This is a genomic window from Celeribacter baekdonensis B30 (assembly GCF_000299875.1).
Lineage (GTDB): Bacteria > Pseudomonadota > Alphaproteobacteria > Rhodobacterales > Rhodobacteraceae > Celeribacter > Celeribacter baekdonensis_A.
Genome location: NZ_AMRK01000011.1, coordinates 1 through 57,671, shown reverse-complemented (window position 1 = coordinate 57,671; position 57,671 = coordinate 1). Strand labels below are relative to the sequence as shown.

The following is a 57,671-nucleotide window of genomic DNA, read 5'->3' as shown; positions in this document are numbered from 1 at the left end:
TGTCGCCATAGGGCGTACCCCGTGGCTTCGATCACATTGAGCGGCGTGATATTGTGGGTCTGGCGCAACTCCTGCGCCTCGCGGATCATCTCTGAACGAGCGCCAAAGGGCAAAGGCACTGCGTCCACATTCCAGCCATAGACCAACATCGCTCGCAAACTGGAAGGTAAGACATCGCCAAAGGCAATCACCTGCGGTGGGGTCAGGCGACGGCGAAACACATGCAGCACCCCGTCGACCGCGGTATAGGCCATCTTGTCACTCTCAAGAACCGGTCCCATCCGGTCCCTTGCATCCTTGAGAAAAGATTTAAACTCTTTTTCGGAATGTCGGTATGTCCATGGCATCGGCATCTCAGGTCACCGCCTCCAACCGCTCTTTCGACATCTCGCCGGGCACAAGCGTCATCGGGATCGGTAAAAACCCCGCCTGTTTCATCATTGCCGAAATGAGCGGACCGGGGCCGGATTTCTCTGTGCCCGCGCCCAAAACCAACACGCCGATGGATGGGTCTTCCTTGATTTGAGACAGGATTTCATGCACCGCTTCGCCTTCGCGGATCACCAATTCCGGATCAATGCCCTGTCGGTCGCGCATCCATTTGGCGAAGACTTCGTAATGGGCGATGATGCGGTCACGGGTCTCTTCGCGCATCAAATCCGCGACACCGATCCAATGGTTGAATTCCTCGGGCGGAATGATTGAGAGGATTGTCACACCACCGTTCGATTTCGCGGCGCGCATCGCCGCAAACCGCATGGCATTGAGACATTCGCGACTGTCATCAAGGATGACGAGAAACTTGCGCATACTGGCCTCTTTGAGTGGCGCCCGATCTTTGGGCTTTGCCGGATGATGACCGAGCTACGCGCGCGACGCAACCGCCAGTGCGCGATACAATGGAGGGATGATCCCCAAAAACCCCCGGCTCCTAAGAGCCGAGGGTCAACGGGTGCTGATCTGTCGGGGAAACGGATCAAGCCGCGCACATCACGCGCAAGGGCATGCGCTTTGGCGGGGACGGGCCATGATTCTGATGCGCTGCAAGCCTAACTTAGGGCAGGTTTGAATCCCTTCTGTGACATCAGAGCCGCGTTTGCGCCGCTCATCGGCCAGTTAACCCTATCGTGATTTGAGCTTTGCCGCATGGGTCTGTTTTGTGCCCACAACGCACAAAAGACGAGGACATTCACATGAGCGATTTGAAAAGACGTAAGTTTTTGGCGCTGAGCTTCGCGACGCCCTTTCTCGCCAAAGCCGCCTTTGCCCAAGAGATCGGGTTGACCCTGCCAGATGAATTGCAAGCGCCTCAAAATGCCCGCCGCAATATCTCAAGTTTTCGCCGGATTGATTGGCACGAGCATTTCGACAGCTTGGGAAAGGGTGCGATTGTCGCCGATACGGTGAGCCGTGCTCTGCATTTTTGGGCTGCGGATGGGTCGTATAAACTTTATCCAACCTCGGTGCCGATCTCTGAGGAACTGACCAAACGCGGCTACACAGAGGTGATCAAAAAGGTGGAGGGGCCGACCTGGACCCCGACGCCGTCGATGCGCGAGCGCGACCCGAGCCTGCCGGTCACTGTGCCCGCCGGACCGCAAAACCCGCTTGGCACCCATGCTTTGTACCTGTCGTGGCAATATTACCGCATCCATGGCACCCATGACACACGCAAGATCGGGCGGCGCTCGTCGGATGGCTGTATCGGCCTCTATAACGAGATGATTGCCGATCTCTACCCCCGCGTGGCAGTGGGCACACAGGTGAAGCTGGTTTGAGGTTTTGGACCGCAATGAAAACGAAAAGGGCGCCTCATTGGGCGCCCTTTTGTTTTGAGTGGGACGCGTTGTTTAGCGCACGAAGCCCATGATCTCAAAGGTCTTATTGAGGATCGGCTGGGCGATCTCATTGGCCTTGTTCGCGCCTTTCGCCATGATCCGGTCAATCTCTGCCGGGTCATTCATCAGGCGTTTCATTTCGCTTGAAATCGGCGCGAGTTTTTCGACCGCAAGCTCGGCCAGATCGGGTTTGAACTTGCCCCACCCTTGGCCGCCATAGACCGCCAAAACCTCTTCGCCAGTCATATTGGACAGACCCGCGTAGATGTTCACCAGGTTGCGCGCGTCCGGGCGGCCCGCAAGGCCTTCCATCTCTTCGGGCAACACATCCGCATCTGATTTGGCCTTTTTGAACTTTTTCGCAATCGTGTCGGCGTCGTCGGTCATATTGACGCGTTCCATGTCTGATTCACCCGATTTGGACATTTTCTTGGTCCCATCGCGCAGGTTCATCACACGCATCGCCGGGCCTTCGATCACCGGGATGGTTTCCGGGAAGAAATCGACCTTGTAATCGTGGTTGAACTTGTTGGCGATGTCGCGGGTCAATTCGACGTGTTGCTTTTGATCCTCGCCCACGGGCACATGGGTCGCGTGATAGAGCAAAATATCCGCAGCCATCAGTGAAGGATAGGCATAGAGCCCAAGCGACACGTTTTCGGCGTTTTTACCCGCCTTGTCCTTGAACTGCGTCATCCGGTTCATCCACCCGACGCGGGCGACACAGTTGAGCAGCCAACCGAGCTCCGCATGGGCCGACACACGAGACTGATTGAACAAGACCGATTTCTCCGGGTCGATGCCCGCCGCAAGGTAGCCTGCGGCCACTTCACGGGTCGCATGGCGCAGATCCTCGGGGTCTTGCCAAACAGTGATCGCGTGCATGTCCACCACGCAATAGATGGTTTCGAACTCACCGCCCTGCATATCTACGAAACGCTTGATCGCGCCCAAGTAGTTGCCGAGTGTGAGCCCGCCCGAAGGCTTGATCCCCGAAAAAACACGGGGGGTGAAGGCGAGCTTCTCCATCTGGAACTCCGTCACTGGATTGTTAGGTGATCATCGCTTACCTATGCAGGACGAACGCGTCAAGGAAAGCCCCCGAAAATGAATGACACCCCCTCCGAGCATCGTCCCGAATTGCCGTTTAACACTTTGCCGCCTGCGGTGGTGGCGCTGGCTTTGGTGCTGGGTGGCATCGAGGCGCTGTTTCAAATCGGCTCTTATGGCATCATCGGTGGTCCCGATGCGGTGGGCTGGCGGATTGCCGCAATGGAGGATTACGGGTTCTTTGACACCGTTTTTGAGGCGATGCGCACGCAAGGCACTTGGCCGCTTGAGCATGTGATCCGGTTCCTGAGCTACGCATTTGTGCATTATTCCTTGACCCATGCGCTGATGGCGATCGTCTTTATTTTGGCTCTGGGCAAAATGGTCGGCGAGACCTTTGGCAATGTCGCGGTCTTCGTGATTTTCTTCGCCTCGACCCTGTTCGGCGCGCTGATCTATGGTCTGGTTTTAAGCACAGCTCAGCCGCTTTTGGGCGCTTACCCTGCGGCGTACGGTTTCATCGGTGCCTACACGTTTATCCTCTGGCTTGGCCTTGGTCGGATGCAGGAAAACCGGATGCGGGCCTTCACCCTGATCGGATTGTTGATGGGGCTGCAATTGGTTTTTGGCCTGTTGTTCGGCGGCTCTCTCGATTGGGTCGCAAAACTCGCGGGCTTTGTTGCGGGCTTTGGAACGGCGGCGCTTTTGGTGCCAGGGGCTTTGGGGCGGATTATCGCGCGGTTGCGGCGGCGTTAACCGCCGCATTCGCATCAATTTTGCCGTTTGACCGCGCCTTTTAGTTCGACAAATCGCACCGCGCCAATCGCTTGGGCCAAGGCGAAATAGCCTGCGATACCAAGGCTAACCAAGATCAGCGTGCCAAGCCCGCGCGACAGCTCGAACACGGGTGAGAGCGCAATATTGGCACCATAAAGCAGTGCGCCCATCATCAGAGAGGCAATCAGAATACGCGGCGCGCGCCGGACCAGACGCGGGTCTGCATGAACCTCGACACCCATATCGGACTTGCCAAACCACAACAGCGTGACCATGCCCCAAGCGGCGAATGTGGTCGCGACCGCCGCCGCAAGATAGCCGATGAAAAAAGACAGGCCGATGGCCGCAGCCGCATTGATCACCATCGAATAAAGCGCAAAGCGAAACGGGGTTTTGGTGTCTTCGCGGGCGAAATACAGCGGCTGCAACACCTTTTGCATCACAAAAGCCGGAAGCCCGAGGCCGTAAATCGCCACCGCATAGGCAGTCTTATGGGCGTCTTCCGGTGTGAAGGCACCGCGTTGAAACAGGAAGGAAATCAACGGCTCAGGGATCACGATCAGCGCAATCGCGGCGGGCACGGTCAGCAACAGCGCGAATTCAAACGCCCGGTTATAGGCATCGCGCGCGCCCTGTCCGTCGCCCGCCTGAAGCCGTCGCGACAGGTCCGGCAAAAGCACAACGCCAATGGCAATGGCGACAACGCCCAAGGGCAGTTGATACAGCCGATCCGCCAAATTGAGATATTGCAATGCGCCAGCTTCGGAGAAAGAGGCGACTTGCCGCCCGATCAACAGGTTGATCTGAACCACGCCGCCCGCCAAGGCGGCAGGACCCGCCAAAAGAAACAAACGTTTGAGTTCGGGCGTCAGACGCGGCAGGCGTGGGCGCAGGCCAAACCCCACCTTGGCCGCCGCGCGCCAGACCATCAAAAGCTGCGCCAAACCCGCCACAGGCACGGCCCAGATCAGCGCGCGATCCACCGGCCAGCCCAGTTTGGCCGCCGTGATCATCGCGACCGAGAGCACAACATTGAGCAAAACCGGGGCCGCGGCCGCGGCCGCGAAGCGTCCGGTGGCGTTTAAAATCCCCGAAAACAGTGCGCCGAGTGAGATGAAGACCACATAGGGAAAGGCGATCCGTCCGAAATCCACCGCCAAATCAAACCGCGCATCGCCAATGAACCCGGCGGCCATGGCCGCGACCAAAGCAGGCATGAACAGTGTTGCCAAAAGCGTCAAAACGATCAGCACCGTGGCAAGGACCGAGAGCGTGTCCTCGGCAAAGCGTTTGGCATCCCCTTCGGCACCCCCTGTGGTCTCAAGTTTCTTTGAGAACAGCGGTACAAAGGCCACGTTCAACGTGCCTTCGGCGAAAAAACGGCGGAACATATTAGGCAGGGAGAAGGCCACGACAAAGGCCTCTGCCGCCGGTCCCGCGCCCAAATAAGCCGCGATCAACGCGTCGCGCACAAACCCAAGCACCCGGCTCATCAAGGTCCAGCCACCCACGGTCACAAAGCCGCGCACAAGACGAATGGGTTTCATGCGCTGCGCGCCCGTTCCGCGCCCTGATCAATCGCTTCACGCAGCTTCTTTTCTAAGGTGCGGCGTTTGGATTCGCTGTGGAATTTCATTCCGAACATGTCCTTGACATAAAATACGTCCACAACCTGTGCGCCATATGTGGCGATCTGAGCGGTGGCGATGGAGACGTTGTTGGCGGCCAAAACGCGGGTCAAATCGTACAAAAGACCGGGGCGATCACGGGTGTCCACTTCGATGATGGTGAAGATCTCCGAACCCTCATTGTCAAAGCTGATGGAGGTCGGCACCCGGAATTTGCTTTCGCGTTTCTTGATTTTGTCACGGGAATCGAGCGCCTGACGCGCGCCCATTTCACCGCGCAAAATCTTGTCGATCATCTGGCGCAGACGCGGCAGGCGGGCCTGTTCAAACGGATTGCCATCGTTGTCCTGAATCCAAAACACGGCGGTCGCATAGCCATCTTTCGAGGTATAGGTGCGCGCGTCCACGACATTGGCGCCAACCAAAGCCAAAGCGCCAGCAAGCCGTGAGAAAATGCCATGATGGTCCGTTAGCGCGAAACAGGCACGGGTGGCATCGCGGTCCTCATCGGGGTGAAGATCAGCGCGGATTTCATCGGCTTTGATGCCCTTTAAAAGCTCGGCAAAGACCAGATGCGCGGACAGAGGCAGGCCTTGCCAATAGGGGCCATAATGGCGCTGAATTTCTTTGCGCCGTTCGCTCGCATCCCAATTCGACAGTTTGTCGCGCAGAACCTTTTTCGCCTCACCCTCGCGTGCGTCGCGGTTGACCTCTTCCAGCCCGTGTTCCAGCGCATAGGCCGTCTGCGCGTGCAAGTTGCGCAACAACACCGCCTTCCAATTGTTCCACACATTTGGGCCAACGCCGCGAATGTCACAGACCGTCAGCACGGTCAAAAGATCAAGCCGCTCGCGGGTTTTGACAGCCTTGGCAAAATCGCGCACCGTGCGCGGATCGGAAATGTCACGTTTTTGCGCCATGTCCGACATCAACAGGTGATAGCGCACCAGCCATTCCACCGTCTCGCATTCCGCCGGTTTTAGGCCAAGCCGCGGTGCCACTTTGCGCGCAATCTGTGCGCCGATGATCGAATGATCCTCGGGACGGCCTTTGCCGATGTCATGCAACAACATCGCAACGTAAAGCACTTTGCGATTGACGCCAGCCTCCAGGATGCTCGTCGCCAAAGGCAGCGGGTCGGTCAACTCGCCGCGCTCGATTTGCGCCAGATTGGAAATCACCTGAATCGTGTGCTCATCCACCGTGTAGCTATGATACATGTTGAATTGCATCATTGCGACAATGTACTGAAACTCCGGGATAAACGCCCCCAGAACGCCCAGTTCGTTCATCCGGCGCAGCGCGCGTTCCGGGTTGCCGTGTTTGAGCAGGAGATCCATGAAAATCCGCTGTGCTTCGGGGGTGTTGCGCATCTCATTGTCGATCTTATCGAGATTGGCCGAAATCAGCCGCATCACATCCGGGTGCAACAGATAGCCGGTGCGCAGCGCCTCTTCAAAGACGCGCAGGAGATTGAGCTTGTCCGCCAAAAACGCCTTGCGATCGAGGACATTGAGCCGGTTGTGGACCAGCTCATATTGCTCGTCAATCTTGCGCCGACGTTTGAACAGCCGTTGCAGTGCCGGTTCCTGTTTGACGTGTTGCGCCTCAAGTGAGGTCAGGAAAATCCGGGTCAATTCGCCGACGCGGGTAGCATGGCGAAAGAAATCCTGCATGAAATGTTCGACTGCGCGGCGACCGGAATGGTCGATATAGCCCAACCGATCCGCCACCTCGACCTGCAAATCAAAGGTGAGTTGATCCATAGGGCGTCCGGCGATCAGGTGCAGCGCATTGCGCGCGGCATAAAGAAAGGTTTCGGCCTCCTCGAACTGGCGATACTCCTCGGCGGTGAACACGCCCGCTTTGACCAAATCGGCGGTGTTGCGCACGCCGTGGACGTATTTGGCGATCCAAAACAACGTATGCAGATCGCGCAGCCCGCCTTTGCCCTCTTTGATATTGGGTTCCACCACATAACGCTGCCCGCCCTGTTTGCGGTGGCGTTCGGCGCGTTCTTGCAATTTGGCTTCGATGAATTCGCGCGCCGTGGTGCGAAACAATTCGTCGCGCAATTTTACATGGAGTTCAGTGGCCAAATCCCGGTTTCCGGCCAGATAGCGCAGTTCCAACATCGCAGTACGAATGGTGAAATCTTCGCGTCCCAGACGGATGCAATCGCGGATTGTGCGGGTGGAATGGCCGACTTTGAGATGCAGATCCCAGAACATATAGAGCATGCTCTCGACCAGACTTTCGATCCAGCCGCTGATTTTATGGGGGGCCAGAAACAACAGATCGACATCGGAGTGCGGCGACATTTCGGCCCGCCCATACCCGCCCACGGCCAAAATCGCGATGCGTTCGCCTTCGGTCGGATTGGGGTTTGGGTGCAGCTTGGTTTGCGCCGTGAACAACACCGAGGTGACGAGGCAATCGGTAAGCCAAGCGTAGGACCGTACTGCCGGGCGGGCATTACGCGGGGCTTCGGCAATGGCGGCGGCAATGGTGGCGCGGCCTTTGTCTTGTGCCGCATTGAGGACGCTCACGGTGGCTTTGCGCAGGGCCGCCGCATCTTTCGCCCCCACCCAAGCGGCATCCAACGCCTCCGCCACGGCGGAGACGTCGAAAATTGCCGTTTCAGAGCAAATCAGGCTGCCGGCCGGGGCCGGAACAAAGTCAGCAAGGGCGGGGTCGTTAGAAGCCAGCGCCCGCGAAGGATCTTGGTGCAGGGTCAATCTCGATTACCTGATTGTTTTGGATGGTCGCCACGGAGAGGCCACGTTCGTTGGTCCCGTCGGGCAGAAGTCGGAAAATCCCGTTCACACCGACAAAGCCGGAGCCGCGGGTCAGGCCTTGAGTGGTGAGGGCGTTTTGGTTGCCGGACTGCACCAAGGCTCCAATTGCCGCAATCCCGTCATAGGCAAGGCCCGCCAAAGCATGCGGTGCTGTGCCGTATTGGGCGGAGTAGCGGTTGGAAAAGCTGTTGACGAGGCGTTGGTCTGGGATGGCAAACCAGCTGTCTTGCAGACCTGGCAGGCTCAGCGCGGAGGCGGGGAAATTCCAGCGTTGTAGGCCGATGAATTGCGGCTGCGGCGATTTGATGCCGTTTTCCGGCAACATCTGCGCCAAAAGCGGCATGGCACCGTCATTGCCCGAGGTAAAGAAAATCGCATCCGCACCAGAGCTGCGCGCGGTGGCGGCGATGGGGCGGATGGATTGCACTACCCCCTGTTGGCTCAACTCAAAGCTCTGTTCTCCGGCGAATGTCGCACCTTCGCGGGCGATGGCGGTTTTGATCGCACTCGCGCCGGAATTCTCCGCCGGGCTTTGGCCGTTCACAACCATGATCCGGGTTTTGCCATTGGCCTTGGCATAGGACACAAGACGGTTGGCCGTGTTGCTAAAGGTATCGCCGAGGATAAAGACGTTGCCGCCTGCAATGTCCGGATTGTTGGAGAAGGACAAGACATTGATGCCCGCGTTGGCGGCCGGAATGCCCGCCAATTTGGCCGAGCCGCCGTACACCGGACCAAGGATGATCTTGGCCCCGTCTTTGACCGCTTGCGAAGCGACCGCCGAGGCACGTTCGGCTTGACCACCGGTGGCATAGACCCGCAAATCAATCGTCACGCCCTGAAGATCCGCCATCGCCAAACGAGCCGCGTTCTCCAGGGACTGCGCCAGGGCAACGTCGCCGCCCTGTTGCGATTCGTAAGGCACCAAAAGTGCGACCGGCACGGGTTTGCTTGTGTTGATGGTCGGACCGCCACCAACCTGAAGCGCGCCGGGGTCACAGGCGGCAAGGGCGGTAAAAGACAAAGCCAGCGCAAGTTTCTTGATGGACTTGCGGGCGGCGCTTAGAACAGCGAACATAGGGGAACCTCACTCCTGACGGCGAACTCTTGGTAACTTGGGTCTTTTAGACATCTTCGCAGACTATGCGACACGCCCCAAAGAGTAAACGCCGCAAAGACCCGGAACTCATGTGATTTACCAAGTCAAGCATCTTCCCGCTGGCCTTCATTTTCTCGCCACTCCGATCGGGAATGCGCGCGATATCACCCTGCGTGCGCTCGATATTCTCGCCTCTGCGGATGTTTTGGCCGCCGAAGACACACGCACTTTGCGCAAATTGATGGAAATCCATGGCGTTCCTCTCAATGGCCGCCACATCTATGCGTATCATGATCACAACGGTGCTCAGGCCCGGCCTCGGTTGATCGCTCTGATGCAAGAAGGCAAATCCGTGGCCTATGCGTCTGAGGCCGGCACGCCCTTGGTGGCCGACCCCGGCTTTGTGCTGTGCCGCGAGGCGCTCGCTCAAGGCATCCCTGTGACCTCTGCGCCCGGTCCCTCCGCGATGATTGCGGCTCTGACCATTTCGGGATTGCCCTCTGATCGGTTCCTTTTTGCCGGATTTCCCCCGTCCTCTCGTGGGGCTCGGTTGAAATTCTTTACCTCCTTCGCTCCGGTTCAGGCCACGCTTGGGTTTTATGAAAGCCCAAAGCGGATTCATAAAACGTTAGGAGAATTGTGTGAGACTTTGGGGGGAAACCGACCGGCGGCCCTGTGTCGCGAGTTGACCAAGCGGTTTGAAGAAGTGCGAAAGGGCAGTCTGGCGGAGCTTGAAGAAAGCCTGCGCGACAGTCCGGTGAAAGGCGAAATTGTGCTTTTGGTCGGACGCGCAGAGCATGAAGAGATATCCGAGGCCGATCTTGAGGCGGATTTGAGGCGGGCCTTGGAAACGATGTCGGTCAAAGACGCCGCGGCGGAGGTGGCCGAAAAACATGGATTGAAAAAACGCGATGCCTATCAAATGGCGCTCGCGATCACGGATCAAAATTCGCCGCAGTAGGAGAAAAGCGTGTCCTTTGATTTTGTCGGATATGACCCGGTTGCCGCCCGCCAAACGCGCGGGCGCATGGCCTACGAGTTTGGTCACTCCGCCGAAGCTTGTGTTGCGCGCTACTATGAGGCCCAAGGCCATGACTTGGCACATGCGCGGTGGCGCGGCGCGGGTGGGGAAATTGATTTGATCTTCCGCAACGGCGACGGTTTCATTTTTGTCGAGGTCAAAGCCTCAAAAACCCTCAGCGCCGCCGCCGCACATCTGCGTCCAAAACAAATCGCGCGCATTTGCGCCAGTGCCGAAGATTACATTGGCCAACAGCCCAAGGGGCTGCTCACCGATATGCGCATAGATGTGGCGCTGGTGGATGCGTCGGGCCATGTCGAAATTCTAGAAAATGCTTTGATGTAAAAGGCTCATGTGAATTCCCGCACAGGACATTCCCATTGAATGCGCGGCTGGGCTGGTCCATCTAAGAGAAAACCATTCTCGGGAGACGAGCCTTGCCCACACCGAAATCGTTAAAAGTCGCAATTCAGATGGACCCGATCGGTCCGGTCAACATCAACGCCGACAGCACGTTCCGCATCATGGAAGAGGCGCAAAAGCGCGGGCATACGTTGTTTTACTACACGCCGGACCATCTTGCCTTCCAAGAGGGGCGGATCACCGCGCGTGGCTGGCCGATTGAGGTGCGCCGGGTTGAGGGCGATCACTACACATTGGGCGAAATGACGGAGGTCGATCTCTCTGATTATGACGTGGTCTGGCTGCGCCAAGATCCGCCGTTCGATATGGGGTATATTACCACGACCCATTTGCTCGACATGATCATGCCCGGCACATTGGTGGTCAACGACCCGTTTTGGGTGCGCAATTACCCGGAAAAACTGCTTGTTCTGAATTTCCCAGAGCTGACCCCGCCGACAGCCATTGCGCGCGATCTCGGGACGATCCGCGCTTTCAAAGAAAAGCACGGCGATATTATTTTGAAGCCGCTTTATGGCAATGGCGGCGCGGGCGTGTTCCGTCTGGACCCAAATGATCGCAATCTATCGTCCCTGCATGAACTTTTCACCGGCCTGTCTCGCGAGCCGATGATCGTTCAGAAATTTTTGCCCGATGTGTCAAACGGCGACAAACGGGTCATCCTTGTCGATGGCGAACCTGTGGGCGCGATCAACCGCGTGCCACAAAAGGGCGAAACCCGGTCTAACATGCATGTCGGTGGTCGGCCCGAAAAGGTCGGATTGACTGATCGCGATCGTGAGATTTGCGCCAAAATCGGCCCGCTTTTGAAAGAAAAAGGTCAGGTTTTTGTCGGCATTGACGTGATCGGTGATTACCTCACCGAGATCAACGTGACCTCGCCCACGGGCATTCAGGAGCTTGAGCGTTTTGACGGAACCAACACGGCGGAGTTGATTTGGCTGGCGATTGAGGCCAAACGCGCATGAGCTACAGGATGCGGGTCCTTGCCAGTGCATTGAGCCCCATCGTGCGCGCCGCGTTTACCCATGCGCAAAACCCAGTGCCCCTGCGTGACGGCATAGATCTGGCCGCGCGGTTGTCCGTACCGGTCACCTTGTCCACCGAAGTGCGCCATGATGCGCTGGGATTTCCGGGTCTGTGGATTCACCCGCCTGACGCGGATGAGGAGCGGGTGATTCTGTTTTTCCACGGCGGCGGCTATGTCGCCGGGAGCCCGCAGACCCATAAACGCTTGGCGTCGCGCTTGGCGCAATTGGCGCGCCGGTCCGTGTTTCTTCCGGCCTATCGTTTGGCCCCTGAACATCCTCTGCCGGCAGCGTTTGAGGACGCTTGTCTGGTTTGGGACGCGCTTTTGGCGTCGGGCTATGCCCCCCAAGACATCAGCCTCGGCGGTGACAGCGCGGGGGGCGGTTTGGCGCTCTCGCTGTTGTCCGAACTCTGTCAACGCGGCACTCCGCCGGCGTCTGCATTCGCATGGTCGCCCTTCACCGACCTGACTCTTTCAAGCCCATCTTTTGTCTCAAATGCCAAACGCGACCATTTTTTTCCGGTCGAACGCGCCCGTGATCTCACTCAAATGATTTTGGGCGACACGGACCCAAATCAGCCACAGGTTTCGCCACTTTTTGCCAGCTTCCCCGATGGTCCGCCGGTACTGCTTCAGGCGTCTGAATGCGAAATCCTGCGCGATGATGCGGTGCGGATGGCGGATCATTTGAACCGACAAGGCGTGGAGGCGACCCTCAGCCTGACCCATGGTGCGCCGCATGTGTGGCACATGTTTGACGGGTTTTTCCCGGAGGCGCGACAGGCCATATCGGAGACCGCCGCGTTCATCATCGCCCATGATCCGCCGCTAATTGAGCGTATTTGACACCACCCGATAGCTCAGTGCCTCGGCCACATGTGGCCGGCGCACGTTCGTTTCGCCGGCAAGATCGGCAATGGTACGCGCCACCCGCATCACCCGGTGATAGCCGCGCGCGGTCAGGCCCAGTTTCTCGGCCGCCATGGTCAAAAGTGTCCGACCCTCCGCATCGGGCGTGGCCGTCTCCTCCAACATTTTCCCTTCGATCTCCGCATTGGTGCGCATGCCTGTGCCCTCCAGCCGCACAGTTTGCAGTCTGCGCGCCTCGGCCACGCGCGCGGCAATCACGGCGGAGCTGTCGCCCGAAGGCGGCAGATCGAGGTCCATAAACTGCACCGGGGGCACTTCGAGCCGCAGATCGAACCGATCCATCAAGGGCCCGGAAATGCGCCCCAAATAATCCTCGCCACATAAAGGCACCTTGGCGCAGGCGCGGGCCGGATCGGGCAGATAGCCGCATTTGCACGGGTTCGCCGCCGCCACCAACATGAACCGCGCCGGATAGCGCATATGGGCATTGGCGCGCGCCACCATGACCTCACCGTTTTCAACCGGCTGGCGCAGGGTTTCCAAGACGGCGCGCGGAAATTCGGGCAATTCGTCCAAAAACAAAACCCCGTTATGCGCCAGGGAAATCTCGCCCGGTTGCGCGCCGCGCCCACCGCCGACGATGGCCGCCATGGAGGCGGTGTGATGCGGTTCGCGAAACGGTCGGGCGCGGGAAATACCGCCTTCGGACAAGAGACCCGCGAGCGAATGAATGATCGAGGTTTCAAGTGCTTCTTGCGCCGACAAGGGGGGTAAAATCGACGGCAATCGAGCCGCCAGCATCGACTTGCCTGACCCCGGCGTGCCGACCAAAAATAGGTGATGCGCGCCCGCAGCGGCAATTTCCATCGCGCGTTTGGCCTTTTCCTGCCCCTTCACATCGCGCATGTCTTTGCGATGCTCGGGCATGGACACTTCGCCCGGCTCTGCGGCATGCAGCGGACGGTCGCCAGTGAAATGGCGTAGCAAATGCGCCAGCGTTTTGGCCCCATAAACCGGCGTCGCGCCAACCCAAGCGGCCTCGGCGCTGCACCCCTCGGGGCAGGCCAGAACGCAGTCTAACTCGGCGGCTTTCAACGCGGCGGGCAGTGCGCCATTGACCGCGACGAGTGAGCCATCAAGGGCCAATTCGCCCAACGAGAGGGTTTTTTCAGCCTGCTCTTCAGGGATCAATCCGGTGGCGGCGAGGATGGCCAAGGCGATGGGTAAATCGAAATGCGAGCCTGCTTTCGGCAGATCAGCAGGGGAGAGGTTGATAACCAATTTTTTCGAAGGCAGGGCGATTTGCATTGACGCCAAAGCCGCGCGGACGCGTTCGCGGGCCTCTGTGACGGCTTTGTCCGGCAGGCCGACGATGGTGAAACTGGGTAGACCGGGTGCGATGGCACATTGAACCTCGACCCGGCGGGCCTCGACGCCTTCGAATGCGACGCTAAAGGTCCGTGCGACCATGATCTGCTCTCCCGTGCGAAACGCATTAACCAATCTTAACCAGTGCTACGACGTGCATGGTTAGCAAATGGTTAATACGCTCCGGGTTTCGAGAGAATTATGGCGCAACCGGCCAGTCGGTTTTGGGCAGATCGAGCGCATAGGGCATCGGATCATAGCTGAGTTTGATCCCCTCCGCGCGCCAGGCTTTGAACGCCGTATCGTTCAGATGCGCGGCAACATAGGCTGTGAGGCGCTCAGACACCGGGAGATCATAGCCAGCGATCCGTGCCGCGACCGGGGCGTAAAACGCATCGGCGGCAGAGTAGGCACCAAACAACCAAGGGCCTGCGCCGGAGAAATGCGCAAAGGCATGACCCAGCATGGTTTCAAGGCGATCCAGGTCGGTCTGAACGGCATCGGAGACAACAAATCCTTGATATTGATGGAAAAGCTGCATCGAGCAGGCGGAGCGCAGGGCGGTAAATCCGGCATGCATTTCGGCCACAAGCCAGCGGGCAAACACCCGTGCCTCAGGATCGGCGGGCCAAATTCCCGCCTCGGGATGACGCTCTGCCAAGGTTTCGGCCAAAGCGATGCTTTCGCCGATCACCCACCCTTCGGGTGTGCGCGCGGTGGGCACAAAGCGGGCAGGGGCGAGGGGGGCAAGGTCCTGTTGCATCGTGCCAGAGTAAAGGCCGATCATGTGTTCGCGAAACGGGATGTCGAATTTCTCAAACAAAAGCCAGCCGCGCAGCGACCAGCTTGAAAACCCTTTGTCACCAATGAACAGATCGTAAGACATATGAAACTCCTTGTGTGTCAGCACCTATCTTAGATAGGCTTTATGCATCACGAAAAGAGATATTTTTTCATAGTTTGTATTAGTATTTGTGATTTATGAGCGTGCAACTCCACGCCTTCTCCAGACCCTCAGGACAGTCAATCACCGTACAAGACAGCGGATCAATTTGATGTCCCAGCGCCTCATAGGCCGTACATCCGAGCGCCTTTTGCAACAGCGCCAAAATCACCCCCATATGCGCGACCACAATGGTTTCGCCTTGCAAGGCCGCGACACCCGCATGAACACGGGCGGAAAACCTGTTCCAACTTTCACCACCGGGCGGGGCGATGTCGCCGGGGGTTTCAAACACCCGGCGGGCGAGATCCGTGTCGCGTTGTTGAATCTCGGCCCAAGACAGATTTTCCCAATCGCCAAAATGGGTTTCACGCAGACGCGGATCATGGGGCAGGCGCGGGCGCGGGCCCTGAATGGCGCTTCCCGTGTTGATCGCGCGGCTGAGATCGGAGGAGATCAAGGGCACACGAGGCAGCGCCGATTCAAGCCGCGCAATCGCCGCCCTGTCCGATAGGTCCGCCGGAAGATCGGTCCAGCCGACAAAGCTTTTGGCATGAGTCGGGCCGTGACGGATCAACCATAATGTGCTCATGTCAAAGCCTCCGGCCTGTCGCCTTTGAGCATGAAAGGCAGCCCGGCCATCACGCCCACAACCATCCCGGCCTCTGCGGCCAAGCGTCGATTGAGCCGTCCTTGTTCCACCCGAAACCGACGGGCAAGGGCGTTTTCGGGGACGATGCCCTGACCCACCTCGTTGCTGACAATGACCACCTGCGCCAGACTGGTTTTGAGCGCGGCCAAGAGCGTTTCCGTCTCCTGCGCGATGTCGTGATCGGCCAAAAGATGGTTGGTGAGCCAAAGCGTGGCACAATCAAACAAGAGTATTTGATGTGCCTTTGCCTCTAAAATCACCTGATCGGCCCGAAAAGGTTCTTCGATTGTGCGCCAATTTGGCCCTCTGTTTGTGCGGTGTTGCTCAACCTTTGTGCGCATTTCATCGTCATAGACCTGCGAAGAGGCCAAGTAAACGCGATCTAACCCACTGTGAAAACACAATTTTTCAGCAATGTCAGACTTGCCAGAAGAGGCGCCGCCGAGAACGAGTGTGAAGGGACTGCACATGTTCGTGAAACTCAAAGTCATCCAATTGGGGTACTGTGGTCGTAACAGGAGAAGCCACCGCTCGCAAATGCCCAACGCACATCGCACTCATGGAGGCAGAGCGGCCAAACCTCGGGAGGGTCTTATGGCACTCGATATGACTGTATCAGACAACGCATTGCCACGCCGGGCAATGAAAGCGGAAATGCTTGATCTTGAAACAGAACAGGCATTGGCACGCGCGTGGCGCGATCATGGCGATGAGGCGGCTTTGCACCGTTTGATCACCGCTTATATGCGCTTGGCGATTTCGATGGCGGCCAAATTCAAACGTTACGGCGCGCCGATGAACGATCTTATCCAAGAGGCCGGATTGGGCCTGATGAAAGCGGCGGAGAAATTTGATCCCGACCGCGGCGTGCGGTTTTCGACCTATGCCGCGTGGTGGATCAAGGCCTCGGTCCAAGACTATGTGATGCGCAATTGGTCCTTGGTGCGCACCGGGTCGACCTCTGCGCAAAAGTCGTTGTTTTTCAATATGCGCCGGGTTCAGGCACGGCTGGAACGCGAAGCCTCGACACAGGGCGAGCAACTGGATCATGCGCAATTGTTACAGATGATCGCAATGGATTTGGGCGTGCCCCTTCGCGATGTGGAGATGATGGACGGGCGGCTGTCCGGCTCTGATTTCTCGCTCAACGCGCAACAATCCGGTGATGAGGATGGTCGCGAATGGATCGACCTTTTGGCCGATGAGGGCGACACCGCCGCCGAAATGGTGGGGGAAGAGCATGATCAAAAGCAACTGAAAACATGGCTCAAAGAGTCCATGAGCGAACTTAGCGACCGCGAGCAATTCATTTTACACGCGCGTAAGCTTTCGGATGAGCCGCGCACGCTTGAAAGTCTTGGGGAAGAGTTGGCTTTGTCAAAAGAACGCGTCCGGCAATTGGAGGCCGGGGCTTTGGTCAAAATGCGCAAATCCTTGGAACGTCACGGCGAAGCGCTCTCGCTGCTGTTGAGCTGAGGGTTTGAGTTTGGCTTGAGTTTGTCAAACGCGCACCCTACACCTTTGCCCACCGGAGCGCCTTGGGACAGCGCCTTGAACACAGGGCGGTCTCACGGCAGATCGGGGCAAAGGGGCGTGTGATGTTGAACGGAAAGACCATTCTTTTAATCATCGGCGGCGGGATCGCGGCGTTCAAATCGCTCGATCTGATCCGCCGCTTGCGCGAAGAGGGCGTGCGTGTCGTGCCGGTTCTGACCAAAGCGGCGGAAGAATTCGTGACACCTCTCTCGGCCTCTGCCCTTGCCGCCGAAAAGGTTTACCGCGACCTGTTTGATCTCACTGATGAGGCCGAAATGGGTCATATAGAACTGTCCCGCGCCGCCGATTTGGTTGTGGTTTCTCCGGCAACGGCCGATCTTTTGGGCAAGATGGCCAATGGCTTGGCAAACGATCTGGCCTCGACGCTGTTGATGGCGACGGACAAACGCGTGCTGGTCGCCCCGGCGATGAATGTCCGCATGTGGGAACACCCCGCAACCCAGCGCAATGTGGCAACACTCCAATCCGATGGCGTGCTGTTTGTCGGTCCCGAAGAGGGCACAATGGCCTGTGGTGAATTTGGCCCCGGGCGGCTCTCTGAGACCCCTGACATCATCGGCGCGATCCGTGCGGCTCTGATCGAAGGCCCTCTGGTGGGCAAGCATATCCTTGTCACCTCTGGTCCGACCCATGAGCCGATTGATCCGGTGCGTTACATCGCCAACCGTTCGTCTGGTGCGCAGGGCACGGCCATCGCCGTTGCGCTGCGCGATCTTGGCGCGCAGGTGAGTTTCGTCACCGGCCCCGCCGATGTGCCGCCGCCGCAGGGCGTCACTGTGATCCGCGTCGAGACCGCCCGCGAAATGAAAGCCGCCGTGGAGGCCGCTTTGCCCGCCGATGCCGCCGTCTTTGCCGCCGCAGTGGCGGATTGGCGTGTAAGCTCGGAGAGCGGATCGAAGATTAAAAAAGAAAAAGGCACATTGCCCAGTCTGAGTTTCACTGAGAATCCTGACATCCTTGCGACGGTCAGCCAGATGAGCACGGGGCGCCCCCGGCTTGTGGTCGGCTTTGCCGCCGAAACCGACAATGTTGTGGCCCACGCCACCGCCAAACGGCTGCGCAAAGGTTGCGACTGGATTGTGGCCAATGACGTCTCGCCCGCGACTGGCATCATGGGCGGCACAGAAAATGCGGTTGTATTGATCTCGGACGCGGGCACGGATGTCTGGCCACGGATGAGCAAGGCGGAGGTGGCGCGCCAGTTGGCCCATAAGATCGCCGACCGTTTGAGCGCGGCATTTGCCGTTGAATGAGTATTTGGACAGCGATGAAAACATGACAGTTGATATTAAAATTCAATGGCTTGAAGGCGCTGATCCGGCGATCAAGCCGCCATCTTACGAAACCGAACACGCCGCTGGTGCCGATGTGCGGGCGAATTTTCCGCCGGAGACGCGAGACGTTGGTTTGGTCTTGGAACCCGGTGCGCGCGCCTTGATCCCGACTGGATTTGCGATGGAAATCCCGCCCGGATTTGAGGTGCAGGTCCGGCCCCGTTCGGGGCTTGCGCTCAAACATGGGATTTCCATGGTCAACACGCCGGGCACCATCGATGCCGATTATCGTGGCCCCATTGGCATTTTGTTGATCAATCACGGCTCGGAAACGTTCCACATCCAACATGGCGAGCGCATCGGCCAAATGGTCGTCGCACCTGTGGTGCAGGGGGTCTATTCGGTGGTTGAGACCTTGGGCGATACCGTGCGTGGCACGGGCGGATTTGGCTCGACGGGTCGTCAATAATGATCCCGTTTCTGATCATGGCTGTGGTGCTTTGGGGTGTTGGGGCGGTGACTCATGCCCCCAAACGCGCGCGCTGGGCAATGATCGGCATTTTGTATGTCGCGGTGATCTTGGCGCTGGCCGTGCTGCCAGACGCGCATCCGATGCGAACCACTCTGGGCGGAAGCCTTGGCGAGTGGCTGCTTTTGGGCGGTTTTGCCGCTGTGATAATGGCCTATCGGTTTGGCCTGCGCGTCCTGCGGTCGCGGGTTGCACCTGTGGCGGACAGCGAAGCAGAGGGCCCGTTTCGCCCGGCCGAACTGGACCGCTATATGCGCCACATTTTACTTCGCGAAATCGGCGGGCCGGGCCAGAAGAAACTCAAAGAGGCCAAAGTCTTGGTTGTCGGGGCCGGTGGGCTTGGCGCGCCGATTTTGCAATATCTCGCGGCCTCGGGAGTGGGCACCATTGGCGTGATTGACGATGATGTGGTCGAGGCCTCAAATCTGCAACGGCAGGTGATTCATACAGATGCGAACCTTGGTGTGCCGAAAGTATTTTCCGCCGCCGAGGCAATGCGCGCGCAAAACCCGTTTATCGAGGTGCGTCCCTACAATCGCCGTTTTGACGAAAGCTGTGTGGCGCTGATCCGCGAGTATGATTTGGTGCTCGATGGCTCGGACAATTTCGACACGCGATACCTTGTGAATGCGCTTTGCGTGACGGAGAAAACGCCGCTGATTGCGGCGGCGATCACCCAATGGGAAGGTCAAATCAGCACATATAATGCGGCTAAAAATGGCCCATGTTATCAATGCGTGTTCCCTGAACGTCCGGCGGCGGGCATGGTGCCAACCTGTGCCGAGGCGGGTGTGGCGGCTCCTTTGCCGGGCATTTTGGGCACGATGATGGCAATGGAAGCGCTCAAGGAGATCACAGGTGCCGGGCAGGGCCTGATCGGGCGGCTGTTGATCCATGATGCGCTTTACACAGAGACGCGGGTGATCACGGTCAAAAAACGGGAAGACTGTCCGATTTGCGGGAGAAATAGTCACGGATAGCCCTTTTCCTTTGCGGGGGTGCGGCATAGCTTCACTCTCAAAGGAGATATTCATGACCAATCCGCTTTTGTCCGACTGGAATACCCCGTTCAACTTGCCGCCGTTTGAGGCAATCGAGGATGCGCATGTCAAACCAGCGGTCGAGGCCGCATTGGCCGAAGGGCGTGCGGCGGTTCAACTGATCGCAAGCGACCCCGAGGCCCCGACATTCGCCAATACAATCGAGGCCTTGGAGCGCTCGGACAGCACCTTGTCCAAGGTTCTCGGCGTGTTTTACGGCTCAGCGGGGGCGGATGCCAATGATACGCGCGATGCGTTGATGCGGGAATTTTCCCCGATGCTTTCGGCTTACTCTTCTGAAATTACGTCAAATTCGGCGCTGTTTGCGCGAATTGAGACGCTTTGGGAGACCCGCGATACGCTTGACCTAACGCCAGAGCAGGCGCGGGTTTTGATGTTGACCTATCGCTCCTTTGTGCGCTCTGGGGCTAAGCTGGAAGGTCCGCAAAAGGCGCGGATGGCAGAGATCAAATCCAGGCTTGCCACTCTGGGCACTGGGTTTGGGCAAAACCTTTTGGCGGATGAGCGCGACTGGTTCATGTCTCTCACAGAGGCCGATCTTGAGGGCTTGCCGCAATTTGTGATCGACGCGGCACGGGCGGCGGGCGAGGAAAAAGGTGCGGATGGCCCGGTCGTCACCTTGTCGCGCTCGTTGATTGTGCCGTTCATGCAATTTTCGCCACGTCGTGATTTGCGTGAAGCGGCGTTCAAAGCCTGGTCTGCGCGGGGCGAAAATGGCAATGCCAATGACAACCGTGAAAATGCGGCAGAGATTTTGCGTCTGCGCGAAGAGCGCGCCAAATTGCTCGGCTACCCGAGCTTCGCGGCTTATAAATTAGAGACCGAAATGGCCAAAACACCGGAGGCCGTGCGCGAGTTGTTGATGCGGGTCTGGGCCCCAGCCAAAGAAGCCGCTGAGCGCGACGGTGCTATTTTGGCCGAAATGATGGCGAAAGACGGGATCAACGGCCCGTTGGAGCCGTGGGATTGGCGCTATTATTCGGCGATCCGGCGCAAGGCGGAGCATGATCTCGATGAGGCGGAGTTGAAGCCCTATTTGCAATTGGACCGGATGATTGAAGCTGCATTCGCCTGTGCGCATCGGCTGTTTGGCCTCGACTTTGAGCCGTTGGATGTCACCACCTATCACCCCGATGCGCGGGCGTGGAATGTGACCCGTGATGGCAAACATATCGCCGTCTTTATCGGTGATTATTTCGCGCGTGGATCGAAGCGCTCGGGCGCATGGTGTACCGCAATGCGCAGCCAACAAAAGCTCGAAGGGGACATCCGTCCCATCGTCCTCAACGTGTGCAATTTTGCCAAACCGTCAAAAGGAGAAGCGGCATTGCTGTCCTATGACGATGCCCGCACCTTGTTTCATGAATTCGGCCACGCCCTGCACCAGATGCTGTCAAATGTGACTTATGGCTCGATTTCGGGCACCTCTGTGGCGCGTGATTTCGTTGAATTGCCAAGTCAGCTTTTTGAACATTGGTTGGAAGTGCCTGAGGTGCTTGAAGAATTCGCGACCCATGCCAAAACCGGTGCGCCGATGCCGCGCAACATGTTGGATCGGTTGTTGGCCGCACAGACCTATGATCAAGGCTTTGCCACGGTGGAATATATTGCCTCGGCCTTGGTTGATCTTGATTTCCATGATGGCGATGCGCCTGCGGACCCGATGGTTGCACAGGCCGAAACTTTGGCGCGGATCGGTTTGCCCCGCGCGGTGACCATGCGCCACGCCACGCCGCATTTCGCTCATATCTTTTCCGGCGACGGCTATAGCGCCGGATATTATAGCTATATGTGGTCAGAGGTCATGGATGCCGATGCGTTTGAGGCCTTTGAGGAAAAGGGCGCGTTCGACCCGGAAACGGCGCGGCTTTTGGAGGAACACATTCTGTCCAAAGGCGGCTCACAAGACGCAGAGGCTCTCTACACTGCGTTTCGGGGTCGGATGCCAGGCGTCGAGGCGTTGTTGAAAGGGCGGGGGTTGTTCACCGCCTGAGTGGGTTAATCCGCCTCGCCCCACACGTCCTTGTGGATGATCACATCGGCGTTGGGGTAGGCGGTGACGATGTGGTGTTTGAGGCTTGCGGAAATCGCGTGGGCCTCACGCAGCGTCTGGTCGCCATTCAATTCGATATGGATGTTCACAAACGGTTTTGACCCCGCCATGCGGGTTTTCAGATCATGGAATGCGTGGATTTCCGGGTAGGATTTGGCCATGTTTTCGATGTTGTCGATCATATCCTGAGGCGCCGAGCGATCCATCAACGCATCCCAAGCCGATTTGCCAATGCGCAGAGCGCCGACCACCAAAATCCCAGCGGCGGCCAAGGCGACGACAGAGTCGATCTGATGCATGCCAAAGGCTTTGGCGGCAAAAAGCGCCACAATCGCCCCGATGTTTGGCACCAGATCCCCGACGTAATGCAGGCTGTCGGCGCTGACGACTTTCGATTTGGTCAGCCGCGCCACGCGCCTTTGCCAGAGCACAAGCGCGATGGTTAAAACGATCGACAAGACCATGACCGCAATGCCCGCGCCTTCGGCCTGAACTTCGACCGGGGCAGTGGAGAGCAGACGCCGGGTTGAGGTCACGGCGATGATCGCGGCAGAGACCAAAATGAACGCGGATTGGGCCAGCGCTGCGAGGTCTTCGGCGGAGGTGTGACCAAAGGCATGGTCGTCGTCAGGCGGGCGCGAGGCGTAATAAATCGCCATCAATCCGCCCAAGGCGATCATCAAATCCATGCCGCTGTCGGCCAAAGACGCCGCAATTGAGAGCGAGCCGGTTTGCCCCAAGGCCCAGAGCTTTGCGATGATCAAAATCGTCGCGACAGAGACAGAGGCCAGCCCCGCCGAAATATTCAAACGCGTGTCGCGCATAGGATTGTCCTTTCGCCCTAAGGCTTAGAAGGCGTTAGTCGAGCATCAGCTTGTCACGCACACGCGCCCAAGCACGGGGAGCGAAATTGTCTTTGGCGGGTTCAAGGCACTGCTTTTCCAAGAACCAGTTGAAAAACCCTGAATAGTCAAAAGAGGACATTGTTTCAGGGCCAAAACCTATCGCATCCCGCAATTCAGATATGTTTCGTGGGGTAAGCGTGGCGTGCCAATAATCGCTTTTGCCACAGGTGACCACCGGCTTTCGTTGCATCAAGGCTTCAAACCCGGCAGAGGAGTTTTGCGTGATCACGACGCGCGCCGCTTCGATCAGATCGTGAACCGAGGCGTCGCTCACTTTGACATTCGGATGATCGGCACAGATTTCAAGGATGTGCCTGCGTCCCAATTTACCCTGATGCGGATGCGGTTTCACATAGACCACCGCATCGCGATCAAATTCAGCGGCGGTGACAATCATCTCTTTCGTCGTGAGATAATGCGTGCGCGGGGTCTCATTTTCGATGGCCTGACACAGGATCGTCGCCGTCGCGGGCCGCAAAGGCGCATCCATGCGCGGCTCCTGACCCAATTTGGAGACATTTTCGCGCAACATAAACCCAGTCACGCCATTGAAAAAATAATCCGCCTGTTCCCGATCCACCTCATGTTCGGGAAAACGGGAAAAGCGCAGCGAACTGTTGGCGCCATGGCCCAGCTCGTCGAAATACCAAAATCCCCACAGATAAGAGGGATAGGCATGAAGAACCGTCGGGCCAAACATCGCCGGGCCACCGACGATGATATGGAGATGATTTTCCAGCAAAAGCGCACGAGAGGTACGGCTGTCGCCCTCCACCAAATAGGGGGTGATGCCCTCACGGGTCAGCTTTGGCAAAAGTTTGGTGAAAAAATCGTGACGCTCGTGGCCAATCGCGTCAAACCAACTGCCAAAACCATGCACGACACACGATTTAACGCCCTTTGGAATGTTGCGGGCGGCGAGGGGGGATTTGAGCTGTTCCATACCGGCTCACTCCAAAATTTCGTTTGAACGCACACCCCAAAGGCCCGATTTCAACACCCAGCCCTTATAGCCCGAGGCTGAGACTTTGCACCATGAGATGTTGCATTCCAACAGTCGCAAAATCACGCCTTTCTCGGCCTGTGCCGTCAAACGCGATCCGGTGTCAGGCCGCGAAAACAAATCTACAGTGCCATCCGTCACGAGCGCTGTCCGCACCCCGGAAATCAGCGAGTAATGCAGCCATCCAGTCGCGCCTTCCATGTCGCGGACACGCCGCCAATGACCATATTCGGCAATGACTTCAAGCGGGTAGTTGCGTTTTGTGAAAATCCAGTCAATCCGGTGCGACAGCGATGGCCCACGACGCACATTGGCCTCATTGGCCTTGAGCGAGACGAAGCGCGGCAACGGCAGGTTGGTGGCCGATCCGCGCGTTGGGCCTGTTTGTGGCATCTGCTCGATCGGCGGGGCGGTTGGATTTTGCACGGTATCTTCGGCGGCAGAAACCGGGGCCAAACCGAGGAAACATGTCAATGTCATGAGGCAAACCCCGCGTAAAAGCGGGGTGAGGCGATGAAACCCATAAGAGGAGCCACTGGATACCATTGTGAAATCTGACCTGCTCATAAAAAGAAGGCGTGCCTTGCGCGCCAGCGTGTCACGGAACTTATCCTTTACGCCTTGCCGGGATGCAATCCAGTTTGCCAGTATGGGGGCGAAAAAGAAAGGAAGAGGTGCGGTTATGGTGCAGGGTCGGCTAAAGGTCGTGGTCACACGCGCGTTGCCTGAAGTGGTCGAGACGCGGATGATGGAACTCTTCGATGTGGAGCTCAATCAAGATGACGTCAAACTGTCGCGTGAGGCGCTGATTGCGGCGATGCAGCGGGCCGATGTTTTGGTGCCCTGTGTCACGGATCGGTTGGATGCGGAGATGTTGGGGCAGGCGGGGGAGCGGTTGAAACTGATCGCCAATTACGGCGCGGGTGTCGATCATATCGACACGATCACCGCCCATAATCGCGGCATCCTTGTCACCAACACGCCGGGCGTGGTGACGGAGGACACCGCCGATATGGTCATGGCGCTGATCCTCGCCGTCACGCGGCGTATCCCCGAAGGGCAGGCGGTGATGCAGGCGGGCAATTGGGGCGGTTGGGCTCCGACCGCCTTTATGGGGCAACGCTTGTCTGGCAAGCGGCTTGGGATTTTGGGGATGGGTCGCATTGGACAAGCTGTCGCGCGCCGGGCCCATGCCTTTGGCCTCTCGGTACAGTATCATAACCGGCGCAGACTTCACCCCGATGTTGAAGCGCGGTTTGAGGCCACCTATTGGGACAGCCTTGATCAGATGTTGAGCCGCGTCGATATCCTCTCGATCAACTGCCCGCACACGCCCTCAACCTTTCACCAAATCAACGCAAGGCGGTTAAAACTGATGAAGCCGACGGCGGTGATTGTGAACACCTCGCGGGGCGAAGTGATTGACGAAAACGCCCTGACGCGGGGCTTGCGCTCTGGCGATATTGGCGGCGCGGGCTTGGATGTGTTTGAGCATGGGCATCAGATTAATCCGCGCCTGCGCGAACTGCCCAATGTGGTTTTGCTACCCCATATGGGCTCGGCGACGGTCGAAGGGCGGATCGAAATGGGGGAAAAGGTGCTGCTGAACATTCACACATTTGCCGATGGTCACCGGCCGCCGGATATGGTGTTGCCGTCCATGCTCTGAGTGGTTTCACCGCGCCCCTCGGTGAGGGGCGCGGTGTCTCGGATAGCAGATCAATGATCGCGCTGATCCTTGATAAACGTGCCGTTGTTGAGCTCTTGCATCGCCAGCATCAATTCTTCGCGTGTGTTCATCACGATCGGTCCATGCCAGGCCACAGGTTCCTCAATCGGCTGACCCGAAACCAACAGAAACCGCACGCCCTCAGGCCCGGCGTTTACCACGATCTCATTGCCGGTGTCGAAAGTCACCAAGGTGCGGTTGCCCGACATGTCGCGGATGTTGATTTCCGCGCCATTCACCTCTTTCTCCACCCGCACGCCGTAGGGATTGGACGCATCACGAAACGATCCCGCCCCGGCAAACACATAGGCAAAGGTGTTGGCATAGGTATCAACCGGCAACACTTTGCGGGTGTTCGGCGGCACGGAAATGTCGAGGTACAGCGGGTCCGCCGCCACCCCATCCACAGGTCCGTGTTTGCCCCAAAATGAGCCGGTGACAATTTTCACCTTGGTGCCGTCATCGTCAATGATCTCGGGAATATCATGGGCCTGAATGTCCTGATAGCGCGGCGCAGTCATTTTCAAACTGGAGGGCAGGTTGGCCCAAAGCTGAAACCCATGCATCTGACCACGGGCATTCCCGCGCGGCATTTCCTGGTGCATGATGCCGGAGCCTGCCGTCATCCATTGCACCGATCCTGCGCCCAAAACGCCTTTGTTTCCAAGGCTGTCGCCATGTTCGACCTCGCCATCCAAAACATAGGTGATGGTCTCGATGCCGCGGTGCGGGTGCCAGGGAAAGCCCTTTTCAAACTGTTTCGGGTCGTCGTTGCGAAAGTCGTCGAACAATAAAAACGGGTCAAACTCGCGCGGCTTGTGAAAGCCAAAGGCGCGGTAGAGATGAACGCCTGCGCCCTCTAGGGTCGGCTGGCCAACGGATGTCGATTTTACGGGACGAAACGTCATGATGAGTCTCCTTGTTCTGTTGCCTCATCATGTGGTGATTTTTGTCTGTGCGTAAATATCCGCGCGCGAACTGGCTGTGTGCGTCTGTGCGCAGATCAGGCCGGGCGGAGTATTTTCACTGCAATGAAAACGGTGCCAGAAAAGCGAAGCTGTGTCCCGGCCGCTGGTTCATGGCGCTGTGGCGTCACCAGAACGGTTTGGGCCCACGGGCCGGGAGTCTTCATCGCAGGCGGTCATCTTCATCGCAGGCGGTCATCGGCTCTCCAGCCTGTACCGCGCCTTCAGCCTGACACGTTAACCTTAGCGCACGCCTAACACAGGCTTCATTGTAGCCCAAATACTCAAACAAAAGCGCCCCGAAGGGCGCTCTGTCTTTTTCTGGGCTTATTTCTTGTTGGAGCCGTAGACGTTGGCCGTTCCCGGAAAGGCCCGCGATCTGACCTCGGCGGCATATTCCGCCACGGCTTCGTTGATTGCATCACCCATGGCGCCATATTTTTTGACAAATTTTGGCACCCATTCGTTGAGGCCCAACATGTCTTCCATGACAAGGATCTGACCGTCACAGGTCTTTGATGCCCCGATTCCAATGGTCGGCACGTCAATGGCTTTGGTGATTTTGTCCGCGAGCGGTTCCACGACACCCTCGACCACGATGGCAAAAGCGCCTGCTTCGGCCACGGCGATCGCGTCATCAATGTGGATTTGCCAGGTGTCTTCGTCGCGGCCCTGGGTTTTGAACCCGCCCATGACGTTGGTCGATTGCGGGGTCAAGCCGATGTGGCCCATCACCGGAATGCCACGTTCGGTCAGGAATTTAACCGTCTCTGCCATGCGCGCGCCGCCTTCGAGTTTGACGGCCTGACATTGGGTTTCTTTCATGATCGTGGCGGCATTGCGAAACGCCTGCGACGGGCTTTCCTCATAGGAACCAAAGGGCATATCGACCACGATCAACGCGCGTTTGGTGCCGCGCACCACGGCCTTGCCATGCATGATCATCAATTCCAAAGACACGCCAACGGTGCTTTCCATCCCGTGCATCACCATGCCGAGGCTGTCGCCGACAAGCAGAAAATCACAATGTTTTTCGGCAATTGCGGCGGTGTGCGCATGATATGAGGTAAGCGACACGATGGGCTCGCCGCCTTTGCGGTCTCGGATTTGCGGCACCGTCACGCGGCGGATGGTTTCGGTCTGTATGGACATGGGTTCCTCCTGAGTTCGGGGATCTGGGCCGAACTTACGTCGGGTCTGCGACCCGTTGGTCGATCAATAGCACATCGCCAAAGCGCGCGGCGAGCAAGATCACGGCGGGGCGTTCAATCAGCCCCTCGATCGGTTCCAGCGTGGCGGCGTCGCGCACATCGACGCTCTCGATGGTGGCGCGCGGTTCGCGAGAGATAAAGGTGCGGATGTCCGCCTCAAGCTGATCCGCCGTGCGCCCGTCCGACGCCTCATAGGCGCCATAAGCCAGCGCTTTGTTGAGGATCAGTGCCGCTTGGCGATCCTCAGGCGTCAGGCGGACATTGCGCGACGACATTGCCAGCCCATCGACCTCACGCACCGTGGGCACGCCGTGAATCTCAATCGGCATATCAAGATCGCGGACCATGGTTTTGATCACCAAAAGCTGTTGGTAATCCTTTTCGCCAAAAAACGCGTGATCTGCGCCGGTGATGTTAAAAAGTTTCGTCACCACCGTGCAGACACCTTTGTAATGGCCGGGCCGAAGCGCGCCCATCAACAGGTGCTCGAGCTGCTCGGTCACAACGGTGGTCTGTTTCTCAGGGTGGTACATTTCGTCAGCGGAAGGGCAAAACACCGCATCCACACCGGCCGCTTCCAAAAGCGCGAAATCGCGGGCCTCGTCGCGCGGGTAGGCGTCAAGATCGGAGGGGTCGCCAAACTGGGTCGGATTGACGAAAATCGATACAATCACCCGGTCAGAGGCGGCCTGCGCCGCGTGCACCAATGTCAGATGCCCGTCATGCAAATAGCCCATGGTTGGCACCAATCCGACCGTCTCGCCCGCGCCGTGAAACGCGGCGACGGCCTCGCGGATGTCGCGTTTGCTTCGACAAATTTTCAATAGATGTCCTCCCAACCCACAGCTTACTTGGCGCAGACCTTACAAAGCTTGCGGCACTGCGGCAAGCGGCTGCCCGTTTTCTGTGCGCGTTGGGTTCTCACTGTGTTTCATCAAATGTCCCTAAGCCTTCCCAATTCTCGCCATGTTTTGTTGCGATATTGATGACGATAGCGGTTAAAACGGTAGAATTGTCCAATGGGAACCTTTGGTAAAGCACTCAGTCTGATCAGTTTTGTGGTCGGGATCACGATTTCGATCTTGGTTTATTTGCAGTATTCTGAGGCGCAAAGCGGGATGATGAAAGCCGTCTCGAGCAATATGTCGGTGACGGGCTCGTATTGGCAGGGCGATGACGAGGATGAGGCACCGACCCTGTCCACAATGCGGGTTGCCGCGCCGAAAGGCGGATCTGCGGCGAAAACCTTTGAGATTGAGCATGTCGATGCGTCTACGGAGACCGGGACGATTGTCTATGATGATGGCACCGGAGCGTTTGGCGAAGACGTGGACGCCGCTGAGCCAGAAGGGCTTGGTGCACCCGAAGACGCCACCTTTGGTGAATTGGCGAAATACTATTTTGAAATGGCGAGCATCTGGTTGTTTGGCGAGCCTAAAGACACGTTGAAAATGGACTGCAAAGCCAAAGAAGGCGGTGGCAAGGTCTGTAATGTGTCGCGCGGCTAAAGCCGGTGGTGCGGGAGAAACGAAAATGGCGCGAGGCGGGATTCCCGCGCCGTTTTGTTTTTGAGTAGCTTAGGCGTTAGACAATTCGTCCCAACATTCCAAAGCCTTGGCCGCATACATCAACACCGGACCACCGCCCATCTGGACGCCGATGGCCAACATTTCGGACAATTCTTCGCGGGTGCCGCCATGTTTCATCAATGCCTCGACGTGAAAGCCGACACAGGGTTCGCAACGCACACCTATGGCAATGGCCAGCGCCACCAATTCCTTGGTTTTGGCGTCAAGCGCATCGCCTTCCATTGCCGCTTTTGACATCGCGCCAAATCCGACCGGGATGTTGCGATTGGCTTTGTTGAGGGCGCGCAATGCTTCGCGCATGGATTCGTTTTTTTCAGCCCAAGACATGGGACTCTCCTTTGTTCGCGGGTCTTATATTGGTGCTATCTGTGGCATGAGAGTCGTGGCGCGACCTTGATCCGCATCAATCAAATTCGGGGAATTGAATGAGATTTGCGCGGTTTGCGGGTCCCCTCGCGCAGATCTTACCATAAAAAGCCCGCGCCGATCTCTCGACGCGGGCCATAATCCGTCAATCGCGCAAGGCTTATTGCGGAATGTCGCCGCTTAGGCCTTCGACGTAAAAGTTCATGCCTGCGAGCGTGCCATCATCGGCCACTTCGCCATCGGCCAGCCAGACAGAGCCGTCTTGTTTGTTCAGAGGCCCGGTGAACGGGTGATACTCGCCCGCTGCAATGCTGTCGCGCAGGGCTTCGGCTTCGGCTTTGATGTCGGCGGGAACGGCGGAAGAAATCTCGCCAATGCCGACCATGCCCGCGCCGATGCCGTCCCATGTGTTGTCCGTTTCCCATGTGCCATCCATCACCGCCTGAACGCGCTCGATGTAATAGGGGGCCCAGACGTCAATGATCGAGGAAATGCGCGGCATCGGGCCATATTCGGCCATGTCGGCGGCTTGGCCAAAGGTGTAGACATTGCCGGCCTTTTGGGCGGCGGCTTGCGGGGCGGTCGAATCCGTATGCTGCAAAATCACGTCCGCGCCTTGGTCGATCAGGGCCTGTGCCGCATCGGATTCTTTCGCCGGATCGAACCATGTGTAGGCCCAGACCACGTTAAACTCGACATCCGGGTTCACCTTTTTGGCATAGATATAGGCGGAATTGATGCCACGAATAACCTCGGGGATCGGGAAGGAGGCGATATAGCCGACCTTGTTCGACTTGGTCATTTTCCCAGCCAAATAACCCTGAACCGCGCGGCCTTCATAGAAACGTGCGGAGTAGACGCCGAGGTTCGGCGCGGTTTTATATCCGGTTGCGTGTTCGAATTTCACGTTCGGGAATTTCGCCGCCACGTTGACGGTCGGGTCCATATAGCCGAACGAGGTGGTGAAAATCAGATCGGCACCGGACAGCGCCATTTGCGTCAAGACCCGCTCGGAATCGGCCCCTTCTGGCACGGACTCTTGTACGACGATTTCAACCGCATCGCCAAAATGCGCGGCCATTTCCTCCGCCGCTTCGTGGTGGTGTTGCGACCAGCCGCCATCATTTTTCGGACCAACATAGATAAAGCCAACTTTGACTTTGTCTGCGGCAAAAGACGGTGCGGCAAGGCCGAGCGCCAGCACGGAGGCAGTGGCTGCGGTCAGCAAGGTTCTACGTTTCATCTTTGAACTCCCTGTTCGTTTAAAATCACCTCACGCGGAGGCTAAACCTGTGCCTCAGTGCGAGGCGTGAAAAATCCGGCCCAACATGGCGGGCGCGTTGCTCGCACCATGCCTGCGCGCGGAAATAACAACAAGAACCACAATCGTCGCAAGAAAGGGTGACATCGACAAAAGCTCCACCGGAACCTTCGCCCCAGCGGCTTGCAGGTTCAATTGCAACACCGTGATCCCACCAAAAAGATAAGCGCCGATTAAAATCCGCCAGGCTTTCCAACTGGCAAACACCACAATCGCCAAAGCGATCCAGCCATAGCCCGCGGTGATCCCATCGGTCCATTGCGGCACCCGGATAAGGCTGATGTACGCGCCGCCAAGCCCGGCCATCGCGCCACCAAATCCAATCGCGACGATCCGCACCATCCGCACCGGATAGCCAAGCGCATGGGCCGCCGAATGGTTTTCGCCCACTGCGCGCAGGATCAGCCCAGCCCGGCTATATTTCAAAAACGCCCAGACGCCGGCAATCGACAAGAGGCTCACATAAACTATCATGTCATGTTGAAACAGGATCGGGCCAATGACCGGGATGTGATCCAGGCCGGGAATGTTCAGGTCGGTCACCGGAGGCGGTTTAAGGCCTTGATAATTCTGTCCTAGAAGCGAGGCCAAGCCCACGCCCATCAAGGTCAGCGCAAGCCCAGCGGGCACCTGTGTGGTCAAAAACACCTGGGTCAAAAGCGCAAACACCATCGACAGTGCCATGCCGCCAAGGGCCGCCGCGATAAAGCCCAAAGTTGGTGATCCGCTCTCGACGGCCACAATAAATCCACAGACCGCGCCGGTGATCATCATGCCCTCGACCCCAAGGTTCAACACCCCGGATTTTTCCACCACCATTTCGCCCAAAGCCGCCAATAGGATCGGAGTTGAGGCGACCATGAGAGAGGCCAATAGGACGACGGGATTGATTGAGCCGAAATCCATCACATGGCCTCCTTTTCACGCAAACCAAGATAGAGCGGTAGGGCCAATGAAAGCCCAACAGTGGAGCCCGCAGGCAAGACCAGCCACCATCGTGCCACGCCTTCACGACGTGCATCGAAATAGGACCAAATCCAGAAAACAGCTATGGAGATCAGCACGTCGGCTGAAAAACCGCCTGCGGCCCCATTGGCGAATAGGTCTAGCAAGAAAGAGATCGGGGCAAAGCCGTTGGTTGCAAACCAGCTTCCGAAAAAGATCCACGGGATCAGGGTCCCTAAGGCCGCAAGTAAAAACCAGACACGAGAAGAGGGCATCACAGAGCCTCCTTTTTGACGACCATCAAGCGGTAGTTGACGAAAATATCCATCCCCAAAAGTGTCATCAGCAACATGCCTTGGAACACTTGGATCGAGGCAGAGGGCAGGCCCAACATGAATTGCGCCAATTCGCCGCCGATGAAGGTCAGCGCCAATAACAGCCCCGCCAAGAGGATGCCAACCGGGTGCAAGCGCCCCAGGAAGGCGACGATGATGGCAGTGAAGCCGTAGCCTGCGCCAAAGTCGATGGAGATTTGCCCGGCGGGGCCGGTGACCTCAAACAACCCGGCCAAGCCCGACAGCACGCCTGCCGTGCCGAGGCAAAACAACACCAAAAGTTTGTCTTTGACGCCTGCAAACCGCGCCGCGCGTGGGCTTTCGCCGGTCAGGCGAATTTGAAATCCCAACATATGTTTGTTGATCAACACATAGGCCGCAACCACGGCGGCAAAGGCTGCGACGACGCCCCAATGCGTGCCCGTGCCCGCGATCAATTCCGGGTTCGACATTGCCGGGATCTGGCTCAGGTTGCGCGATCCGGGAAAGCCGTTGCCCTCCGGGTTGCGCAGCCAACTCAGCGCCGCCGAGGCCAAAAGCTGTTCGGCGATGTAGACCAACATCAAGGACACAAGGATTTCGTTGGTGTTGAACCGGGTCTTCAAAATCGCCGGGATCATCGCCCATAAGAAACCGCCAATTCCCCCCGCGATCACCATCAGAGGGAAAATCCACCATGCGTCCGTCGGGTAAAACGCCAATCCCACAGCCGCGCCCGCAAGCGCGCCCATGATATATTGCCCCTCGGCGCCGATGTTCCAAATCCCGGCCTTGAACCCAAGGCTCAACCCGATCGCGATCAGGATCAGCGGGGCGGCTTTGACCAAAAGTTGCGGTCGCGAATAGGCGGCGAATTGGTCGTTGAACAGCGGGTCCCAAAAAATGGTGCGAATGGCGGCAAACGGGTCTTTGCCCATCAACGCAAACAAAACCCCGCCCAAGATCATGGTCAGGATCACCGCCAAAATCGGCGTCGCGATGGTCCAGGCTTTCGAGGGCTCGGGGCGTTTGACGAATTTGATCATGGTGCGACCTCTTCCAAATCATGTGCCCCACCCATCATCATCCCGATCTCATCGACGGTCAGGCCTTTGGCAACACGGGGCGCGGTCAATTTGCCTTCGTTGAGGGCGGCGAAATGGTCCGAAATTTCCATCAATTCATCGAGGTCCTGTGAGATCACGATCACCCCCGCGCCCTTGGCCGCGAGGTCCAAAAGCGATTGCCGGATCGCCGCCGCCGCGGACGCATCCACGCCCCATGTCGGTTGGTTCACTACCAACACGGTCGGGTCTTGGAGCACTTCGCGGCCGATGACGAATTTCTGCAAATTACCCCCCGACAATGAGCGCGCAGCCGAGTCGGGGCCGGGGGTGCGCACATCGAATTTCGCGATGATGTCGCGGGCAAACGCTTCGGTTTTCTTCCAGTTTACAAAATTGTTTTTGCTTAGTTTCTTGCGGATATTTCCGGTCAAAACCGCGTTTTCCGTCAGGCTCATATTGGGTGCTGCGGCATGGCCGAGGCGCTCTTCTGGCGCAGCCAAAAGGCCGATTTTACGCCGGGCATTTGGGCCAAGGCCACTGATGTCTTGACCGCAATAGGAGATCGCACCTTTGCTGGTTTTCGCCTCGCCCGAGAGCACCGACAAAAGCTCGTCCTGGCCGTTTCCTGCCACGCCGCCGATGCCAAGCACCTCACCTGCGCGCAGGCTCAGAGACACGTTTTTCAACCGGGTGCCAAACGGGTTGGCCGGAGCAAAATCGAGCCCTTGAACATCCAGCAACACGTCACCCGTTTCCCCGCCCTCGCGCGATGGTACATGCAATATCTGCCCCACCATCATCTCGGCCATGTCTCGTGCGGTCGTGACCTTGGGGTCACATTCTCCCACCACCTTGCCCAGACGCAGGATTGTTGCCCCATCACAGAGCGCCCGAATTTCTTCGAGCTTGTGGGAGATATAGAGGATCGAGGTGCCTTCAGATTGCAATTTGCGCAGGGTTTTGAACAGGATTTCAACCTCTTGCGGGGTCAAAACCGATGTCGGTTCATCCATGATCAACAGTTTGGGGTCTTGCAAAAGACAGCGGATGATCTCAACCCGTTGCCGTTCGCCTGCCGACAAATCGCCAACAATCCGGTCCGGGTCGAGCGGCAAGCCGTAGGCGTCGGACACCTCGCGAATGGACTGTGCCAAAGCGTGCATTTTCGGCGGGTTTTCCATCCCAAGCGCGACGTTTTCGGCCACATTAAGCGCCTCGAACAGCGAGAAATGTTGAAACACCATCGCCACGCCTGAGGCCCGCGCCGCTTGTGGATTGTTGGGTGCATAGGGCGTGCCGCGCAGTTGCATTGATCCCGCATCCGGTTTTTCCAGCCCGTAAATCATTTTCACCAGCGTGGATTTGCCTGCACCGTTTTCGCCCAAAAGCGCGTGAACCTGACCGGCTCCGATGGAAAAGGACACGTCATCATTGGCGCGCACGCCGGGATATTGGCGCGTCAGCCCCGAGAGTTTCAATAGCTCTGTCACCCTGTCTGTTCCCCGTAAGAGTCTGCGATCTCTGTGGATGAGATTAGGCTTGCGGCCACCCCAATCGCAATGGCTTGTGGATGTTTCCCTAAGGACGGTTGCCCAATTGGACAGAAAATGCGGTCAATTTGGCCATCTAAATGCCCTAAATCGTGCAGCCGTCCGCGAAATCGCGCCCATTTCGTGCGTGAGCCGATCAACCCGACAAAGCCAAAGCCATGGTTCAAAAGCCGATGACACAGCTCCAGATCCAGCGCGTGGGAGTAGGTCAAAATCAGATGTTCGGCATGTGCAGCCGCGTGATGCACCACGTTTTCGGGATGAGCCGCGATCAGGGGATCGACGGTTTCGGGGATATGGTCAGGGAACCGATCAGCCCCGGTGTCGACCCATGTGATGGCAAAATCGGGCAGGGGGGCGAGGGTGTTGACGATGGCACGACCGACATGCCCGGCACCCCAGACCCAAAGCGGGCGGGTGGCGCGTCGGACCGGTTCGATCATCCAGTCGCCATGACGCGCGGGTTTCAAAACCCCTTGTGCGCGCGCCAAGCCGAGGACCTTCTTGACCGCAAACGGCATCTCGCCGGGACCACGCGCATAAATGTCCTGTGGAATATCCTCAACGGTGTCAAAGACTTCGGTCAAAAGCGTCACCGCCCCACCGCAACATTGCCCCATTGCGGGGCCAAGTGGCAGACGGTTCAGGCGCGGTGCGCAAAACGCGGCTTTCGCGGCCTCAAATTCCAATGTTCCACCGCCAATCGTGCCCGATTGGCCAAACCCCTCCGGCGTGGCCCAAACCAACATTGCCGCGCCAACCTCGCGCGGGGCAGAGCCTTGGACCTCGGCCACAACCACCCGCGCCACCCGCCCATGTTGGGCGATGGCTTGGGCCAAAGCGTCGCGATCAAAACTCATCCGCGGGCTCGCGCGATGGCGTTGAGCAATTCTTCGGGTGTGGCGGGGGCGTTGAGTGCCGGATAGTTTGGCCCACAGGCGGCGCAGGCATCCGAGAGCGCCAAGAACGCCGAAATCCCCAACATAAACGGCGGCTCGCCCACTGCTTTGGAGCGATAAATCGTATCCTCGCGGTTGCGCCCATCCCAGAGCGCGACGTTGAACACGTCGGGCGCGTCAGAGCAGGCCGGGATTTTATAGGTGGAGGGCGCGTGGGTTTTCAGCAACCCCTTGGCATCCCACCACAATTCCTCGGTGGTCAACCATCCTGCACCCTGTACATAGCCGCCCTCGATCTGACCTTTGTCAATTGCGGGATTGAGCGATGCGCCCGCGTCATGCAAAATATCAGCGCGCAAAATGCGGTTTTCGCCGGTGAGCGTGTCGAGCGCCACTTCTGTGATCGCAATGCCATGGGCAAAGTAGAAAAACGGTCGCCCCTTGCCCGCAATCCGGTCCCATTCGATCTTTGGCGTTTTGTAAAATCCGGTCGAGGACAGGCTGACACGGTTCATATAGGCGAGGCTGACGATCTCCGAGAATGCCATGTCATGAGGGCCAAAGCGCACACGTCCCTCGGCCCATGTGACCTCGCTTTCGCCAAACCGTTCAAGGATAAACACCTCAATCCGCGTGCGGATCGCGTCACAGGCGTTCTTGACCGCCATGCCGTTCAAATCGGTGCCAGACGAGGCGGCGGTGGCGGAGGTGTTGGGGACTTTCCCGGTGTCTGTGGCGGTGATTTTGACGGTCTCGACCGAGACGCCAAAGGCCTGAGCCGCGACCTGCGCGACTTTCAGGAACAGGCCCTGACCCATTTCCGTGCCGCCATGGTTCATATGGATCGAGCCGTCATTATAGACATGCACCAAGGCGCCCGCCTGATTGAGGTGGGTGAGGGTGAAGGAGATGCCGAATTTCACCGGCGAAATCCCAAGGCCCTTTTTGATGATCGGGTTCTCGGCGTTCCATTTTGCCACCGCCTTTTTGCGCGCGGCATAATCGGCGTCCTTCAAAAGCCGTTCAGTCATGGCATGAAGGATGAAATCCTCAACCTCCTGACCATAGGGTGTGAGCTTTCCGCGCGGCGTGAGTTGCCCGCCAGCATGGGCGCCGTGCCCGGTGTCCGTCTCCGCACCGCCACGCGACAAAGGATCGCCATCCAGCGAGAGCACATGATCTTCGGGCAGACCTTCGCCCGCCGTCGGAACCACCATTTCGTCATAATAATTCAGCCGCCGCACCTCGGTCGGATCACGGCCCAACGTGTGCGCGATATGATCGACCACACGCTCAATCCCCAACACGCCCTGCGGGCCGCCAAAGCCGCGATAGGCAGTGTTGGATTGCGAATTGGTTTTCAACCGATGGCTTTCAATCCGCGCATTGGGCAGGAAATAGGCATTGTCTGCGTGCAACATGGCGCGGTCGGCCACGGGCAGGGTCAGGTCCATCGACCATCCGGCCCGCGTGACCTGGACAAACTCGATGCCCTCAATGCGACCGTGTTCATCAAATCCGCAGGTATAGGAGATGCGGAAATCGTGGCGTTTGCCAGTGATGATCATGTCGTCATCGCGGTCATAGCGCATTTTACAGGGCTTGCCCGTGTCGCGCGCGGCGATGGCGCAGGCGATGGCAAGCCAGTTACCCTGTGATTCCTTGCCGCCAAACCCGCCGCCCATCCGCCGGGTTTCAACCCGCACCGCGTGCATCGGGACATGCAGCGCATGGGCGACCTTGTGTTGGATTTCGGATGGGTGTTGGGTCGAGGCATAGACCACCATATCCCCACCCTCTTGTGGCAGGGCGGCGGCGGCTTGGCCTTCGAGGTAGAAATGCTCTTGGCCGCCCATGTGCAGCGTCCCCTCGATCACATGGGCGGCGGATTTGATCGCCTCGGCTGCGTCACCACAGCTGTAAATGCGTGGGCCATCTTCAAACCGGCTCTCCGCCGCCAGAGCCTCGTCATAGCCAAACAGCGCGGGTTTCTCATCATAGATGATCTTGCCCAGCGTGGCGGCTTTGCGCGCGGCATGATGTGAGGTCGCGACCACCAAGAACACCGGCTGGCCAATATATTGGACAGTGGTGGCGGTGAGCAGAGGTTCATCCCCCAGAGAGGGCGAACAATCGGGGATATGATCGCCAAAATCTTCCGCTGTATAAACGCGGACCACACCGGGGGCGGCGCGCACGCGCGACAGGTCCATCGCCGTGATGTCCCCGTGGGCCACTGAGGAAAGTCCAAAGGCCAGATGCAGCGTGCCTGCGGGCAGCGGGATGTCATCAATATAGCGGGCCTGACCCGAGACATGCAGGCGGGCGGCGTCATGGGGATGCGAAGACCCAACAGACATTACACGCCCTCCTTGATCGAGAGGACCGAGGTGGCGAGGCCGGAGCGTTCGGCATAAAGCCGACGCAGCATGTTTTGCGCTGCTGTCAGGCGATAACCGGCCGAGGCGCGCATGTCGCTCATCGGGGTGTAATCCTCGGCAAAGACGGGCAGCGCGGCGGCAATCGTGGCCTCATTCCAGGGCTGACCGATCAAAGCCGCTTCAACGGTTCTGGCCCGCGCGGGGGTGCCTGCCATGCCGCCAAAGGCGATCACTGCGCTGCGAACGATCCCGTCCTCAACCGCGATATTGAATGCGCCGCAGACGGCGGAAATGTCTTGGTCGAAGCGTTTCGAGAGCTTGTAAACGGCAAGATTGGCCAGTCCAGCTTTGGGCACGGTGATGCTTTCGACAAATTCAGAGGGCTGACGGTCCTGCTTGCCATAGGCGATAAAGAAGGCTTCGAGCGGAATTGTGCGCTGATCCTCGCCTTTGCGCAGGGTCACGGTGGCCCCGGCGGCAATCAGCGGCGGCGGGCTGTCGCCAATCGGTGATCCGTTGGCGATATTGCCGCCCAATGTGGCGGCGGCGCGGACTTGGGTCGAGGCAAAGCGGCGGAACATCTCCGACAGCGAGGGCGCATAGGGTTTGAACAGGGCGATGAGATCGGCGATAGGGGTCATGGCTTTGATCTCAAACGCGTCGTCCGTCTCGGTGATGCCCTTGAGATCACTGACGCCGTTCAGGAAAATCACCTCGTCCAAATCGCGCATCTGTTTGGTCACCCAAAGCCCGACATCGGTGGCCCCGGCAATCAAGGTCGCAGTGGGGCGCAGGGCGTAGAGCGCGGCCAATTCGTCCACCGTTTCCGGGCGCTGCACCACGGCGGGGGCGGCAAAGGGGATATGTTCAAAGCCTTCGGGCACAGGCGCGGATTCGGCCTTTTTCGCGGCGCGCAGGATCGGCGCATAGCCGGTACAGCGACACAGATTGCCCGCAAGAATGTCTTCGTGGCTGGTCTCGCCGCGCGCATGCGCCGTGGCCATCGACATGATAAAGCCGGGGGTGCAAAAGCCGCATTGGCTGCCGTGTTCTTCGATCATCGCGCTTTGCACCGGGTGCAACGTGTCGCCTTTGGACAGGCCTTCGACCGTGGTGACGGATTTTCCGTGAAGCTGCGGCAGGAACAGGATACAGGCGTTCAGCGGCTTTTTGCCACTTTCATCCTCGACCATCACGGTGCAGGCCCCACAATCGCCTTCGTTGCAGCCCTCTTTGGTGCCACATAGGCCACGCCCTTCGCGCAGGTAATCCAGTAAGGTGCGGGTTGCAGGTTCGCGGGTGCGAACAATCTCGCCGTTGAGCCGAAAAGTGATCTCCATCGTGTCAGACCTACCGCTTTCTCTTTATGACAGACGCGTCCGATGCGGTGGAAAACGCGTGCCCTTCCGGCCAAGGAAACCGGGATGAGCGGCAATTTGCAAGGGATTCCGACGCTGCTCCTGCATAGAGTTTGAACGTTTGGTGAAAAACTGAGCGCTTTGGGGCCGTGGAATGAGCTGTGGACAAGAGGCGTTTTGCACTTGGCGGCGGTTGTCGCCATGCGTTAGCTTATGCCACAAATGAGCAGTCCCTCCTTCATCCATCTTCGGGTCCATACCGAATATTCGCTTCTCGAAGGCGCAATGCGGCTTAAGAAATTAAGCGGCATGGTCTCCGATATGGGCATGCCTGCGGTGGCTGTCACCGACACCAACAATCTGTTTTGCGCGCTGGAGTTTTCCGAATACGCCAAAGGTGCCGGGGTTCAGCCGATCATTGGCTGTCAGGTGGATGTGGCCTTTGCCGAAGGCGAGCCGGGCGAAAAAGCCAAACCCCCGGCGCCGGTCGTATTGCTGGCGCAAAATGAGCAGGGCTATGAGCATCTGATGAAGCTCAATTCCTGCCTTTACATCGACAAACACGGTGCCCTGCCGCAGGTTACGGTGGAGGAGTTGGAACGCTATTCTGAGGGGGTGATTTGTCTCACCGGCGGCGCACTGGGCCCGATTGGGCGGATGATCACCGAGCATCACCAACCACAGGCCCGCGCGCTGTTGCAGCGCTTCAAAGAGATTTATCCAAACCGGCTTTACGTCGAGCTGCAACGCCATCCGGGCGAAGATGGTCAGCACACCGAGGCCGAGCGGGCAACCGAGCGGTCTTTCGTGGAATGGGCCTATGATTTGGGTCTGCCTTTGGTGGCGACCAATGATGTCTATTTCCCGAAAGCGGAGATGTATGAGGCCCATGATGCGCTGATTTGTATCGCGGAAGGGGCCTATGTTGACCAGTCCGAGCCGCGTCGGCGGCTGACCGATCAGCATTATTTCAAATCCCCTGCGGAAATGGCCGCACTCTTTGCCGACCTGCCGGAAGCGATTGAAAATACGGTGGAAATCGCCAAACGATGCGCGTTCAAGGCCTATAAGCGTGATCCGATTTTGCCGAAATTCGCCGATGACGAGGTCGAGGAGCTGCGCAAACAGGCGTGGGAGGGGCTTGAGGCCCGTTTGGCGGTGATCGAACCCGCTGCCCCGCGCGAGGAATATGATGCGCGACTGAAATTCGAGCTTGGCATCATCGAGCAGATGGGCTTTCCCGGCTACTTTCTGATCGTGGCGGATTTTATCAAATGGGGCAAAGAACAAGGCATCCCGGTGGGGCCGGGTCGCGGCTCCGGGGCGGGCTCGCTCGTCGCCTATGTGCTGACCGTGACCGATCTTGATCCGCTGCGCTATTCCTTGCTGTTCGAACGGTTCTTGAATCCCGAACGTGTGTCGATGCCTGACTTTGACATCGACTTTTGCATGGATCGCCGCGAAGAGGTGATCCGCTACGTTCAGCAAAAATACGGTCGCGACAAGGTCGGTCAGATCATCACCTTTGGTGCGCTTTTGTCCAAAGCTGCCGTGCGCGACATCGGTCGGGTGTTGCAAATGCCCTATGGTCAGGTGGACCGCCTGTCAAAACTGATCCCGGTGGAGGGAGTCAAACCCGTCTCCATTCACCAAGCGCTGATCGACGAGCCGCGCCTGCGCGAAGAGGCCAAAAACGAAGAGGTCGTCGACCGGCTTTTGACCTATGGCCAACAGGTCGAGGGCCTGTTGCGCAACGCCTCCACCCACGCGGCCGGTGTGGTGATTGGCGACCGTCCAATTGACGAATTGGTGCCGCTTTACCAAGATCCGCGCTCCGACATGCCCGCGACCCAGTTCAATATGAAATGGGTCGAACAGGCTGGTTTGGTGAAATTTGACTTTTTGGGTCTCAAAACCCTGACCGTGATCCAATCGGCGATGAACCTGATTTTCAAATCGGGTCGGCCTTTGCACATCGCGGCCGACGGCACCACGCTCTATGAGCCGCCCGAGGGCGCGGAAAATGAGATCAACCTCATCCCGCTGGATGATGACAAAACCTATAAGCTCTATTCAGACGCCAAAACGGTCGCGGTGTTTCAGGTGGAGAGCTCGGGCATGATGACCGCGCTGCGCCAGATGAAACCGACCTGTATCGAGGACATCGTGGCGCTTGTGGCGCTCTATCGTCCCGGTCCGATGGAAAACATTCCGACCTACTGCGACGTGAAACACGGGCGCAAGAAATTGGAATCGGTGCATCCGACGATTGATCACATTCTGGCCGAGACCCAAGGCATCATCGTCTACCAGGAACAGGTGATGCAGATCGCTCAGGTCATGGCGGGCTATTCGCTTGGCGGTGCGGATTTGTTGCGCCGTGCCATGGGGAAAAAGATCAAAGAGGCGATGGACGCCGAGCGCCCGAAATTCGAGGCGGGGGCGGCGCAAAACGGCGTCGATAAGAAAAAAGCCTCTGAAGTCTTCGACCTGTTGGAAAAATTCGCCAACTACGGCTTCAACAAATCCCACGCGGCGGCCTATGCGGTAGTGTCCTATCAAACCGGCTGGTTGAAGGCGAACCACCCTGTTGAATTCATGGCCGGCGTCATGAATTGCGATATTCACCTCACCGACAAATTGGCGATCTATGCCGAAGAGGTCCGCCGCGGCCTTGAGATCGAGATCATTCCGCCCTGCGTGAACCGATCTTTGGCGACGTTCGATGTGGTCGATCAAAAACTGGTCTACGCGCTGGGCGCGCTCAAAAACGTTGGTGGCGAGGCGATGCAATTGATTGTGCGGGCGCGGGAGGCGGGCAAGCCGTTCGTCACCCTGTTTGATTTTGCCCGCCGGGTCGATTTGAAACGGGTTGGCAAGCGGCCTTTGGAAATGCTGGCGCGGGCGGGCGCATTTGATCTTTTGGACCCGAATCGTCGCCGGGTGTTCGAGAGCCTCGATCCTTTGGTGCAATATTCCGCTGCGATCCATGACCAAAAGGCCTCGAACCAGGTGTCGCTGTTTGGCGAGGCGGGTGACGACCTGCCCGAACCGCGGCTGTCCCCGGTCAGCGACTGGGTGGCCTCTGAGCGACTGATGGAAGAGCAAAAGGCCATCGGGTTTTTCCTCTCCGGTCACCCGTTGGACGACTACGCCAGCGCTTTGAGACGCAAGAAAATCGGCACTATCGCTGATGCCCAAGCCAAGGCCGAGGCTGAAGGCTCCGCCATCGTCAAGGTCGGTGTCATGGTGTCGGGCTTTCGCGAGATGAAATCGGGCAAAGGCACGCGCTATTTCCGCATGAATATCTCCGACAGCACCGGGCAATTGTCCGGCATCGCCATGTTCCCGCGCAAAGACGATTTCGACAGCTCAAGACAGGTGTTTGAAACCACGGATAAGGTCGTTGTCACGCTGGAAGGGCGGTTCAACGATGGCCAATTCGACCCGACCATTCGCTCGGTCGGTCCGATGGAAGCCGTCGTGGCCGATGCGGGGGGCGCGGGCTTGCGGATTTTCTGTGACGATGTGGTGGCGATTGCGCAGGTCGGCGATCTGTTGACCCGCACCACCCGCGAAGCCAAGCAACCGGCGCGCGGGGCTGTGGCCTTTTGCATCATGGCGCCGGATTATCCCAACGAAGTGGACATCGACATTCCACAGTCCTTTGTTATAACGCCCGAAATCAAAGGAGCGATCAAATCGCTCGACGGGGTTGTGATGGTGGAGGATCTGTGATGGCGGCGAGGCTTTCGGTTTATGTGCTGGCGGCCAGCGTGGCCTTGTCTGGCTGTCAGCTTCAGAGCCCGACAGACCCGCCGATTTCGAACACGGACGTCCCCGCCGCTGGCCTCTCTCAGGCGCAATTGTCCCGTGCCTTTGCCGCCGCCGCAGAGGCCGCCGAAACCGAGGACACCGTCGAGACTGGTGAAAAGCCGGGTCAGCCAAAGGGACTTTTCGCCTTTTTGAAGCCTGCATCACCCGAGGCCTCGCCTTTGAGCGGCACCGAGATTGAGGTGGTGACGGGCACATCCCCCGAGCAGAGCGCGACGTTGATTGCGATGCCTGAGACGGTCGATGGGGCGGCGGTTTTGGAGGTGCCGGAAGAGACGCAGGAGGCTGAGACCAAATCTGCTGTGACCAAAGAGGCGAAAACAGGCGGGTTCTTTGCGTTCTTGAAACCGAAACACCCCGCTGCGCCCGCTGAACCGGAATCCTTTGTGGCGCGGCCAGAGACGCATGGCGTTCCCGCCGTGCTTCGCGCGCCAGATGAGACCCCCGAGTCCCTTGGCGCCCCCCCTGAGATCCAAGCGCCCACAGTCTCTGCAGCGCCGAACAAGCCGCTGTTTGGATTTTTGAAGCCCAAAGCCAGCCATGACTCACCGAAGGCTACGGTACAGCCCGGCGAGATCCTGCCCTTTGGTGAGGTTGGCATCGCGTGCGGCGCCAACAAACGCAACATGGGGCGCGAGGTCGATCAGTTCCCGCGTGAGGGCGCGACCGTTTGGCGGCTTTTTGATACCGACCCGGCCAACACCGGGCCAAGGACACAGTTTATCACCGGCTTTGCCGATGGCTGTCCGCGTCAGGTGACGGCGGCTTTGGTGATGTTTGGGGCGGCCGACCTGCATGAGGTATTGCGCTATTCCGAGAGCAATGACCGCGAATGGACCAAGGCCGACAAAAGCTATGAGGCGATCAAATCCGCAACCTGTGGCGTGAAGCGCAAACAACGCTGCCCGGCGAATAAGGTCGGGCTTTTGGAAAAACAACTGGCCTTTGTGTCGGTCTATCCGACCTTTGGTGCGCCGAAAGGGTGGCTGGAACTGTTGCTCCACAATGGCGATGTCATGTCCGAAGAAATCCGTTGAAGCGCGTCAGATTCAGCTCCATTTTCCTTCGGGAAATATGATTTTTACCAATGTGGTGGGCGTTGATCGGCCAAGGCCACGGTGCCCTCGCCATCGGACTGACGCACCGCCTCCGCCTGCATCAACATCCCAAGACGCCGACCGATCACTTCGATCTCACGTTCTTGCCGGGCGACAATATCGGACAGCTCATCCACCGTTTTGCTCAGATGCGCGACCTGTTCCTCAAGCGCGAGGGTGCGATTTTCAGTGCTCATTCTGGCTCTCCCTGTGACGTCATCATTACGTAATCTGACCTGCGTTCCAATGATACGGCGGTTTGTCCCGGTTTTCACCCGTCGGATGCGGTCCCCGGCTTGCCCCTTTGGCCCCCGTGGGCTATGCCGCATCCCGTGACAGACGTAAAGGACAGGCCATGGCCAAGCCCAAGAAAACCCCACGCCCCAAGGCGATCACGCCCAAAGGCTTTCGCGATTATTTTGGCACCGAGGTGACCGAACGCAAAGCCATGCTCGATCAGATTGCGGCGGTCTATCATCTCTACGGCTTTGAGGCGCTCGAAACCTCGGCGGTGGAGACGGTTGAGGCGCTTGGCAAATTCCTGCCCGATGTGGATCGCCCGAATGTGGGGGTCTTTGCCTGGCAAGAGGAACCCGAAGCGGAAAAGCCCGGCGATTGGCTGGCGCTGCGCTATGACATGACCGCGCCTTTGGCCCGCGTGGCCGCGCAGTATCGCAATGAGTTGCCCTCGCCCTATCGCCGTTACGCGATGGGGCCAGTCTGGCGCAATGAAAAGCCCGGTCCGGGGCGGTTCCGTCAGTTTTATCAATGCGATGCGGACACTGTGGGCGCGCCGTCCGTGGCCGCGGATGCCGAGATTTGCGCCATGCTGTCGGACACGCTTGAGGCCGTTGGTATTCCCCGCGGCGATTACATCATTCGCGTCAACAACCGCAAGGTTTTGGACGGCGTGTTGGAGGCGGCTGGGCTGCCCGACACCGAGGAATTCTCTGATGTGCGCGGCATCGTGTTACGTACGATTGATAAGCACGACAAATTTGGTGACGAGGGCGTTATGGCTTTGCTGACCGAAGGCCGCAAAGACGAAAGCGGCGATTTCACCAAAGGTGCGGGACTTGCGACCACGCAGGTCGAACTGATCTTGGGCTTCGTCAACGGTCGCCAAGTGGACAACGATGCGACGATTGCGCGTCTTGGCGCGTTGGTCGAAGGGGCACAAACCGGCATTGATGGCGTCGATGAACTGCGGCAGATCGCCAATCTTCTGGCCGGGCAGGGCTACGGCCCGGATCGTATCGTGATTGATCCGGCGGTTGTGCGGGGCTTGGGCTATTACACCGGCCCGGTTTATGAGGCCGAACTGACCTTTAAAATCGAAGATGAAAAAGGCCGGGTGCGCGATTTTGGTTCGGTTGCGGGCGGCGGTCGCTATGACGATCTGGTCAAACGCTTTACCGGCCAAGAGGTCCCGGCCACGGGCATGTCCATCGGCGTCGATCGGCTTTTGGCCGCACTGACCGCCAAGGGCCGGATGGGTGCAACCGCGCAAGGCCCGGTTGTGGTCACGGTGATGGATCGCGACCGGATGAATGATTACATGGCGATGGTCACGGAATTGCGCCAAGCGGGCATTCGCGCCGAGGTCTACCTTGGCAATCCCAAGAATTTTGGCAACCAACTCAAATACGCCGACAAGCGGATGAGCCCGGTGGCGATCATTCAAGGTGGCGATGAAGAGGCCAAAGGCGTGGTGCAGATCAAGGACCTGATCCTTGGCACCAAACTGGCGGAAAACGCCTCGCTTGAGGAATGGAAAGATCGCCCGAACCAATTCGAAGTGCCCCGTGGCGAGATGGTCGCCAAGGTGCGCGAAATCATTGAAGGCTATTCCTGATGCCCCGTACAGACATTCCAAAAGCCGCCGTGCGCGCCGAGGCCGCACGCCTGAAATCGGGGTTTGAGGCCAAGGGCGCGCATCCGGTCGAGATGGATGTTCTGCTGCCTGCAGAGGTGCTTTTGGACCTCTACGGCGAAGATATCCGCGCCCGCGCTTACATGACCTCGGACCCGGATCGCGGCGAAATGATGCTGCGCCCGGATTTTACCGTGCCCGTGGTGCAGGCCCATATGTCGGACGGCGCCGAACCGGCGCGTTACACCTATGCGGGCGAAGTGTTTCGCAAACAAGAGGTGATGCCCGAGCGCGCCAATGAGTATATTCAGGTCGGCTATGAGGTCTTTGACGGCGCCAATCCCGCCGATGCCGATGCCGAAGTCTTTGCCGCTTTTTCCGATGCGCTTGCGGGCTATGATCTGCGTGCTGCTACAGGCGACATTGGCATTCTGGTGGCCGCCGTGCGGGGTCTTAAGACCACCGAACGCCGACGCGCGGCCCTGTTGCGCCACATCTGGCGGCCCCGCCGGTTTCGCGCGCTGATGACCCGGTTTTCCGAGGGCGGTACAGATTTGCGTCAGCAAAACCTCGAACGTGTGACCGCCAATCTGGCGGAGGCTGAGGCGCCCTTTATCGGCTTGCGCACCCAATCCGAGATTGACGCGCGTATTCTGGCGTTGAAAGAAGACGCCAATGAGCCGTCAATTTCCGAGACCGAAATTGAGCTGCTCGACGACATTCTTTCGTTGAAAGAAACCGTGCCTAATGTGCTTTCTGCGTTGCGCGACATCGTGGTGGATATGCCCGCGATCTCTGAGGCCGTGATCCGGTTGAGCCGTCGCGCCGATGCGATGGCGGCGCGTGGTGTCGATGTCGAACATCTCGAATTCGAGGCCTCCTATGGCCGCACCTCGATGGAATATTACGATGGGTTTGTCTTTGGCTTTTACGCCGAAGGCCGCCCGGATTTGCCGCCCGTGGCCACCGGCGGGCGCTATGATGCGCTCACCGCCGTTTTGGGGCAGGGGCGCTCTATTCCGGCCGTGGGTGGGGTGATGCGCCCCGGCTTGATGTTGGCTCTGAAAGGAGACGCGTGATGGTTGTCAAACTGGGCGTGCCCTCCAAGGGCCGGTTGATGGAAAAGACTTTTGAATGGTTCGCGCAGGCGGGGGTGACCCTGTCGCGGGCGGGCGCTGAACGCGAGTATTCCGGCGTGGTCGAGGGCATTGAGGGAGTGGAATTGGTTCTGTTGTCCGCCTCTGAAATTCCGCGTGAATTGGCGGCCGGGCGCATTCATTTGGGCGTTACAGGCTCCGATCTGGTGCGTGATAAACTGGCCGCGTGGGACAGCAAGGTGATCGAAATCGCACCGATGGGATTTGGTCATGCCGATCTGATCATCGCGGTGCCGAAAGCCTGGGTTGATGTCGATACGCTCGACGATCTCGACGCCGCCGCCGCCGCTTTTCGCGCCCGTCATGGCTTTCGCATGCGCATTGCCACCAAATACCACCACCTCGTGCGGGAGTTTTTGAAAACCAACGGCGTGGCCGATTATCAACTGGTTGATTCGCAAGGCGCGACCGAAGGCACGGTGAAAAACCTGACCGCGGAAGCCATCGCTGACATCACGTCAACGGGCGAAACTCTGCGCGCCAATCACCTCAAAATTCTCAATTGCGAGCCGGTGCATAAATCCCAAGCGACCCTGTTCAAAAGCCGCACAGCCGCCTGGTCTGATGACACGCGGGCAACCATGGTGGCGCTCAAAGAGATGTTGGGGATGGGGGACTGAGGCGGGGGCCTGCGCCTGAGACGCTTCAAATCAATCCAATCTCGGCCAAGGTTTGTGCCAGTTCTGGCGGCAATTCTTGTTCGCTTTCGCGGCCCTTGGGCAGGTCCGCGGGGGCGTCTTCGGGTTTGAGGTAGCGCCAGCCTTGGAACGGGCGTCGGGTGGCATTTTGGGTGCGAATCAAAGGTTTGGCCAAGACGATGCGACAGCGCCGCACGCCATCCGCGCCGATCACTTCTTCGAGGCCAGTGACGTGCTGACGGGCCTGAATCACGCCCTTGATGACCCAATAAAGCGACCCGCCATTCAAAAGCGCGTCCTCTTGTTTCGGCCACATCCGCGTGACATGGCCGCGCGCCTCGCCGGGGGTGGCGTCAATATAGGCTTGGAGCTGATCAAAACTGTCGACACCCACGCAAAGTTTTACTAGATTTATGTAGTCGGACATCATCTACCCCTACCTGTGGTGTTCAAATTAGATCTGCACACAAAATATTCAACCCACATTTGGACGTCTTGCGCGTTGATCTTGGACCTATAGCACGATACATCCCGCTCTCTAAACCGCTGACTCGAACAAAATCGGACCCTTGCACATGACACGTTTTGCCGCCCCCATCGCCGAACAAATTTGGGATATGAAATATCGTCTGAAAGAGGCGGGCGGAAAAGCGATTGATCTGACCGTCGAAGACAGTTGGCGCCGCGTTGCACGATCGCTGGCCTCTGTCGAAAAAGACAGCGCGGCGTGGGAAGAAAAGTTCTACGGTGCGCTTGAGGATTTCAAATTCCTGCCCGCAGGTCGGATTTTGGCAGGTGCTGGCACGGGCCGCACTGTGACTCTGTTCAACTGTTTCGTCATGGGCACGATCCCTGACAGCATGGGCGGCATTTTTGACATGCTCAAAGAGGCCGCTTTGACCATGCAGCAAGGCGGCGGCATCGGCTATGACTTTTCCACCATTCGCCCCAAAGGCGCGGATGTGATGGGCGTGGCAGCGGATGCCTCTGGCCCGCTGTCCTTCATGGATGTGTGGGATGCGATGTGCCGCACGATCATGTCGGCGGGGTCGCGTCGCGGCGCGATGATGGCGACAATGCGCTGCGATCACCCTGACATTGAGCATTTCATCGAGGCCAAACAAGACGCCGCCCGGTTGCGCATGTTCAACCTCTCGGTCCTGATCACCGATGATTTTATGGAAGCGGTTAAGGCCGATGGTTCTTGGGATCTGAAATTCGGCGGCAAGGTTTATCACACGGTTGAGGCGCGCGATCTTTGGAACAAGATCATGAAGGGCACCTATGACTACGCCGAGCCGGGCGTGATTTTCATCGACCGGATCAACAAACTCAACAACCTGAATTACGTCGAGACCATTGCGGCGACCAACCCCTGTGGCGAGCAGCCTTTGCCACCTTATGGTGCCTGTCTTTTGGGCTCGATCAACTTGGCCACTTTGGTCGCAAACCCGTTTGCGCCAGGCGCGGAGATGGATGAGGCAAAGCTGTCTGATCTGGTCGCCACCGCCGTGCGGATGATGGACAATGTGGTTGATGCCTCGCGCTTCCCGCTTGAACAACAAGCCCAAGAAGCCGCCGCCAAACGTCGCATTGGCCTTGGGGTCACCGGGCTTGCCGACGCTTTGTTGATGATCGGTCAGCGCTATGGCTCCGAAGAGGCCGCCGCGACCTGTGAAAAATGGCTCAAAATGATCGCCCGCGCGGCCTATCTGGCCTCGGCTGGCTTGGCTAAGGAAAAGGGGGCTTTCCCGCTGTTTGACGCAGATAAATATCTGGCCTCCGGGTCGTTGATAGACATGGATCAGGACGTCAAAGATGCGATCCGTGAGAACGGTATTCGCAATGCCTTGCTGACCTCGATCGCGCCGACCGGGACGATTTCTCTCTATGCCGGCAACGTCTCGTCGGGGATCGAGCCGGTGTTCGCCTATGCTTACACCCGCAAAGTTTTGCAAAAAGATGGCTCGCGCACCGAAGAAGAGGTCGTCGATTATGCTGTCAAAATGTACCGAGACAAATTCGGCGCGGATGCGGAATTGCCGGAGTATTTCGTCAATGCCCAAACGCTCGCGCCGCTGGATCACGTGCGGATGCAGGCGGCGGCGCAGAAATGGGTCGATAGCTCAATTTCCAAAACCATCAACTGCCCGGAAGACATCTCTTTTGACGATTTCAAAGAGGTCTATATGGCGGCGTGGGACAGCGGCTGTAAGGGCTGCACCACCTATCGTCCGAACGATGTGACGGGCTCGGTTTTGTCTGTGTCTGAAACCTCGGAAGCGACACCCGAATCCGATGAAGGCGCCGAAGTCGTCTATCTCTCTGAGCCGCTCGATCGCCCGCAACAGCTTGAAGGCAATACCTATAAACTCAAATGGCCGGATTCTGAGCACGCGATCTATGTCACCATCAATGACATCGTCCATGGCGGGCATCGTCGTCCGTTCGAGATTTTCATCAACTCCAAGAATATGGAACATTTCGCCTGGACCGTGGCTTTGACGCGGATGATTTCGGCGGTGTTCCGGCGCGGCGGCGATGTGTCTTTCGTGGTCGAAGAGCTCAAAGCCGTATTCGATCCGCGCGGAGGTGCGTGGATGAAGGGCAAGTACATCCCTTCGATCCTGGCGGCGATTGGTGGCGTGATCGAAACGCATCTGGTCGAGACCGGGTTCATCGAAGGCGAAGGCATGGGCCTGAAAACCGACCCGCAAGCCGAGGTCGCCGTATTGGGCCAAAAACCGCGCGGCAAGGCCTGTTCGTCCTGTGGCCAATACGACATGCGCATGATCGAAGGCTGCATGACCTGCGCCTCCTGCGGCTATTCCAAATGCGGCTGAGGTGAATTTGGGCCCCACTTGTTTCGGCGGGCAATTGAGGGACATTCCGGCCAAAAAAACGGACTCTTGCTGGGTATAAAATGACCAGTCGAAGCTAAGTCGTTGATATTGCTTGATCTGAAGAATGCCGGTCCGAGAGGTCCGGCATTCTTGCGTTCCGGGCAGTCTCCTTGGCGCCCAGGTTGACCTAGGACGCGCCATGTTCTCATAACGTTCTCAAGGATCCGGATCCTCTGACTGAAACCCCTGGCAGCCCCGCGTTGCCAAATGTTGGCCGCCAATCGAATGGCGCGCCGGCTCAGAGAGGACACCCAATGCCCCGAATACCGTTTGCCGATGTCAGGTTCCCTCCCGAAAACCTGCAGTCTGAATTCGAGATCAATACGCGCCTGAAACGTTTCCTGTGGCGGTACAGGGAGAACATGGAGAATCCTCCCGATGAGTTGGGCTTGTCGGAAGAGGACCGCGCAAAGATAGAGCGCCGGACGCAAAAATATCTCCGCAAGGTCGCGAACCAATCCGGGTTGGCGCACCTCGACAGAAGAGACCGTGCGCGGCTCGAGGTCTTCCGGAATGGTGCAATGCTGATGCCGGTCGAGACCGAGCATCGCGCCGACGAGATCGCCAGCGCCATTCATACCGCCATGCCGTGGATGGCACCTGCCACCGATCGTCTTTGGCGGGACATGCGCGCTTCGGTCCGCAACGGCGATCCTGCGCCCCGTCTGAGGCCGATGCTCCTCGTTGGTCCGCCAGGGATCGGGAAGAGCCACTGGGCGCGCCTGCTGGGGGATCTGCTCTCCGCTCCAACGACAATCATCGAAGCCACAGGGGAGCCTGCGCCATTTGCTGTGACGGGGTCTCAGCGAGGCTGGGGATCGGCGAGCCCGGGTAAGGTTCTGGAAGGGATCATGGCGTCTCAAATTGCCAATCCTGTGATCGTGATCGACGAGATCGAGAAGACCGGGGATGTCCAGACGACTGGCGGTCAGCGCTATTCTCTGGATGAGGGTCTGCTGCCGCTCCTCGAAAGGTCTACCGCGCGCCACTGGTCATGTCCGTATTTCCGCATTGCTTTCGACATGTCCTGGGTCACGTGGGTGCTCACAGCCAACACCCTCCGCGGTCTGTCAGAGCCGTTTCTGAGCCGTTGCCCTCCCACCGAATTGACGGCCCTCACACAGGAGCATCTGATCGACTTTGCGGACCGGGAAGGGGCGCGTCGCGATCTTCCCCAGGATGCCGTGGATGCGGTCAAGGGGGTCATCGACGCCATCCGGACCCCGCACAACGTCAGCCTGAGATCGGTCGTTCGGATGCTGGATGCTGTCGAGCAGGCAGTGAACCGCCCTGTGTTGCACTGAGAAGAACTGTCGCGAGGGGATGGCTATGACCTCCCCGACCACCGTCGTCCATCAATCATGCCTTTTTCAATCTGGGAGTTCCCCGTGAACAAGAAACCTGCGCAGCCCCACTGGGCCAAAAAGATACGTGCCGCCATCAAAGCCACCGATGGTGGCCCTTCCGAACCTGACCTCGCCGAGGCACCTGTGCTGAACTACTGGCGACCCCATGTATCTCGCCACGGCGCACCAATCCTTTGGGGCATGGTGTCGGGGCATCCGACGCTTGCGGGCGGTTGGATCACGACCTCACAGCTTGTCGCGATTGACGCCAACCGGGGTTGGGCACGCACGGCATCCCGGTGGTATGCGCTGGCTCAACCCTTCTCTGTCTATGAGGCGAAGATCGCCAAGAGCCTCGGGATGGACGAGGCACCTTCCGGCTTCGTGCAGATCGACATGCCTGGGTATCGGCCGCTGGATGACTTGTCGCTGCTTGCTGAACTGTTGGCGGCCTGGCGAGAACGTATGGTGTTCAACGACACGGGTGAGGGCTGACATGCGCGACGAGGATGGTCCCAAGTACTTCGATTTCGAGGAGCGGCAACGGCAGAAAGCGCGGGCTCGGCAACGAGACGAGGAGCGGCTGGCGCGGGGGGAGATTTCCCCCGCCGAGTTGCAGCATGAGAACATGCCGTTTCGGAAGCTCCGCCGCGACAAGGTTGCGATCTATAGAAACAAGAAGACCGGCGAGTTTGTGTGGATGTCCTTTGAGCGGAAACGGGGGGCCGAAGACGGCAGTGAGGATTGACGCTGCACTGGAGGGCCCGACCGTCAGTTGGCGTGTGAAGGGTCTTCGTTCTCTTGGTGTGGGAGGGCGCTGTTGCACGCGAGGATTCTCGTGTGCGGCGGTGCCTTGGACAGAGGATTGAGGGAAGATGGTTTTCTGCCGGTCCCCGACCGCGCAGGGAGCTTAAAATTTACATTCGCCCTGTCGGTACGTCGCGACCGGCCCTTTGCGGACGGTCCACGATGCCTTATGCTGCGGGGCAGCATTCCCCAAAGCGGCCGTTTGATACGGGTGAACTATCTTGGGCTGAAGGCAGTCTGGCGCGGCAATTCGTGACGGCGCAGCCGCTGACCAAGTGACCGGTCCCAAACGTCGCGTTCTTCAGTTCGGAAACGGAATCGCGCTAACGTTACCAGGTTCAAAAAGATGCGAAACCGCCGATAGCGCAGCAGGGCTCAGTGTCTGTGTTGCCAGAACTGCCAGACGCGTCTCTGGTCGAGATATCGCAACGTAGAATAGGTTTCGTGCGCGGTAAAATCCGCCCTCTTCCTTCGGGCCAATGGCACCTGTGTGGAGCTGGTCCAGAAACCTATGCCAGTTATAGTGAGCCCATCCTCCACTCAAGACGACCAGCACGTTCTCGAACTGCGCTCCTTTCACGCTATGCTGGGTTGCGAATGGCGTATGCCCACTTACAAATCGGTTCACCTCTATAAGCTCGGCGTAGGGGACGGACCGCAATGCCCTATGGTTCTTTAGTGTGTTAGATTCGCCGTCTGTTGGCTCTGGTCCAAGCTTCTTAATCTCGTCTTCGCGTTCCATAATGCGGTCTGTCAGGCGGGGACGCGCGGAGTCTCGGAGAAAATCGATCACATCGCCAATCGTTCCATTAAGCCTCAGTTCCACGAGCTTATCCAAGTCCTTCACCCAGCTGGCTTTGTCATCGAGAGACCGTATCGTTGGCGCCCTGCCCAGATGTGCGAACATGTTTCCGAATCGTTTAGCTTCATATGCTTCGCATAGCGGTTCTACGACGTCCGCAAAGAATGCAATTACAGCATCCTCTTTCTTCGCGAAGGCATCGTTGTATTTGAAAACCTTCGCGAGACGCGGATAGCCCTGCTTCGCGGCAATGGCATTATGGGTCAGCATAAGAACCTTCGTCCGCTTCGGCGCGAAGTCCCAGCCGTCAGCAGTGAGGTGCTCCTTCAGGCGCTCCACCACCGCCGAATGATCCGTCGCCGGCAGGTCCAGTTTATGGGGGCTGTCATCGCGCCGTGCGCCCTTGAAGTCATTGCAATGGAAGAATCGAGCCTCTCCGGGTGCCTTCGGATCCCGGACAGCCTGCGGCAAACCCGGTCTCAGTTTGTTCAGCACATTGACCACCGCTGGCACGGATCTGAAATTCGCGCCCTTGTCGATTCCAATCACATCCGGAAAGTTCGTCAGTTCAAAGTCATTTCTGTAGATGGTTTGCCAGTGATCGCCAAACAGGCCGATTATCGGCCCTTCACCAGCGGTAAAGAAGTGCTCGGAGATGGCGGACATCACGTGCGGATCGGTATCCTGATACTCATCGATGAAAAGCACGGGATAGAGGTCAGTGAAGAGGCGGCGGCTCTTTTCCTTAGCCAGCAGTTTTGCGAAAAACTTAGGCACATGGTCATGGTGCAGCGTGATCCGTTTATCGTCGATGCCAAAGAAGCCGAGATTATAGTCGACAATCTGGTCTTTCACACCGCCTCCCGCCGCGATTGCCTCAAGCTCCCGTTCCGACTCAAGGCCGATGACAAGCTCGCGGAGCGCCTTCTGATGCTGGGTCAGGAAGGACCAGGCAAAGCCGTGAATGGTATTCACAAGGATGGCAGGATGATCCTCGATATCCTGTGCGATCTCTTTGCGGGCCACCTCCGTGTAGGTGATGCATGCAACTTTTTGGCCCGCGCGGATCAAGGTGGGTCCCCGCTCGGCGATGATCTTCTTCAATGCTTCTACGAGCGAGAAGGTCTTTCCAGCGCCTGCACCGGCCTCAAGACGGAAGTTTTGCCCGGCATCAAGGCATTCACTGACACGTGCCTGTGCGGCTTGCGCGGCCTGAACCGCTGGGGAAACAGCCGCGATCATTCTTCGGCCTCCGCTGCGACCTCGATTGTAGCTGGCGGTTCAATCAGCGGCGGGATAGGAGGCAGGGGTGGCGGAGGCTCAGACAGCCAAACCAGCCCCTCACGGATGTATCGCGGCACATTCCAGTCTTCCTCCTTCACTGCGAACCGGATCGCTTCCTCGGATTTGCCGAAGCCTTTTGCTACTTCCCAAGCCTTGCTCGCGGTATCCGCATCGGCTGCAATTCCGAAATCGGCCAGGTTTGCGAGGATTAGTGCGTCCTCATAGCTGCGCGCACAATGGGCGGAGCCCTCTTCGGGAATCTGATAGGCAATCCGGTAGAAGCCTCTTGTTTTCTCTGCAGGAGTCTTTGCCAGAAGTTCTGTCACCTGAATGTCCGGCTTGTCGAACCATGCCTTGAGCGCGCTGTTGGATGTGCCCCCCGCCTCAGCGCAGAGGCACTTCCGATGCCTGCCGCCTTCAAGGCGAACTGCATCCAGATCCGTCACAATGATGGACTTAAGCTCAAGGTATTCCAACAGCGGAAAAAACTTCTGCGCGTAGGCACCACCGATCTCCATAGTGGTGATATACTGGCTACCGAGACACTTGGCGGCATCGATCCCTTTATCAATCATCCGGATGATGCGAGGCATAAGGATCCGTTCCGTTGCGCCCTCGACGAGAATGGCCTTGTCCGCGAAATAAAGATCGCATTTCGTAAGGGTCATATATTGCTGAAGAAACTTCCGATCCGGCTCCGGGATTTTCGTAGCGCCCTTCCGGAAGTCCTTGACCTTTGTCCGTCGGACCCCCGCGATAGGAGTGCTGACATTCAGGAAATATCGAATGGCTTCGAACGCGGCTGCGTTTGCAAGGTGTGATGAATGGGTCGATACGATAAACTGTGCGGGCCAGACACCGTCCCCCGGATACCTGGCAGATAATGCGCCCACCGCTTCGTTCAGCTTGGCAATGAACACCTCCTGCATCTGGGGGTGAAGATGCGCCTCCGGTTCCTCAATGAATACAAGATGCACCGCAGGGCGGGTGGGTAGGCCGCGATAGACCTTATGGATCGCTTCAAGCTGTAGCAGGATGTAGATCAGGTTCCGCGTGCCAAGGCCGTTATAGCCCTCTGGCAGATGAACGCCGTCAAACCCTGAATAGAGGATCCGCGTGTTGTCTGTTAGCACGCTTTCAATATCGATGGTGGTATGGGGTCTCAGCTCCGTGTCGTTGAGACTTGGAAAACCGAACATACCGAGCGCAGGCAACAGGCCTTTAAGCTGGGTGTCAAAGCCGCTCTGCATTGCGGCCTCAACGTGCGACACTGATTTCTTGAGCTGCGCGACAACGTCCTGATCCGATTGCGCCGCCTCAGCGGAGTTCGCCGTTCTAAAGAGCTGGCTCAGAAGTTTTCCGATAACTTCCGGGTCTCCCTTTTTGCCGGGGTCGAGTGTGCGCTGCGCACGGACAATCCCGACACGTATTAGGGCGGTGAGTTCAGAGGCACTCTGGAAGGTGCGCCGGTTTGTCGGATCGGTCGGATCTATGGCCGAGACCCGCAACGTATATGCATCGGGTATGGCCGTCCGAAGATGTCTGAAGAAGGCGGTATTGGGATCCACGGGCACAACCGGTTCGGCTGCCGGAGCCGGTTCGATTAAGAGGGGCACCGCAGGGTCGGCTGGCGTATCGAGAAGGGCACCAATTGTGGCGATTGTCGCGGAGTATTCAATCCGCGCAATCGCTGTCGTGCAGGCCGGATCAAGGTCAATGATGAACGGCGACAGGGGACCGAGACCTCCCTTGCCATATGTAAACGTCAGATCCAGAGAAATGGCGGGAAGCTTTTCGAGCAACTCTGATGCAGGCAGAACGCCCGTGTCGCGGTCGACCTTGCTCGAAATGAAAGCTGATCGCAGGCCAGCGGAGAAGTCTTCAAGCCTAAACTTGCCGGCCTGTTCGCCGAGAAAATGATCCAGCACCTCCGTCAACGACGTCTTGCCGCTATTGTTGCGCCCGACGATGACAGTAGAGCCGACCTCCACCGACATTTCGATGTCTTCGAGGAGCCGAAAGCCGCGCACATGAATTTTGGACAATGTTATCATGAAATATCTGCCTGAGTTCATTGAAGTTTATGCATGATCAATCATGTCGCGTCACTACCTATCTCCACACAAGCTGTGGAGGTTTGCGAACGGCTCCATTCTTTATATCCTGCAAGAGCAATTGAACGACCACATCAGGCCGCTTTCCGCCCTCCCTGTAGGTGACCCGGGGTTCCGCAGTGCGATCCTGGCGGCGTGTCCGCTTCCGTGATCTGGCAGGGTTCGGTTCGCACGTGCAGAGAAGGTCTGGAATCCGCCCTTGGTGTTGATGGACGCGAACGGCCCTGAGCGGATGAGGTGGG

General features: G+C 58.1%; 51 protein-coding genes (1 of these 51 running past the window's edge). 22 read left to right on the top strand and 29 right to left on the bottom strand.

Features of this window, described 5'->3' with window-relative positions:
• Positions 1-347, bottom strand: partial view of a DUF2267 domain-containing protein gene (locus B30_RS16855; protein ID WP_269771051.1) — the 5' portion only. It extends 112 nt beyond the left edge of the window; 347 of the gene's 459 nt are visible here — the first part of the coding sequence; it begins with the start codon at positions 345-347; the stop codon falls past the left edge of the window.
• Positions 348-354: 7 nt separating this feature from the next.
• A complete protein-coding gene (locus B30_RS16850) occupies positions 355-810 on the bottom strand; it encodes a universal stress protein (protein WP_009573355.1) in 456 nt (151 codons plus the stop codon).
• A 383-nt stretch (positions 811-1,193) separates the two neighbouring features.
• Here B30_RS16850 and B30_RS16845 point away from each other — a divergent pair, with 383 nt between their 5' ends.
• Positions 1,194-1,778, top strand: coding sequence for a L,D-transpeptidase (locus tag B30_RS16845; protein WP_009573354.1), 585 nt, complete (start codon positions 1,194-1,196; stop codon positions 1,776-1,778).
• A 72-nt stretch (positions 1,779-1,850) separates the two neighbouring features.
• Here B30_RS16845 and trpS read toward each other — a convergent pair whose 3' ends face one another.
• A complete protein-coding gene (gene trpS / locus B30_RS16840) occupies positions 1,851-2,867 on the bottom strand; it encodes a tryptophan--tRNA ligase (protein WP_009573353.1) in 1,017 nt (338 codons plus the stop codon).
• Positions 2,868-2,945: 78 nt separating this feature from the next.
• Between trpS and B30_RS16835 the strand changes: the two genes are divergently transcribed.
• Positions 2,946-3,644 carry a rhomboid family intramembrane serine protease gene (locus B30_RS16835; RefSeq protein WP_009573352.1) on the top strand — a complete coding sequence of 233 codons (699 nt, stop codon included), beginning with the start codon at positions 2,946-2,948 and terminating at the stop codon, positions 3,642-3,644.
• 14 nt (positions 3,645-3,658) lie between these two features.
• Here B30_RS16835 and murJ read toward each other — a convergent pair whose 3' ends face one another.
• The 3 genes from murJ to B30_RS16820 are packed head-to-tail and all read right to left on the bottom strand — an operon-like array spanning position 3,659 to position 9,169.
• Entirely contained in the window at positions 3,659-5,212 is a 1,554-nt protein-coding gene (gene murJ / locus B30_RS16830) for a murein biosynthesis integral membrane protein MurJ (protein WP_009573351.1), read from the bottom strand.
• Positions 5,209-8,031 (bottom strand): [protein-PII] uridylyltransferase, encoded by a 2,823-nt coding sequence (locus B30_RS16825; protein WP_009573350.1) that lies wholly within the window; start codon positions 8,029-8,031, stop codon positions 5,209-5,211. The genes murJ and B30_RS16825 overlap by 4 nt, the downstream gene beginning before the upstream one ends.
• The gene (locus B30_RS16820) at positions 7,991-9,169 is read right to left on the bottom strand and encodes a penicillin-binding protein activator (protein ID WP_009573349.1); all 1,179 of its coding nucleotides are present in this window, start codon (positions 9,167-9,169) and stop codon (positions 7,991-7,993) included. The genes B30_RS16825 and B30_RS16820 overlap by 41 nt, the downstream gene beginning before the upstream one ends.
• 112 nt (positions 9,170-9,281) lie before the next feature.
• Here B30_RS16820 and rsmI point away from each other — a divergent pair, with 112 nt between their 5' ends.
• From rsmI to B30_RS16800, 4 genes are all read left to right on the top strand, one after another.
• The gene (gene rsmI / locus B30_RS16815; protein WP_009573348.1) at positions 9,282-10,151 is read left to right on the top strand and encodes a 16S rRNA (cytidine(1402)-2'-O)-methyltransferase; all 870 of its coding nucleotides are present in this window, start codon (positions 9,282-9,284) and stop codon (positions 10,149-10,151) included.
• Between the two features lie 9 nt (positions 10,152-10,160).
• On the top strand, positions 10,161-10,556 hold the full coding sequence (locus B30_RS16810; RefSeq protein WP_009573347.1) for a YraN family protein: 396 nt from the start codon (positions 10,161-10,163) through the stop codon (positions 10,554-10,556).
• A 92-nt stretch (positions 10,557-10,648) separates the two neighbouring features.
• Positions 10,649-11,602 carry a glutathione synthase gene (gene gshB / locus B30_RS16805; protein ID WP_269771050.1) on the top strand — a complete coding sequence of 318 codons (954 nt, stop codon included), beginning with the start codon at positions 10,649-10,651 and terminating at the stop codon, positions 11,600-11,602.
• Positions 11,599-12,510, top strand: a complete 912-nt coding sequence (locus tag B30_RS16800; RefSeq protein ID WP_009573345.1) for an alpha/beta hydrolase — start codon at positions 11,599-11,601, stop codon at positions 12,508-12,510. Before gshB ends, B30_RS16800 begins: the two co-directional genes overlap by 4 nt.
• Here the strand turns inward: B30_RS16800 and B30_RS16795 are convergent.
• The 4 genes from B30_RS16795 to cobU all read right to left on the bottom strand — a co-directional run bounded on the left by B30_RS16795 (position 12,493) and on the right by cobU (position 15,967).
• Entirely contained in the window at positions 12,493-14,004 is a 1,512-nt protein-coding gene (locus tag B30_RS16795; protein ID WP_009573344.1) for a YifB family Mg chelatase-like AAA ATPase, read from the bottom strand. The two genes, B30_RS16800 and B30_RS16795, sit on opposite strands and share 18 nt — an antisense overlap.
• 97 nt (positions 14,005-14,101) lie before the next feature.
• Positions 14,102-14,788, bottom strand: coding sequence for a glutathione S-transferase (locus B30_RS16790; RefSeq protein ID WP_009573343.1), 687 nt, complete (start codon positions 14,786-14,788; stop codon positions 14,102-14,104).
• A gap of 79 nt (positions 14,789-14,867) precedes the next feature.
• Complete coding sequence (locus B30_RS16785; protein ID WP_009573342.1) at positions 14,868-15,437, bottom strand: histidine phosphatase family protein; 570 nt, start codon at positions 15,435-15,437, stop codon at positions 14,868-14,870.
• Positions 15,434-15,967 (bottom strand): bifunctional adenosylcobinamide kinase/adenosylcobinamide-phosphate guanylyltransferase, encoded by a 534-nt coding sequence (gene cobU, locus B30_RS16780; protein WP_009573341.1) that lies wholly within the window; start codon positions 15,965-15,967, stop codon positions 15,434-15,436. Before cobU ends, B30_RS16785 begins: the two co-directional genes overlap by 4 nt.
• 124 nt (positions 15,968-16,091) lie before the next feature.
• Here cobU and B30_RS16775 point away from each other — a divergent pair, with 124 nt between their 5' ends.
• The 5 genes from B30_RS16775 (at position 16,092) to B30_RS16755 (ending at position 21,911) form a co-directional block, all read left to right on the top strand.
• On the top strand, positions 16,092-16,973 hold the full coding sequence (locus B30_RS16775) for an RNA polymerase factor sigma-32 (RefSeq protein ID WP_009573340.1): 882 nt from the start codon (positions 16,092-16,094) through the stop codon (positions 16,971-16,973).
• A 122-nt stretch (positions 16,974-17,095) separates the two neighbouring features.
• Positions 17,096-18,307, top strand: coding sequence for a bifunctional phosphopantothenoylcysteine decarboxylase/phosphopantothenate--cysteine ligase CoaBC (gene coaBC, locus B30_RS16770; RefSeq protein ID WP_009573339.1), 1,212 nt, complete (start codon positions 17,096-17,098; stop codon positions 18,305-18,307).
• A 22-nt stretch (positions 18,308-18,329) separates the two neighbouring features.
• Positions 18,330-18,797: a dUTP diphosphatase gene (gene dut / locus B30_RS16765; RefSeq protein ID WP_040402844.1), complete on the top strand. Its 468-nt coding sequence runs from the start codon at positions 18,330-18,332 to the stop codon at positions 18,795-18,797.
• A complete protein-coding gene (locus tag B30_RS16760) occupies positions 18,797-19,837 on the top strand; it encodes a HesA/MoeB/ThiF family protein (protein WP_009573336.1) in 1,041 nt (346 codons plus the stop codon). The genes dut and B30_RS16760 overlap by 1 nt, the downstream gene beginning before the upstream one ends.
• Positions 19,838-19,889: 52 nt before the next feature.
• Complete coding sequence (locus B30_RS16755; protein WP_009573334.1) at positions 19,890-21,911, top strand: M3 family metallopeptidase; 2,022 nt, start codon at positions 19,890-19,892, stop codon at positions 21,909-21,911.
• Between the two features lie 5 nt (positions 21,912-21,916).
• Here B30_RS16755 and B30_RS16750 read toward each other — a convergent pair whose 3' ends face one another.
• From B30_RS16750 to B30_RS16740, 3 genes are read right to left on the bottom strand one after another with little or no spacing between them, the layout of a single operon-like run.
• Entirely contained in the window at positions 21,917-22,795 is an 879-nt protein-coding gene (locus tag B30_RS16750; RefSeq protein WP_009573332.1) for a cation diffusion facilitator family transporter, read from the bottom strand.
• Between the two features lie 34 nt (positions 22,796-22,829).
• Entirely contained in the window at positions 22,830-23,819 is a 990-nt protein-coding gene (locus B30_RS16745; RefSeq protein WP_009573330.1) for a capsular polysaccharide export protein, LipB/KpsS family, read from the bottom strand.
• Positions 23,820-23,825: 6 nt separating this feature from the next.
• Positions 23,826-24,425: an SH3 domain-containing protein gene (locus B30_RS16740; protein WP_009573329.1), complete on the bottom strand. Its 600-nt coding sequence runs from the start codon at positions 24,423-24,425 to the stop codon at positions 23,826-23,828.
• Positions 24,426-24,561: 136 nt separating this feature from the next.
• Here B30_RS16740 and B30_RS16735 point away from each other — a divergent pair, with 136 nt between their 5' ends.
• A complete protein-coding gene (locus B30_RS16735) occupies positions 24,562-25,548 on the top strand; it encodes a 2-hydroxyacid dehydrogenase (protein ID WP_009573328.1) in 987 nt (328 codons plus the stop codon).
• A gap of 50 nt (positions 25,549-25,598) precedes the next feature.
• Here the strand turns inward: B30_RS16735 and B30_RS16730 are convergent, their stop codons facing one another.
• The 3 genes from B30_RS16730 to panC form a co-directional block, all read right to left on the bottom strand.
• The gene (locus tag B30_RS16730) at positions 25,599-26,516 is read right to left on the bottom strand and encodes a pirin family protein (RefSeq protein WP_009573327.1); all 918 of its coding nucleotides are present in this window, start codon (positions 26,514-26,516) and stop codon (positions 25,599-25,601) included.
• 384 nt (positions 26,517-26,900) lie between these two features.
• Positions 26,901-27,725 carry a 3-methyl-2-oxobutanoate hydroxymethyltransferase gene (gene panB / locus B30_RS16725; protein WP_009573326.1) on the bottom strand — a complete coding sequence of 275 codons (825 nt, stop codon included), beginning with the start codon at positions 27,723-27,725 and terminating at the stop codon, positions 26,901-26,903.
• A 34-nt stretch (positions 27,726-27,759) separates the two neighbouring features.
• Complete coding sequence (gene panC / locus B30_RS16720; RefSeq protein ID WP_009573325.1) at positions 27,760-28,608, bottom strand: pantoate--beta-alanine ligase; 849 nt, start codon at positions 28,606-28,608, stop codon at positions 27,760-27,762.
• Positions 28,609-28,803: 195 nt separating this feature from the next.
• Between panC and B30_RS16715 the strand changes: the two genes are divergently transcribed.
• A complete protein-coding gene (locus tag B30_RS16715) occupies positions 28,804-29,292 on the top strand; it encodes a hypothetical protein (RefSeq protein ID WP_009573324.1) in 489 nt (162 codons plus the stop codon).
• Positions 29,293-29,361: 69 nt separating this feature from the next.
• Here the strand turns inward: B30_RS16715 and B30_RS16710 are convergent, their stop codons facing one another.
• From B30_RS16710 to xdhA, 9 genes are all read right to left on the bottom strand, one after another.
• A complete protein-coding gene (locus B30_RS16710) occupies positions 29,362-29,700 on the bottom strand; it encodes a carboxymuconolactone decarboxylase family protein (protein ID WP_009573323.1) in 339 nt (112 codons plus the stop codon).
• Positions 29,701-29,899: 199 nt separating this feature from the next.
• Positions 29,900-30,982, bottom strand: coding sequence for a BMP family ABC transporter substrate-binding protein (locus B30_RS16705; RefSeq protein WP_009573322.1), 1,083 nt, complete (start codon positions 30,980-30,982; stop codon positions 29,900-29,902).
• Positions 30,983-31,036: 54 nt separating this feature from the next.
• Complete coding sequence (locus tag B30_RS16700; RefSeq protein ID WP_009573321.1) at positions 31,037-31,966, bottom strand: ABC transporter permease; 930 nt, start codon at positions 31,964-31,966, stop codon at positions 31,037-31,039.
• Positions 31,966-32,280, bottom strand: coding sequence for a DUF2834 domain-containing protein (locus B30_RS16695; protein ID WP_009573320.1), 315 nt, complete (start codon positions 32,278-32,280; stop codon positions 31,966-31,968). The genes B30_RS16700 and B30_RS16695 overlap by 1 nt, the downstream gene beginning before the upstream one ends.
• The gene (locus tag B30_RS16690; protein ID WP_009573319.1) at positions 32,280-33,365 is read right to left on the bottom strand and encodes an ABC transporter permease; all 1,086 of its coding nucleotides are present in this window, start codon (positions 33,363-33,365) and stop codon (positions 32,280-32,282) included. Before B30_RS16690 ends, B30_RS16695 begins: the two co-directional genes overlap by 1 nt.
• Positions 33,362-34,876 carry an ABC transporter ATP-binding protein gene (locus B30_RS16685; protein ID WP_009573318.1) on the bottom strand — a complete coding sequence of 505 codons (1,515 nt, stop codon included), beginning with the start codon at positions 34,874-34,876 and terminating at the stop codon, positions 33,362-33,364. The genes B30_RS16690 and B30_RS16685 overlap by 4 nt, the downstream gene beginning before the upstream one ends.
• On the bottom strand, positions 34,873-35,796 hold the full coding sequence (gene xdhC / locus B30_RS16680) for a xanthine dehydrogenase accessory protein XdhC (RefSeq protein WP_009573317.1): 924 nt from the start codon (positions 35,794-35,796) through the stop codon (positions 34,873-34,875). Before xdhC ends, B30_RS16685 begins: the two co-directional genes overlap by 4 nt.
• Positions 35,793-38,195, bottom strand: coding sequence for a xanthine dehydrogenase molybdopterin binding subunit (gene xdhB, locus B30_RS16675; RefSeq protein WP_009573316.1), 2,403 nt, complete (start codon positions 38,193-38,195; stop codon positions 35,793-35,795). The genes xdhC and xdhB overlap by 4 nt, the downstream gene beginning before the upstream one ends.
• Entirely contained in the window at positions 38,195-39,556 is a 1,362-nt protein-coding gene (gene xdhA / locus B30_RS16670) for a xanthine dehydrogenase small subunit (RefSeq protein ID WP_009573315.1), read from the bottom strand. The genes xdhB and xdhA overlap by 1 nt, the downstream gene beginning before the upstream one ends.
• Before the next feature lie 240 nt (positions 39,557-39,796).
• Here xdhA and dnaE point away from each other — a divergent pair, with 240 nt between their 5' ends.
• Positions 39,797-43,312, top strand: a complete 3,516-nt coding sequence (gene dnaE / locus B30_RS16665) for a DNA polymerase III subunit alpha (protein ID WP_040402837.1) — start codon at positions 39,797-39,799, stop codon at positions 43,310-43,312.
• On the top strand, positions 43,312-44,445 hold the full coding sequence (locus tag B30_RS16660) for a hypothetical protein (protein ID WP_009573313.1): 1,134 nt from the start codon (positions 43,312-43,314) through the stop codon (positions 44,443-44,445). Before dnaE ends, B30_RS16660 begins: the two co-directional genes overlap by 1 nt.
• A 44-nt stretch (positions 44,446-44,489) precedes the next feature.
• On the opposite strand, the gene B30_RS16655 is transcribed toward B30_RS16660, so the two are convergent.
• Positions 44,490-44,702: a SlyX family protein gene (locus B30_RS16655; protein WP_009573312.1), complete on the bottom strand. Its 213-nt coding sequence runs from the start codon at positions 44,700-44,702 to the stop codon at positions 44,490-44,492.
• A gap of 158 nt (positions 44,703-44,860) precedes the next feature.
• Between B30_RS16655 and hisS the strand changes: the two genes are divergently transcribed.
• From hisS to hisG, 3 genes are read left to right on the top strand one after another with little or no spacing between them, the layout of a single operon-like run.
• Complete coding sequence (hisS, locus tag B30_RS16650) at positions 44,861-46,360, top strand: histidine--tRNA ligase (protein ID WP_009573311.1); 1,500 nt, start codon at positions 44,861-44,863, stop codon at positions 46,358-46,360.
• Complete coding sequence (locus B30_RS16645; protein ID WP_009573310.1) at positions 46,360-47,457, top strand: ATP phosphoribosyltransferase regulatory subunit; 1,098 nt, start codon at positions 46,360-46,362, stop codon at positions 47,455-47,457. Before hisS ends, B30_RS16645 begins: the two co-directional genes overlap by 1 nt.
• Positions 47,457-48,155, top strand: coding sequence for an ATP phosphoribosyltransferase (gene hisG, locus B30_RS16640; protein ID WP_009573309.1), 699 nt, complete (start codon positions 47,457-47,459; stop codon positions 48,153-48,155). Before B30_RS16645 ends, hisG begins: the two co-directional genes overlap by 1 nt.
• 25 nt (positions 48,156-48,180) lie before the next feature.
• Here hisG and B30_RS16635 read toward each other — a convergent pair whose 3' ends face one another.
• Entirely contained in the window at positions 48,181-48,600 is a 420-nt protein-coding gene (locus B30_RS16635) for a DUF1489 family protein (protein ID WP_040402835.1), read from the bottom strand.
• Between the two features lie 148 nt (positions 48,601-48,748).
• On the opposite strand from B30_RS16635, the gene B30_RS16630 reads away from it, so the two are divergent.
• The 4 genes from B30_RS16630 to B30_RS16615 all read left to right on the top strand — a co-directional run bounded on the left by B30_RS16630 (position 48,749) and on the right by B30_RS16615 (position 53,170).
• Positions 48,749-51,016, top strand: a complete 2,268-nt coding sequence (locus B30_RS16630; protein WP_009573307.1) for an adenosylcobalamin-dependent ribonucleoside-diphosphate reductase — start codon at positions 48,749-48,751, stop codon at positions 51,014-51,016.
• A 314-nt stretch (positions 51,017-51,330) separates the two neighbouring features.
• Entirely contained in the window at positions 51,331-52,380 is a 1,050-nt protein-coding gene (locus B30_RS16625; RefSeq protein WP_009573306.1) for an AAA family ATPase, read from the top strand.
• Positions 52,381-52,464: 84 nt separating this feature from the next.
• Positions 52,465-52,917, top strand: a complete 453-nt coding sequence (locus tag B30_RS16620) for a DUF6634 family protein (RefSeq protein WP_009573305.1) — start codon at positions 52,465-52,467, stop codon at positions 52,915-52,917.
• A gap of 1 nt (position 52,918) precedes the next feature.
• On the top strand, positions 52,919-53,170 hold the full coding sequence (locus B30_RS16615) for a hypothetical protein (RefSeq protein ID WP_009573304.1): 252 nt from the start codon (positions 52,919-52,921) through the stop codon (positions 53,168-53,170).
• 360 nt (positions 53,171-53,530) lie between these two features.
• On the opposite strand, the gene B30_RS16610 is transcribed toward B30_RS16615, so the two are convergent.
• Complete coding sequence (locus B30_RS16610) at positions 53,531-55,273, bottom strand: UvrD-helicase domain-containing protein (RefSeq protein ID WP_009573303.1); 1,743 nt, start codon at positions 55,271-55,273, stop codon at positions 53,531-53,533.
• Positions 55,270-57,369 (bottom strand): ATP-dependent nuclease, encoded by a 2,100-nt coding sequence (locus B30_RS16605; RefSeq protein ID WP_009573302.1) that lies wholly within the window; start codon positions 57,367-57,369, stop codon positions 55,270-55,272. The genes B30_RS16610 and B30_RS16605 overlap by 4 nt, the downstream gene beginning before the upstream one ends.
• Positions 57,370-57,671: the final 302 nt, after the last annotated feature.

What these genes read in the sequence shown, in the direction of transcription:
- B30_RS16605 (WP_009573302.1), bottom strand. Translation starts at nt 57,369, where the DNA reads ATGATAACATTGTCCAAAATTCATGTGCGCGGCTTTCGGCTCCTCGAA.
- B30_RS16795 (WP_009573344.1), bottom strand. Translation starts at nt 14,004, where the DNA reads ATGGTCGCACGGACCTTTAGCGTCGCATTCGAAGGCGTCGAGGCCCGC.
- dnaE (WP_040402837.1), top strand. Translation starts at nt 39,797, where the DNA reads ATGAGCAGTCCCTCCTTCATCCATCTTCGGGTCCATACCGAATATTCG.
- B30_RS16735 (WP_009573328.1), top strand. Translation starts at nt 24,562, where the DNA reads ATGGTGCAGGGTCGGCTAAAGGTCGTGGTCACACGCGCGTTGCCTGAA.
- hisG (WP_009573309.1), top strand. Translation starts at nt 47,457, where the DNA reads ATGGTTGTCAAACTGGGCGTGCCCTCCAAGGGCCGGTTGATGGAAAAG.
- B30_RS16695 (WP_009573320.1), bottom strand. Translation starts at nt 32,280, where the DNA reads ATGCCCTCTTCTCGTGTCTGGTTTTTACTTGCGGCCTTAGGGACCCTG.
- B30_RS16845 (WP_009573354.1), top strand. Translation starts at nt 1,194, where the DNA reads ATGAGCGATTTGAAAAGACGTAAGTTTTTGGCGCTGAGCTTCGCGACG.
- B30_RS16655 (WP_009573312.1), bottom strand. Translation starts at nt 44,702, where the DNA reads ATGAGCACTGAAAATCGCACCCTCGCGCTTGAGGAACAGGTCGCGCAT.
- B30_RS16785 (WP_009573342.1), bottom strand. Translation starts at nt 15,437, where the DNA reads ATGAGCACATTATGGTTGATCCGTCACGGCCCGACTCATGCCAAAAGC.
- hisS (WP_009573311.1), top strand. Translation starts at nt 44,861, where the DNA reads ATGGCCAAGCCCAAGAAAACCCCACGCCCCAAGGCGATCACGCCCAAA.
- xdhB (WP_009573316.1), bottom strand. Translation starts at nt 38,195, where the DNA reads ATGTCTGTTGGGTCTTCGCATCCCCATGACGCCGCCCGCCTGCATGTC.
- B30_RS16760 (WP_009573336.1), top strand. Translation starts at nt 18,797, where the DNA reads ATGATCCCGTTTCTGATCATGGCTGTGGTGCTTTGGGGTGTTGGGGCG.
- B30_RS16730 (WP_009573327.1), bottom strand. Translation starts at nt 26,516, where the DNA reads ATGACGTTTCGTCCCGTAAAATCGACATCCGTTGGCCAGCCGACCCTA.
- B30_RS16630 (WP_009573307.1), top strand. Translation starts at nt 48,749, where the DNA reads ATGACACGTTTTGCCGCCCCCATCGCCGAACAAATTTGGGATATGAAA.
- B30_RS16745 (WP_009573330.1), bottom strand. Translation starts at nt 23,819, where the DNA reads ATGGAACAGCTCAAATCCCCCCTCGCCGCCCGCAACATTCCAAAGGGC.
- B30_RS16710 (WP_009573323.1), bottom strand. Translation starts at nt 29,700, where the DNA reads ATGTCTTGGGCTGAAAAAAACGAATCCATGCGCGAAGCATTGCGCGCC.
- B30_RS16835 (WP_009573352.1), top strand. Translation starts at nt 2,946, where the DNA reads ATGAATGACACCCCCTCCGAGCATCGTCCCGAATTGCCGTTTAACACT.
- murJ (WP_009573351.1), bottom strand. Translation starts at nt 5,212, where the DNA reads ATGAAACCCATTCGTCTTGTGCGCGGCTTTGTGACCGTGGGTGGCTGG.
- B30_RS16705 (WP_009573322.1), bottom strand. Translation starts at nt 30,982, where the DNA reads ATGAAACGTAGAACCTTGCTGACCGCAGCCACTGCCTCCGTGCTGGCG.
- B30_RS16800 (WP_009573345.1), top strand. Translation starts at nt 11,599, where the DNA reads ATGAGCTACAGGATGCGGGTCCTTGCCAGTGCATTGAGCCCCATCGTG.
- B30_RS16625 (WP_009573306.1), top strand. Translation starts at nt 51,331, where the DNA reads ATGCCCCGAATACCGTTTGCCGATGTCAGGTTCCCTCCCGAAAACCTG.
- panB (WP_009573326.1), bottom strand. Translation starts at nt 27,725, where the DNA reads ATGTCCATACAGACCGAAACCATCCGCCGCGTGACGGTGCCGCAAATC.
- B30_RS16790 (WP_009573343.1), bottom strand. Translation starts at nt 14,788, where the DNA reads ATGTCTTACGATCTGTTCATTGGTGACAAAGGGTTTTCAAGCTGGTCG.
- B30_RS16750 (WP_009573332.1), bottom strand. Translation starts at nt 22,795, where the DNA reads ATGCGCGACACGCGTTTGAATATTTCGGCGGGGCTGGCCTCTGTCTCT.
- B30_RS16700 (WP_009573321.1), bottom strand. Translation starts at nt 31,966, where the DNA reads ATGGATTTCGGCTCAATCAATCCCGTCGTCCTATTGGCCTCTCTCATG.
- B30_RS16820 (WP_009573349.1), bottom strand. Translation starts at nt 9,169, where the DNA reads ATGTTCGCTGTTCTAAGCGCCGCCCGCAAGTCCATCAAGAAACTTGCG.
- B30_RS16715 (WP_009573324.1), top strand. Translation starts at nt 28,804, where the DNA reads ATGGGAACCTTTGGTAAAGCACTCAGTCTGATCAGTTTTGTGGTCGGG.
- B30_RS16755 (WP_009573334.1), top strand. Translation starts at nt 19,890, where the DNA reads ATGACCAATCCGCTTTTGTCCGACTGGAATACCCCGTTCAACTTGCCG.
- dut (WP_040402844.1), top strand. Translation starts at nt 18,330, where the DNA reads ATGACAGTTGATATTAAAATTCAATGGCTTGAAGGCGCTGATCCGGCG.
- xdhA (WP_009573315.1), bottom strand. Translation starts at nt 39,556, where the DNA reads ATGGAGATCACTTTTCGGCTCAACGGCGAGATTGTTCGCACCCGCGAA.
- B30_RS16850 (WP_009573355.1), bottom strand. Translation starts at nt 810, where the DNA reads ATGCGCAAGTTTCTCGTCATCCTTGATGACAGTCGCGAATGTCTCAAT.
- coaBC (WP_009573339.1), top strand. Translation starts at nt 17,096, where the DNA reads ATGTTGAACGGAAAGACCATTCTTTTAATCATCGGCGGCGGGATCGCG.
- B30_RS16635 (WP_040402835.1), bottom strand. Translation starts at nt 48,600, where the DNA reads ATGTCCGACTACATAAATCTAGTAAAACTTTGCGTGGGTGTCGACAGT.
- B30_RS16615 (WP_009573304.1), top strand. Translation starts at nt 52,919, where the DNA reads ATGCGCGACGAGGATGGTCCCAAGTACTTCGATTTCGAGGAGCGGCAA.
- B30_RS16740 (WP_009573329.1), bottom strand. Translation starts at nt 24,425, where the DNA reads ATGGTATCCAGTGGCTCCTCTTATGGGTTTCATCGCCTCACCCCGCTT.
- trpS (WP_009573353.1), bottom strand. Translation starts at nt 2,867, where the DNA reads ATGGAGAAGCTCGCCTTCACCCCCCGTGTTTTTTCGGGGATCAAGCCT.
- B30_RS16690 (WP_009573319.1), bottom strand. Translation starts at nt 33,365, where the DNA reads ATGATCAAATTCGTCAAACGCCCCGAGCCCTCGAAAGCCTGGACCATC.
- B30_RS16645 (WP_009573310.1), top strand. Translation starts at nt 46,360, where the DNA reads ATGCCCCGTACAGACATTCCAAAAGCCGCCGTGCGCGCCGAGGCCGCA.
- B30_RS16660 (WP_009573313.1), top strand. Translation starts at nt 43,312, where the DNA reads ATGGCGGCGAGGCTTTCGGTTTATGTGCTGGCGGCCAGCGTGGCCTTG.
- xdhC (WP_009573317.1), bottom strand. Translation starts at nt 35,796, where the DNA reads ATGAGTTTTGATCGCGACGCTTTGGCCCAAGCCATCGCCCAACATGGG.
- B30_RS16775 (WP_009573340.1), top strand. Translation starts at nt 16,092, where the DNA reads ATGGCACTCGATATGACTGTATCAGACAACGCATTGCCACGCCGGGCA.
- cobU (WP_009573341.1), bottom strand. Translation starts at nt 15,967, where the DNA reads ATGTGCAGTCCCTTCACACTCGTTCTCGGCGGCGCCTCTTCTGGCAAG.
- B30_RS16610 (WP_009573303.1), bottom strand. Translation starts at nt 55,273, where the DNA reads ATGATCGCGGCTGTTTCCCCAGCGGTTCAGGCCGCGCAAGCCGCACAG.